Raw genomic sequence first — 57,393 nt, 5'->3', positions numbered from 1 at the left:
CCTAACCGGGCTCGCTTCGCGTGGTAATCCCTTCTACTGCAACACCGTTTGGATCAAACCCAGGCGCTGGTAGGCGTGCTCGATCTGGGCCTTCGCCTCCGCGGGTAATTCGGCCTGCGGCGGGCGGGAATGTGGATACGCGCCGATGGGCAACCCCAGCAGCGACGCGGCGTACTTGAACGCGCCGCCCCAGTGGGTGAAGTATTCCGCGCGCCCCGGATAGCACGTCCACCACGACCCGACGTCGAGGTCGAACTGATCCAACCCGGATTCGCGGGCGTAGTCCATGGCCTCGACGAGCTTGTCGCTCTGCACCAAATCCCAATACTCGGAGAACAATCGCCGCTCGGGCGTCTCGAACAGGTAGCCCGAGGTACCCAGCTGCGCCGGGCACACGATCCCGTCGCGCAGCCACCCCGCCCGGTACACCGTTTTGTCGCATTCCCACACGGCCAGACCGGGCGCCAGCTGATGAAGCATGCGGCTGGCCGCCGGCAGGAAGGCGCCCTCCTTGGTGGCGCACACCGCGGGCACCTCGTGGTAGATGCGTGCGCTCTCGGCCGGCGTCAACACGTAGCCCGAGGACGGCGAATTGAACATGCCCAGAGCGATATTCGTGCGCGCAGCCACGTATTGGAAAAAGCGGAGCACGCCTTCGCCGCCGTGGGCCTCCATCATCGGCGTCTGGATGTAGACGATGTCGGCGCCCGCTTCCTGGGCGTGCAGGGTCAGATCCAAACAGTCCTTCGCCGACATCGCCGCCGTGCAGGCCTGCACCACCACACCGGGATTGATGCTGCGCGCCTCCTCTACCGCAACCTCCAGCAGGCGTTTCCGCTCGTCGAGGGTCAGCGACCAGAATTCGGCAATGCCGCTGGTGCACCACAACATCGGGTGCCCGAGATCACCGACGCAGTAGCGCACCAGTGTCCGGTAGGCGTCCCAGTCGATGTCGTCGCCGTCGGTCCCGCAGAACGGGGTGTAGAGGGAGTCACCGATCCCCCGCAATGCGCCGGGCGCCCACGCGCGTGCCTCTGCTGCCGTAGCCACAGTCGACTCCTTCTGTCTGCCAATCGATTTCTTCGACCCACGGTCAGGGAAGTCAGGTGAAGTCCGAACCGCCGTCGACGTTGATGTTGGCTCCGGTCATGTAGGAGTTGCGGCGCGAGGCGAGAAACGCTGCGACCGGGCCGATTTCTTCGGGGAGGCCCGCCCGTGGCATGTGCGCGGGATGACCGAAATGCTTGCCGATGGCCTCCATCAGGGCATAGGGATCATGGCCGTCGACGCCGACCGAATTCGCCCAGCCGACCAGTGATTCCGATGCGATGCTGCCCGGCGATACCACGTTGACCAAGATCTCGTCCTTGGCCAGCAGCAGGGACAGGTTCTTCGATACGCTCGTCAGCATCGATTTCGCCGCCGTGTACGCGGGCAGCATGACACTTTGTCGCTGAGTCGAGTGCGCCGAGAAGTTCACGATCCGCGCCCACTGCGCCTTACGCAGCAGCGGTAGCGCCGCCCGCACACAGCGCACCATGCCCAGCACCCCGTCTTCAACCGACTGACGCCATTGGTCGTCGGTCAAATCCTCGAAGGTACCCGCGGCGCCCGGCCCCACCGTGATGACCAGAGCGTTGAGTTCGCCGCCCCAGCGCTGGGAAAGCTCACCGAAAGCCGTGCCGACGGCGGCGTCGTCGCCGATGTCGGCGACGAGCCCGAGGGCGTCCGGGCTACCCCGTTGCGTGAGATCGGTCACCGCGGAATCCAGCGCGTCACGGCTGCGCCCGACGACCGCTACCCGGGCCCCCTCGTCGGCAAGGCAGCGCGCGGTGGCCAAACCCATGCCGCGGCTACCGCCGACCACCACCGCGGCGGCATTTGCCAGCCCTAGATCCATTGCTTGACCCGCAGCTCTAACCTGGCCATTTTCGCCTGTCCAGCCGATTTACCAAAAAGCCTACGATAGGTATTACAGTAGCAGAGGGAAATTACGACACGAAAGCGTATACGCAGGTCAGTACCGAAGAGCCGGTAAATTCGATTTTACCGGCAACACGGCCGGCAGACCTCATGCACGAAACAGATTTTGATGGAGGTGCCCGTAGTGGCAAAACAGGCAACCGCCGATAAGCGTCAGCGACGCGAACGCGGGTCCATCAATCCCGACGACATCATCAGCGGCGCATTCGAACTCGCCGAGGAGGTGTCGATCGACAACCTGAGCATGCCGCTGCTCGGCAAACATCTCGGCGTGGGTGTGACGAGCATCTACTGGTACTTCCGCAAGAAGGACGACCTGCTCAACGCGATGACTGACCGCGCCCTGAGCAAGTACGTGTTCGCCACCCCCTATGTCGAAGCCAGCGACTGGCGGGAAACCCTGCGCAACCACGCGCGCTTGATGCGTAAGACGTTCATGGGCAACCCAATTCTGTGCGACCTGATTCTGATTCGCGCGGCACTGTCTCCGAAAGCGGCACGGATGGGCGCACAGGAGATGGAAAAGGCAGTTTCCAATCTGGTCGAGGCCGGCTTGTCCCCGGAGGACGCGTTCGACACCTATTCGGCGGTTTCGGTTCACGTCCGCGGATCAGTGGTGCTGCAACGGCTGTACGAAAAAAACCAGTCGTCGGATATCGGACCCCGCGCCATCGAGGACGCCGTTGCCATCGACCCCGAAAAGACCCCGCTCCTTTCCCAAGTCACCCGAATCGGGCACCGCATCGGCGCCCCGGACGAGACCAATTTCGAGTACGGCCTCACCTGCATCCTCGATCACGCCAGCAGGCTGATCGACGAGAGCAACGCAGCCAAAGGCAAGGCGGGGGCGAGCCGCCAGCGCAAGTCGTCGACCGCGCGAGGTCGGTCCAAGGCGCCGGCGAATCGCTGACCTAACCGAAACCGCTTGTCACGCCTCGGGTTCGGGCACGTGGAAGTGCTCGTCGCGTAGCCGGAAGGCCTCCCTGGCGCCGTGCTGGGCGCGGGTCTTGACGAAGTTGAATTCGCCCGGCCCGAATTGCAGGTTGGTGCCGAAGGCGTGGAACAGGTAGCTGGCGACCTCCTCACCCTGATACGCCTGGCTCTGCTCGACAAGCCGGAACGCCTCCTTGGCGATGACGACCCCGTCGGCCGGCATCTTCGCCGCCTTCTCGGCCCAGTAGCGCGCCCGGGCGGTCACCGCGCCGGGATCGCAGGTGTCCGTGAAGATTCCGAGATGTTCGATCGCGCCCGCCTCGATGATGTCACCGGTCAACAGCAGGCGTCGCGCCAGCACCGGGCCGAGCCGGTGGAAGAACATGTGCAAGCTGCCCAGCGCGGGGCCCAGGAAGCGGGTTGCCGGCATGCCGATCTTGGTGTCCCGCGCGATGACGGAGATGTCGGTCATCAGGGCCATCTCGAAGCCGCCACCCAGCGCGTAGCCGGCGATCTCCCCCACCGTGACCTTGGGAAAACCCATGAAATTGTGATAGAAGCCAAAAGACTTGCGGTCCACGGCAAGTCGTCGACGCTGACTCGGTCGACGCTTGGCTGCCGCATCGTCGGACGCCTTGACCTTGTCGCCGTACCAGCCGTACGCATTGTTCATGTCGGCCCCGGTGGAGAAGACTCCCTCGGCTCCGCGCAACAACACCACCGTGAGGTCGTCGTCATCGGCCACCCGGTCCAGGCAACGGGCGACGGCCTCGCGCATGCTGGCGTCATAGGAGTTCCGCTGTTCGGGATTGTTCAGCGTGACCGTCGCGATGCGCCGGTCGTGATCGATGTCGAAGAGCACGCGATCGTCAGAGGTGCTCGAAGCGGTCATTTGTCGGACTCCTTTCGGCGCCTGCCGAACCGCGATCCGGCAAGCTTCTCGGGCCGTGACGCCAACGTGTTGACCTCGCCCGTACACAGCACTTCGTCGTCGAGCCACAGTCGCGCGGTCGACGTGATACCCCGTTCGCCTTCCGAGCGCGCGATGTCGAATCGCAGCTCCGTCAACACCGGTGTCGGTCTGCGGAACGTCACGGCCAAGGACCGGGTTTTGCCGGAAAGGCCGGTGACGCAATTGTGGTGCTGGATCACGCAGTCGAAGAAGACGCCCAGGAATCCGCCGTGCACCAGTCCCGGTGGCCCTTCGTAGATCACCGGGAATTCGACTCCTCCCGTTGCCTTCTCGGCATCGAATTCGGTGAACCGGTACTCGGGGAAACACGGGTTGTAGGCGCCGATGTCGGTGGCGTGATTGAGGTAGACGCGCCGGGGATCGTCGGGCAGTTCGCCGATGCGCGGTGAGTTGTCCGCCGGCGCGGCGGCCGACAACTCGCGCTCCCACTCGGTGAACTTCTCCAACATGGCATCCACCGCCGGGTGCGGATGTTCCAGCGACACCAGCAGCGAGCTCAGGCGGCGCATGGCGGCGGCGGCGGCCACGGTCTGGTCAAGCGGCGCCTCGCCGAATCTGGCGTTGTCGTCGGCGCGACCATCGGCGCCACTCCTCCTCATCGCTTACGCTCTGCATCGTCGTCGGCGCGACCATCGGCGCCACTCCTCCTCATCGCTTACGCTCTGCATCGTCGTCGGCGCGACCATCGGCGCCACTCCTCCTCATCGCTTACGCTCTGCATCGTCGTCGGCGCGACCATCGGCGCCACTCCTCCTCATCGCTTACGCTCTGCATCGTCGTCGGCGCGGGCCATGATTCTCTCTTTCACCTGGGTAGTTTCGCAGGCAGCGTATCCTTGCTAACTTATACAGCGTATCAATCGTATTGCCTACTGTATGGGTAACCGTATCGGCGGAGAAAGGCCGGATCAACGGTGAGTCAAGGGGCCGGTGCGGCCGGAGCCGAGGGGTCGGTAACAGTGCACCGAGACGGTGCAGTGTTACGGGTGACGCTTGGTCGCCCATCCCGGCGTAACTCGTTGACGCAGTTGATGATCGGGACTCTGGTCGAAGCTCTGACCGCTGCCGCGTCCGACGACTCGCTGCGCGCCGTACACCTCCGCGGGGCCGGAGACGATTTCTGCGCCGGCTCCGACTGGGTGGCCGCCAACGATCCCGGCGGCCAACGTCCCCGCACCGGTGATCTGGTGCGCCGGGTTCCCCATGCCGCTCACCGCGTGATCGAACTCGTCGCCGGCATTCAGCTGCCGGTGGTGTGCAGCGTGCGCGGATGGGCCGTGGGATTCGGTTGCAATCTCGCCTTGGCCGCTGACTTCACCGTGGCCGCCGACGACGCGGTGTTCTGGGAGCCGTTCCTCGACCGCGGCTTCAGCCCGGACTCGGGGTCCACCTGGCTGGTGCCGCGGCTCGTCGGCCTGGCGCGGGCCCGGCGGATGCTGCTGCTCGGTGAGAAGGTGAGCGGGGACGACGCGGCCGACTGGGGGCTCATTCACCAGTCGGTGAGCGGCCCCGACCTCGACCGCGCCGCCGAGGAGCTGGTTGCCCGGCTGGCCTCCGGTCCGACGGCGGCGATCGGGCTGGCCAAGCAGGCCATGAACTTCGGACAGCATGCGACGCTGGGCCAGTCGCTGAACCAGGAGTTGTTCAATCTGGAGTTATCTTGCCGGACAGGCGATTTCAAAGAGGGCTTGGAGGCCTTCCGGCGGCGGCGGGATCCGGACTTTCGTGGACGCTAGCTCTCGGGCGTCGAGCGCGGGACCTACGCACGGGAACTGCCTCGAATACGTCCATACGCCCCACACTCGACGTTCACTGCAAAGCGAAGGGATGACCGATGCCCACTGATTCGTTCGACACCATCAAGTACGAGGTCGACGGGCACACCGCCACGATCACCCTCAATCGCCCGGACGCCCTCAATGCGCTCAGCCCGCACATGATCACCGAACTGCGGGCGGCCTACGACGAGGCCGAAAACGACGACAACGTCTGGCTGACCATCGTCACGGGCACCGGCCGCGCGTTCTGCACCGGCGCCGACGTCAAGGAGATCCCCGAAGACGGCAAGGTGATCTACGAGCGGCCGTACCTGTCGACGTATGACCAATGGGAGGCTCCGCAGGAGGGCACGCCGCCCTTTCGCACCACGGCCAAGCCGGTGCTGACCGCGGTGAACGGAATCTGTTGTGGCGCCGGTATGGATTGGGTCACCACGACAGACATCGTCATCGCCTCCGAGCAGGCAACCTTTTTCGATCCGCACGTCAGCATCGGACTGGTGGCCGGCCGCGAACTGGTTCGGGTATCCCGCGTGCTGCCCCGCTCGATCGCCCTGCGGATGGCCCTGATGGGCAAGCACGAGCGGATGAGCGCGGAGCGCGCCTATGAGCTGGGACTGATCAGCGAGGTCGTCGAGCACGACCGCCTGCTGGACCGGGCCCACGAGATCGCCGACATCGTCAATTCCAATGCGCCCCTGGCCGTCCGGGGCACCCGCCTGGCGATCCTCAAGGGCCTGAATGTGCCGCTGCACGAGGCGGAGATACTCGCCGAAACCTTCCGTGAGCGGGTGCTGCGGACCGAGGACGCGGCCGAGGGGCCCAAGGCTTTCGTCGAGAAGCGCACGCCGAATTGGCAATGCCGGTGAACAAGCCGATGAGTTTCGAAACCATCCTGCTCGAGGTCGACGCCACCGATCACGTCGCCACCATCACCCTGAACCGGCCCGAGCAGCTGAACGCGTTCAACCGCACCATGTGTGAGGAGATGGCCCGCGCCTGGCACACGGTCAAACTCGACGAGTCCGTGCACGCGGTGGTGCTGCGCGCCGCCGGCGACCGGGCGTTCAGCGCGGGACTGGACATCAAGACGCCCTATGGGCAGCCCGAAAACATCTGGAACCACGAAGATCCCGGCGAAGCCCTGAGTCCCAAATGGCAGAAAATGTGGAAGCCGGTGGTCTGCGCGGTCCAGGGGATGTGCACCGCCGGCGCGTTCTACTTCATCAACGAATCCGACGTGGTCATCTGCTCGGAAGACGCCACGTTCTTCGACTCCCACGTGTCGGCCGGCCTGGTTTGCGCGCTGGAGCCGATCGGCCTGATGCGCCGCGTCGGCCTCGGCGAGACGCTGCGCATCGCCCTGATGGGCAACGACGAGCGGGTCAGCGCCGACACCGCGCTGCGCATCGGATTGGTCTCCGAGGTCGTCGCTTCCGGCCAGCTCTGGGATCGCGCCCACGAGATCGCGGCGACCATCGCCGCCAAGCCGCCAACGGCGACTCAGGGCACGGTCAAAGCGATTTGGGAGTCGCTGGACAAGCCGTATCGCGCCGCGCTGGAACAGGGCCTCATCTACACCCGGCTGGGAAACCCGCTCGGCACCGCGGAACTGGCCGCGCAGAAGATTCCCGGCGACGGGGCCACCAAACGCACACCGAAGATCCGCTGATGCCGCGTCACCCGCTCATCCAACGCATCGCCGATGTGCTCGACCTCGAACCAGACTCACGCGCCATCGAGTATGGCGGCCAATGGATCTCGTGGGAGCAGGTCGGCACCCTGGCGCAGCGCATCGCCGGCCTGAGCGCCGGCGCCGAGGTCGGGATGCTGCTGCGCAACCGGCCGGGGCACGTGGCGGCCTTTCTGGGTGTGCTGCTGGGCGGCGGAACCGTTGTGGTCATCAACCCGTCGCGCGGCGACGAGCGCACCAAGGCCGATGTCGCGAGGCTGCAGCTTGGATTGATCGTCGGCGAGCGCGACGATCTGACGGCGCTGGTGACGCCGGGCATCCCGACGGTCGCGATCTCGGGACCGGCCGACGACGTCGACGTGTCCGGGCAACCCGGCGCCGAGCCAGGCCCGTCGACCGGTGTCGCGGTGCGCATGTTGACCAGCGGCACGACGGGTCCACCCAAGCGAATCGACCTGACCTACGACATGTTGGCGCGCAGCGTGATGGGCTCCGAACCCGACCGCGCGCCGGCACCCACCGAGCTGCGGCGCGGCGTCGCCATCGTGAACTCGCCGCTGGTGCACATCGGCGGGGTATTCCGCGTGCTGCAATGCATCGCCGAGGCCCGACCGTTCGTGCTGTTGGAGCGATTCGAGCTGAACGCATGGGTCGACGCGGTGCGCACCCACCGGCCCCGCGCCGTATCGCTGGTACCGGCGGCCCTGCGCACGGTCTTGCACTCGGACGTGTCGCCGGCCGACCTGGACAGCGTCCGGGCCGTCACCTGCGGCACGGCGCCGCTGTCGGCCGATGATGCCGACGCCTTCACCGATAAGTACGGCATCCCGGTGCTGACCTCCTATGCCGCAACCGAGTTCGGGGGCGGCGTGGCGGGCTGGACCCTTCCCGACCATCAGCGGTACTGGCGAGCCAAACGAGGCAGCGTCGGACGGGCCAATCCGGGCGCCCAGCTCAGGGTGGTAGCCGACGACGGAACACTGCTCGGCCCAGACGAAGTCGGCCTGCTGGAGGTCAAGCCGGGCCAGCTGGGACCGGCCGCGCAATGGATGCGAACCACGGACATGGCACGCATCGACGCCGACGGGTTCCTCTGGATTGTCGGCCGCGCCGACCAGGCGATCATCCGCGGCGGCTTCAAGGTGATGCCCGACGACGTTCGCGCCGCGCTGGAGAGCCACCCCGCGGTGGCCGGCGCGGCGGTCATCGCCCGGCCCGACGAGCGGCTCGGAGAGACGCCGGTCGCCATGGTCGAACTGCGCGAGCCGGGTGCGGCCGACGCCGACGCGCTGGTGGTGCATCTGCGAGAGCGCTTGGCGCGCTATGAGATTCCGACCGAGATCGCGATCGTCGACGCCATTCCGCGAACGCCGTCGGGAAAACCCGATCTCGGCGCGATCCAGGAACACTTCCGCGAGCTCGCGGCGCCGCGCAACCATGCGCGCTGATCCTGTGACGGTCGCCGCGACGTTGCGACAGCAGGCCCGGGCGCGCGGGGATCACCCGCTGCTGGTCTGCGACGGCGACCGCATCGGATACGCCGAAGCCGATCACCGATCGGCGGAGCTCGCCCGCGGCCTGATGGCCCTCGGCGCCGGTAAGGGAACCCATGTGGGCCTCCTGCACCCGAACGGAAGCGACTTCGTCGTCGGCATGCTGGCGGCGGCGCGAATCGGTGCCGTGGTAGTCCCGTTCTCCACGTTCGTCACCGCCCGGGAACTGCGCGAGCAGCTGGTCGACAGCGACGTCCAAATCCTGCTGAGCGCCGGGTCTTTTCGGTCCCACGACTATGTGCAGCGACTGTCCGAGGTGATTCCGCGGGCCGACCTCGATTTCGGCGACCGCTTGTTTTGCGCCGCGGTGCCGCAGCTGCGCCACGTGGCGTTTGCGCACGACGCGGTGCGCGCGCTGGCCGGCAGCGTCGACGTGGCGCTGCTGCGGGCGAGCGAAGACGTTGTCTACGACTGCGATCCGCTGGCGATCGTCTACACGTCCGGGTCAACCAGTGCCCCCAAAGGGGTAGTGCATACGCATGGCGCACTGCTCGGACATCAGCGGAACCTCAACGCGATCCGCGGCCTGACCGCTTCGGACAAACTGTTCTGCAATTCGCCGTTCTTCTGGATCGGCGGGTTCGCGTTCGGCCTGCTGGCCACCCTGGTGGCCGGATCAACCCTGGTCTGCTCCAACGCCATCGACGCCGGGGCCACGCTCGACCTGTTGGAGGCCGAACGACCCACCATGACCAACGGGTTCGCGGCCGGCATCGCTCACCTCGCCGAGCACCCCAGCTACGCCGAGCGTGATCTGTCGTCGATGCGGCGCGGCAACCTCTACCCGATCATGGCCCCCGACACCCGCCCCGCCGACCCGGAGCTGCGGCACAACATGCTCGGGATGACCGAGGCCGGCAGCGTCGTCCTGATCAGCGAGGACGAATCCGACCAGCCCGAGACGCGGCGGGGATCATTCGGCAAGCCCGCGCCCGGCTTCGAGACGATGATCGTCGATCAGGACGCCTCCGGAGTCGGTGAACTCTGCATCCGCGGACCGTACGTGATGCAGGGCTACTACAAGCGCTCTCGCGAGGAGTGCTTCGACGCCGACGGCTGGTTTCACACCGGCGATCTGGTGCGCACCGACGACGACGGATTCGTCTACTTCGTCGGCAGGCTCAGCGCGATGGTCAAGACGGCGGGCGCCAACGTCTCGGCGGCCGAGGTCGAGCAGGCGATCACCCGGGTCACCGGCGCCGAGGCTTACGTGGTGGGCGTGCCCGATACCCAACGGGGAGAGCTGGTCGCGGCGGTGGTCGTGCAGCCGGATTTCGACGAGTCGGCCGTGCGGGAACGGCTCAAGGCGGAGCTGTCGTCGTACAAGATTCCCAAACGGTTTGTCTCCCTGTCCCGCGCCGATGTCCCGCTGTTGTCCAGCGGCAAGGTCGACACGCGGCGGCTGAGAAAGCTTTTCGATGCCTAGCACCATCGACCAACTGGTGCGGTTTCGGGCCCGGCACGACGCGGATACACCGATGGTGATCGATCCCACCTCGCGGCTCAGCTACCGCGAACTCGACTCCACCACAAGGGAACTGGCGGCCGTGTTTGTGGAAGCGGGCGTGGGCAAGGGCTCCCGGGTCGGGTTGATCATGCCCAACGGCACCCGCTGGGTACAGATCGCCGTCGCCCTGACACGCATCGGCGCCGTCCTGGTGCCGCTGAGCACGCTGCTGCAGGCCGGCGAACTCGTCGCGCAATTGCGGGTCGCCGCCGTCCAGTTCCTGGTGAGCGTCGAAGAGTTTCGCGGCCATCGCTACCTCGACGACCTCAAGGCGGTGCCCGAGTCCGAAATTCCGGCGTTGCAACAGGTTTGGTCGACCGATCAGCTCGACAGCGCCCCCGCGAGTGACCGGGCCCGCCGGATCATCGATGCCATGACCGAAACGGTCACCCCCGCCGACGCGCTGGTCATCATGTTCACCTCGGGCAGCAGCGGATCACCCAAGGGCGTCCTGCACTCCCACGGCAATGCGCTGGGCGCCGTGCAATCGGGGCTGGCCGCGCGCTGCATCAGCGGCGAAACGCGCCTGTATCTGCCGATGCCGTTCTTCTGGGTGGGCGGGTTCGGCAGCGGAATCCTGTCCGTCCTGCTTGCCGGCGCCACCCTGGTGACCGAAGAATTGCCCCGGCCCGAAACCACGCTGAGACTGCTGGAGCGCGAACGGGTCACCCTGTTTCGTGGCTGGCCCGATCAGGCCGAGGCGCTTGCGCGGCACGCCGGCTCGGTCGGCGTGGATCTCTCGGCGCTGCGACCCGGCAGCCTGGAAGCCCTGTTGCCGCCCGAGCAGCGCGCTCGGCCCGGGGCGCGCGCGACGCTGTTCGGCATGACCGAGGCATTCGGGCCGTATTGCGGCTACCCCGCCGACACGGACATGCCCGCCACGGCGTGGGGCAGCTGCGGAAAGCCGTTTCCCGGCATGGAAGTCCGCATCGTGGACCCCGAAAGCGGTATGCCCGTCGCGACGGGAACCGCCGGCATGATCCAGATCCGTGGACCGCACACGCTGCGGGGCATCTGCGGGCGCCGGCGCGAAGAGCTCTTCACCCCCGACGGCTTCTATTCGACCGGTGACCTCGGCCACCTCGACGAGCAGGGATTCCTGTTCTACCACGGGCGATCCGACGACATGTTCAAGGTCAGCGGAGCGACCGTCTACCCCAGCGAGGTCGAGCGCGCGCTGCGCACCATTGACGGGGTCGACCACGCCTTTGTCACCAGCGTGCCCGGCGCCGCGGGCGAACGGGTCGGCGCGGCGGTGGTATGCGACGACGCGCTCACCCGCGACCAACTTCATGCGTCGGCGCGAAAGTTGCTGAGCGCCTTCAAGGTACCCACGGTGTGGCTGCTGCTGCACTCCGGCGACGACGTTCCACGGGGCGGCACCGGGAAGGTCGACGTCCGCCGGCTGCGGCAGATGTTGATCGACGCGAATCAGCCCTAGGGGACCCGCGTCCAGGGTTGACAATTCTGCGACTCGAAGGCCTTGACCGCGGAATTGATGTTCGCGTACATCGGACCGATGGAGGTATTCGTCTGCAGCACATGGTCCTTGTTCGCATCGGGCGTGCTGTAGGTGAACCACGAACACATCGAGTCCTGGGTCGGCACATTGTTTATCCACACGCCGAAGGCCGAACCCGAGCCGCCCGTGTGGTAGAGCCCCGGCGCGATATCGGGCCCCACGACAAACACGCCGTTGCCGGGAATCGGGTCGAGTAGGTCGGCATGTGCGGGCGCCGCGAATGCGATCGCTGTCACGCACGCAACGAATCCGGCCACGGCACGAGACGCTGGAGCCATCTCCTTCTCCATTCGTTGCCCACCCTGATGGCAGCGTATGCCGCAGTGGGCTTTGCTACAAGAGAAGGCGATGCCTACCGACGAGCTCCGGATACCGCCGACTTCGGTAGCCGACCGGCACGCGAGTGACCGCTCAGAACGTCACCCGTGACGAGCACGTCAAAGGCCAGATTCAGCCGCATCGGCTTGGTCACCCCCTGTCGCCACCGCAGCCGGGTACCACCCTCGGTCGACTCGCTCGTAAAGTCTTGCAACGCAACCGTTTCGTCCCTGTACGTCGCGGTGCCCGTCAGCCCACCGCGCAACTCGGTGAACGCGTACAGCACTGCCAGCGTGCCGATCGGGGTCTTGATCGTCACGTCCCAGTCGCCCTGGATGCTCACCCTAAACCTCCAGCGGTTCCCGGCCCACCGGTCGCCATACCGTGCCCCGCCGTTCGTATTCGAAGAGTTGCTCGACAGCGTGCGCGACTCGAGGACCATAGCCACGATCAAGCAGATGCAGTGCGAGATCGAGGCCCGACGTCACGCCTCCCGCCGTAATCAGATCTCCATCGTCGACGACACGGGCCGCGACCGGATGCACACCTGCGGCCTCGAGCAGCTCCAACCCCAGATGATGCGTGACCGCGTGGCGGCCTTCGATCAGTCCGGACATCGCCATGATGATCGAGCCGCCACACACCCCGGCCAGAATCACCTCCGGGTTGGCAGCGGCCTTGTGTAACAGCGGGGTCAGCGCGGTCTGGGCCGCCCGGGCCAAGACCACCGGGATGGTGTCGACACCGTCGTCGGGATCCCCGACGGTCGGTCCGCTGGCACCGGGCACGATCACCCAGCCGCGATCAGCCGGATCGATCGCGGCGGTGGCGGCCAGCGCCAGCCCGCGGGTACCGCTGATCACGGCGCGGGGCCCCTCGGCCGCCACCAACGTCACCGCTAGGTCGCCCGCGACCATCTCGGCACCGGCGGCCAGGACTTCGAACGGAGCGATGACGTCGAACGGGTCGAACCCGTCGTACAACACGATTTGCGCATGCACCCGGCTATGGTCACCCATCGCCGCACCGGAGAACAGTGGCTGGATTGCCACGTTGCGCCGGTATATTGCCAACCCATGCATGCTGTCGCGATTCTGGTTGAGCCCGATGCCATCGCGTTCGACCTTGCCATTGCGATTGAGGTGTTCGGCCGGGTCTTCTTCGAGGACGGCGCGCCGGGCTACCGAGTGCGCGTGTGTGGCTGCGAACCCGTCGTTACAGCGGGACCGATCCGGATCGCGACGGACCACGGCTTGGCTGAGCTCGGCGATGCCGACACCATCGTGGTGCCGGGCCGAAACGACGCCGCGGCACCGGTTCGCGACGACGTGATCGTCGCGCTGAAGTCCGCGTACGAAAAGGGCATTCGGATCGCATCGATCTGTAGCGGCGCCTTCACCTTGGCCGCCGCGGGAATCCTGGACGGCAAGCGGGCGACCACGCACTGGTTGGCGGCCGAACTGCTGACGGCGACCTACCCGGCCGTAAGGGTCGACGCCGACGCGCTCTACATCGACGAAGGCCAGATCCTCACCTCGGCCGGAGCGTCTGCGGGACTTGACCTGTGCCTGCACCTGGTCGCCCGCGATTATGGGTCGGCCGCGGCGGCCGATGCCGCCCGCCTGGCCGTCACCCCGCTGCACCGCAGCGGTGGCCAGGCGCAATTCATCATCCGAAACCGCCGCATGTCCAGCACCGAACTCGATGAGTTACTGGTGTGGATCGAGAACAACGCGCACCGGCCGCTGGCGTTGCGCGACATTGCGCGCCGGGCGGCCAGTAGCGAGCGGACGCTCAATCGCCGGTTCAAGCACGAGACGGGCCAGACGCCGATGCAATGGGTCAACAACGTCCGGATCAGGCACGCGCAGCAACTGTTGGAGAGAACCTCCGACAGCATCGAAAAGATCGCGCGTCAAGTGGGTTTCGCGTCGACAACGAATTTCCGTGAGCAGTTTCGCCGGGTGGCCGGCGTGCCGCCGCAGAGTTATCGGCACACCTTTCGCCACCATGGCGGCGACGGTACCAGCTAGGGCGATCCGTCCCCGCCGGTCACCACCCCGCGCGCGATGAGGTGGTCGATCAACGGGACCGCGCCGGCGGCGAGATGCTCCGACATCGCCGCGCGCGCCAGCTCGCCGTCACGCTTTTTCAGCGCGGACAAGATCCGACGATGGTCCCTCATCGACTGCTCGGGCCAGCCCTCGATGGCGGGAAACACCGATTCGGGTGCGTAGCGGGTGATTTGCGACATCAGCTGCGCCAGCTTGGGCGAATCGGCGGCGATGTTGATGGCCCGGTGAAATTCGTGGTTCAGGCCGACGGTGTGCTCATGCTCGTCACCGGCATAAGCATTCTCCAACTGCGCCTGGATCTCTTTGAGCTCGCGTAGCTGATCGTCGGTGATGTTGAGCGCGGCCCGCGCGGCCAGCTCGCCGCCGACGTGCGCCTGCACGTTCGCCACGTCGGTGACATCGCGTCCGGTGACCGGCAGCACCACGAAACCCCGGCGCGGCTGTTGGGCGATCAAACCCTCGGCGCGCAGCGCGAACAGCGCCTCGCGCACCGGCGTGACACTGATGCCCAACTCCGCTGCCAATTGATCCAGCCGGACGTACGAGTCGGCGGCGTAGGTGCCATCGAATATCCTGCTGCGGATCAAGCGCGCAACGTCCTCGGAAAGTTGCGGCCGCGCAGCGAAATCCGGAACGCTCATCGTTTCACATCCGATATTCGGCGAGCAGTCGCTTGCTGATGATGTTCTTCTGGATTTCGCTGGTTCCCTCGCCGATCAGCAGGAACGGCGCGTCGCGCATCAGCCGCTCGATCTCGTATTCCTTGGAATAGCCGTAGCCGCCGTGGATCCGGAAGCTCTGCTGGGTGACCTCGGCGCAGTACTCGCTGCACAGGTACTTGGCCATTCCGGCGGCGACGTCGTTGCGTTCCCCCGAGTCCTTCAGCCGCGCCGCGTTCACCATCATCAGGTGTGCGGCTTCGACTTTGGTCGCCATCTCGGCGAGCTGGAACGCGATGGCCTGGTGCTCGGCGATCGGCTTGCCGAATGTCTCGCGTTGTTGTGCGTAGCGCACCGCAAGCTCGAAAGCGCGAAGCCCGACGCCGCAGGCGCGGGCCGACACGTTGACCCGGCCGACCTCGATGCCGTCCATCATCTGGAAAAAGCCCTGCCCCGTGGCCCCGCCGAGGACGTCATCGGCGCCGGCCTGGTAGCCGTCGAAGATCATCTCGGTGGTTTCGATGCCCTTGTAGCCCAGCTTGTCGATCTTGCCCGGAATGCGCAGGCCCGGAACGACTTCGCCGAAGCCGACCGGCTTCTCGACCAGGAAGGCGGTCAGGTTGCGGTGCGGCTTGTCGGAGCCCTCGTCGGTGCGCACCAGCGTCGCCACCAGTGTCGCGGTGGCGCCGTTGGTCAGCCACATTTTCTGGCCGTCGATCGTGTAGGTGCCGTCGTCGTTGCGTCGGGCCCGGGTCCGGATCGCGGCGACGTCCGAGCCCAGCTCGGGTTCCGACATCGAGAAGGCGCCGCGCGTCTCGCCGGTCGCCATGCGCGGCAGGAAGCGTTGCTTCTGCTCGTCGGTGCCGTGCTGGCGCAGCATGTACGCCACGATGAAATGGGTGTTGAGCACCCCGGACACGCTCATCCACCCGCGCGCAAGCTCTTCGACGCATAGGGCGTAGGTCAGCAGTGATTCCCCCAGGCCGCCGTACTCCTCGGGGATCATCAGCCCGAACAGGCCCATGTCGCGCAGCTGGTCGACGATGGCCTGCGGGTAGGTGTCGGCGCGTTCGAGTTCAACCGCGTTGGGGATGACTTCCTTTTCGACGAATTGCCGGACGGTGGCGATGATTTCGGTCTGGACTTCGGTCAGCCCGAGCGTCTGGGCGAGTTTGGTCATATGCTGTGTTTCCTTCCGGCTGCTCAGCCCGCGATGGTCTTGGCGTCCGTCAGGCGCTCGATGTCGGCGGTGGTCAGCCCCAGCAACCGCTGAAGGATCTCGGCGGTGTCTTGTCCCAAGGCGGGCGCCGGTGCGCTGGCGGGATGGACCCCGTCGAACGCGGCCGGTAGGCCCGGCGCGAAGTAGTCGCCGAGGCCGGGTTGCCGCAACCGCGAAAACAGCGGATTGTCAGTGACTTTCGGTCCCGCCGCGACCTCGGCGAAGGTGCGGTAGCGTTCGAACAGCACCGTGGTATTCGACAGCGCGGCGGTGACCTCGTCGGCGCTGTGATCGTTGAACCAGGTGGCGAACAACCCGGACAGCACGTCCTGGTACCGGTACCGGTCGCCTTCGGACCCGAAGTCCACCCCGAGCGCCTCGGCGAGCGCCGACACAGCGGCATGCGTGCCGGTGACCTCGACCAGATCGCGGAAGTGCCGCTTGGTCAGGGCGACGACCATGAACCGGCCGCCGTCGCGACTGGTGAAGTCCTGCCCGTACTGGCCGTAGATGGCGTTGCCCAGCCGTTCGCGTTGCGTCCCGTTGACCTGAGGTTCGGTGAGCAAGCCCAGGTTGGCGGCGGTGGCCAGCGCGACGTCCTCCAACGCCAGGCTGATCCGCGTCCCCGCCCCGGACTTGTCGCGGCGATGGACGGCGGTGACGACGGACAGCGCGGCGTACAGTCCGCAGCACACGTCCCAGGCCGGCAGGACGTGATTGATCGGACCGGCATGATCGGCCGGGCCCGTGACGAGTGGATAGCCCAGGCCGGCGTTGACCGTGTAATCCACGCCGGTGGAACCGTCACCGCGCCCGAGTAACTGGACGTGGATGACGTCGGGGCGCTTGGCCGCCAGGACGTCGTGGCTCAGCCAGGACAGCCCGGCGGCGTTGGTCACGACGATGCCGTCACCCTCGACGATCAGGCGCTGGACCAGTGCCTGGCCGCCTTCGGAGCGCAGATCGATGGTGGCCGAACGCTTTCCCTTGTTCAGGCCCGTCCAATAGATCGACGTACCGTCCGCCGACAGCGGCCAGCGTTGCACGTCGGACGCACCACCGATAGGGTCGACCCGGATCACCTCTGCGCCAAGCTGATTCAGGGTCATTCCGCACAGCGGCGCGGCGACGAAGCTGGACACCTCGACAACGGTGAGGCCGTCCAGAGGCAGCCCGGGGTCGGTCATCTCGATGCGACCCGTTCGAAGACGGCGGCAAGCCCCTGCCCGCCGCCGATGCACATGGTCTCCAGCCCGTAGCGCGCCTGCCGCCGATTGAGCTCGCGCGCCAGCGTGGCCAGCATCCGTCCGCCCGTTGCCCCCACCGGGTGGCCCAGCGAGATTCCCGAACCGTGCACATTGGTCCGCTCATGGTCGGCCGCACCGAAATTCCATTCCCGCATCACCGCGAGCGCTTGCGCGGCAAAGGCTTCGTTGAGCTCGATGAGGTCGATGTCGGAGAGCTGCAGGCCCGCCTTGGACAGCGCCACCTCCGTCGCGGGGACCGGCCCGATGCCCATGACGTTGGGCGCCACCCCCGCGACCCCCCACGACACCAGGCGCACCAACGGCTTCAGGCCGTACGCGTCGGCCCTCTCCGGCGTGGTCACCACGCACATGGACGCCGCGTCGTTCTGCCCGCTGGAGTTGCCGGCCGTGACCGTCGCCTCCGGGTCGTCTTTCAGCAGAACGGGTTTGAGCTTGCTCAACGACTCCACCGACGTGTCCGCGCGCGGGTGTTCGTCGGCGTCGATGACTTCCTCGCCGCTGCGGGTGGGGACGGCAACCGGAACGATCTCCTCGGCGAGGACGCCGTCCTTCTGCGCGGCCACCGCGCGCTGATGCGACCGCACCGCCAGCTCGTCTTGTTCCTGGCGTGAAATCCCGTACTGGCGGCGCAGATTCTCGGCCGTCTCCAGCATTCCACCCGGCACCGGGTAGTGCCTTCCGCCGGCGGTCGTGCGTCCCCGCGCCAGCCCGTCGTGCACCCGCACGCCGCCGCGAGCCCCGCCCCAGCGCATATCGGTGGAATAGAAGGCGACGTTGCTCATGCTTTCGCAGCCGCCGGCAACGACGAGATCGTGGTCGCCATGGCCGACCTGCAGGCAGGCCTGGATCACCGCCTGCAGGCCCGACCCGCAACGCCGGTCGACCTGCATGCCCGGAACCGTCACCGGCAGGCCGGAATCCAGCGCGACCACGCGCCCGATCGCCGGCGCATCGCTGTTGGGATAGCAGTGGCCGAGGATGACGTCTTGCACGGCGTCGGCCGCCAGCCCGGTTCGCTCGAGCAGACCCTTCAGGGCGGTGACACCGAGGTCGACGGCGCTGAGCGCCTTGAACATTCCGCCGTAGCGGCCGATCGGCGTCCGCACCGGCTCACAGATGACGGTTTCACGGACCCCGCTCACAGGTGTCGGCCGCCGGTGATTTCCATGACGGTGCCGGTCATATACGACGACAGGTCGGAAGCCAGGAACAGGGCCACGCTGGCGACTTCGCTGGGCTCGCCGGCCCGGCCCATCGGCACCTCGGCCACCTTCGAATCCCAAATGCGCTGCGGCATGGCCTCCGTCATCGCCGACCGGATCAAACCGGGGGCGATCGCGTTGACCCGGACGCCCAGATACGCCAGCTCTTTGGCGGCCGCCTTGGTCATGCCGACGATGCCGGCCTTGGCCGCCGAGTAGTTGGTCTGGCCGACCATGCCGACCTTCCCCGACACCGAGGACATGTTGATGATGGCGCCGCGCTTGTTTTCCCGCATGATGGCGGCGGCCAGCCGGGTGCCGTTCCAGGTTCCCTTCAGGTGGACGTTGATGACCTGATCGAACTGCTCCTCGGTCATCTTGCGCATCGTCGCGTCTCGGGTGATCCCGGCGTTGTTGACCATGATGTCCAGGCCGCCGAACCGCTCGACCGCGGTCTGGATCAGCGTCTCGACGTCGGAGGACTGCGTGACATCGCAGCGGACCGCGATCGCGACGTCGTCACCGCCCAGCTGCTTGGCCACCACCTGGGTCTCCTCGAGATTGACGTCACCGAGCACGACCCGCGCCCCCTCGGCGACGAAGCGCTCCGCGATGGCCAGACCGAGTCCTTGCGCTCCGCCGGTGATTACTGCGGTCTGACCTGCCAACAACGCCACCTGGATCACACATCCTTCTCTGTTATCGCCGCCATCGGGCACCCATCAGGCAAATATCATATTTGATATAGGATCCTCCCCTGAACCGGGGTGCCCCGGATCGGGAGAGGAGCGTGGAGCCGATGGCAACCGCCGAAATCGCCGAGGTCTCCGACGAGGACTTCCGCGAGATCCTGGCTCAGACAAGGCAATTCGTGCGCAGCGCGGTGGTCCCCCGCGAGCAGGAGATCCTCGACGAGGATCGTGTCCCCGACGACCTGCGCGACGAGGCCAAGCGGATGGGCCTGTTCGGCTACGCGATCCCCCAGGAGTGGGGCGGCCTCGGCCTCAACCTGATGCAAGACGTCGAGTTGGCGATGGAGCTGGGCTACACGTCGCTGGCACTGCGGTCGATGTTCGGCACCAACAACGGCATCGCCGGACAGGTTCTGGTCGGGTTCGGCACCGACGAACAGAAATCGCGCTGGTTGGAGTCGATCGCGTCCGGCGACGTCGTCGCGTCCTTCGCGCTGACCGAACCCGGCGCCGGATCCAACCCCGCCGGCCTGCGCACCAAAGCCGTTCGCGACGGCGACAATTGGGTGATCTCCGGGCAGAAGCGCTTCATAACCAACGCGCCCGTCGCCAACCTTTTCGTGGTGTTCGCCCGCACCCGGCCGGCCGACGACAAGGGACCCGGGATCGCGGTCTTTTTGGTGCCGGCCGATGCCGCCGGCGTGCAGGTGGGCGCCAAGGACGCCAAGATGGGCCAGGAAGGCGCGTGGACCGCCGACGTCGCCTTCGACGACGTCCGGGTGGACGACGCCGCACTGATCGGCGGCAGCGAAGACATCGGGTACCGCGCGGCCATGACCTCACTGGCCCGCGGCCGGGTGCACATCGCCGCGCTCGCCGTGGGCGCCGCCCAACGCGCGCTCGACGAATCCGTCGCGTATGCCGCCACGGCGACGCAGGGCGGGGCGGAGATCGGAAGCTTCCAGTTGGTGCAGGCGATGCTCGCCGACCAGCAGGCCGGCGTGATGGCCGGCCGCGCGCTGGTGCGGGACGCCGCGCGGCTGTGGGTCACCGATCAGGACCGCAGGATCGCGCCGTCGGCGGCCAAGCTGTTCTGCACCGAAATGGCCGGCAATGTCGCAGATCTCGCGGTGCAGATCCACGGCGGCAGCGGCTACATGCGAGGCGTTGCGGTCGAACGCATTTACCGCGACGTGCGCCTGCTGCGGCTCTACGAGGGCACCAGCGAGATTCAGCGCCTGATCATCGGATCGAATCTGGTCAAGGCGGCGGCACGGACCATCACAACGAAGGAGCGTTAATGGCAGGCAGGCTTGCCGGAAAAGTGGCATTGATTACCGGCGCGGCGCGCGGCCAGGGCCGGGCGCACGCGGTGCGCATGGCCTCCGAAGGCGCGGACATCATCGCCGTCGATATCGCCGGCAAGCTTCCGTCCTGCGTTCCCTACGACCCGGCGAGCCCGGACGACCTGAGCGAGACCGTTCGCCTGGTCGAGGAAACGAACCGTCGCATCATCGCGTCGGTGGTGGACACGCGTGACTTCGACGGACTGCGAAGGGTCGTCGCGGACGGTGTCGCCGCGCTGGGCCGGTTGGACATCATCGTCGCCAACGCCGGGGTTGCGGCGCCGCAGGCATGGGACGACATCACACCGGAAGACTTTCGCGACGTCATGGACATCAACGTCACCGGAACGTGGAACACCGTGATGGCCGGGGCGGACAAGATCATCGAGGGCGGCCGCGGCGGCTCCATCATCCTGATCAGTTCCGCGGCCGGTATGAAGATGCAGCCGTTCATGATTCACTACACCGCCAGCAAGCACGCCGTCACCGGCCTGGCGCGCGCCTTCGCCGCCGAGTTGGGTAAGCATTCCATCCGGGTCAACAGCGTCCACCCCGGTCCGGTGAACACCCCGATGGGTTCGGGCGACATGGTCACGGCGGTGGGCAAGACGATGGAAACCAACCCGCAGCTGTCGCACGTCCTCACGCCGTTCCTGCCCGACTGGGTCGCCGAACCCGAGGAGATCGCCGACACCGTGTGCTGGCTGGCCAGCGACGAGTCCCGCAAGGTCACCGCCGCGCAGATCCCGGTCGATCAGGGCTCGACGCAGTATTGAGCTCAGCGCGGCGGGAATAGATCGCCGACGTCCGCGCTTTCAGGCCACATGAAAGCCTTCACCGAGACCGAACGCCAAGAGTTCCTGGCCGCCAAGCACGTCGGCGTCCTGTCCGTCGCGGCCACCGACGGCCGGCCGCCGGCCAGCGTCCCGATCTGGTACGACTACACGCCGGGCGGCAACGTCCGGATCATGACCGGCGCGTCCAGCCGCAAGGCGCGGCTCATCGAGCGGGCCGGGGTGGTGACGCTCGTCGTCCAGCGCGAGGAGCCGCCGTACCAGTACGTGGTGGTCGAGGGCAGCGTCGTCGAAACCACGAAGCCTGCCCCGGCCGACTTGCAGGAAGCAATCGCCATTCGCTACCTCGGCGAGGAAGGCGGGCGCGCGTTCGTCCGCAGCATGGAGGGCGTCGAGGAGGTGCTGTTCACCATCCGGCCCGACCGCTGGCTTAGCGCCGACTTCACCGGCGACCTATAAGCGCGGAGATATACGCGCATACGCCGATGTTTTGCCGTATGCGGCCAGCCCATGCTGGCTAGCATGAGCAAAATCGATCCTCGGGCGGGCACGCCACCCTTGGAATGGAGCGACCTGGGCGTAGGCGAAGGCATGAACGAGCCCCTGCCGACCGGCACCGTGACACTGCTGCTGGCCGACGTCCAGGGTTCGACGCAGCTATGGGGCTCCCAGCCGCGGGAGATGACCGCGGCGATCGCGAAGCTGGACCAAACACTCGCCCGATTGGTCGGGGCGCATCACGGAATCCGTCCGGTCGAGCAGGGTGAGGGTGACAGCTTCGTCATAGCCTTCAGCCGCGCGTCGGACGCGGTGGCGTGCGCGCTCGCATTGCAACGGGCGCCGCTGGCGCCGCTGCGGCTGCGGATCGGGGTACACACCGGCGAGGTTCAGTTGCGCGACGAGAACAACTACGTGGGGCCGGCCATCAACCGGACGGCGCGACTCCGCGAGCTCGCGCATGGCGGCCAAACGGTGTTATCGGGTACCACCGGCGATCTGGTTGCCGACACGCTCGCCGACGGGGCGTGGTTGAACGACCTCGGCATCCACGCGCTGCGGGATTTGCCGCGGCCGGAGCGGGTTGTGCAGCTGTGCCATCCCGACCTCCGCAACGAATTTCCGCCCCTTCGACACCGCGAATCCGTTGTCTCTCAGCGCCTTCCCGCACAACTGACCAGCTTTGTGGGTCGCGACGCCGAAATGCGCGAGGTGCGAGGTCTTCTCGCGCAGCACAGGTTCGTGACGTTGACGGGCGCCGGCGGTGCGGGCAAGACCCGGCTGGCGGTGCAGATCGCGGCCTCGGTCGCCGCCGACTACGCCGACGGAATCTGGTACGTGGACCTGGCTCCCCTCGCCGACGCCGACCTGGTGCCCATTACCACCGCCCGGGCGCTGGGGCTGCCGGATCAGCCGGGGCGATCCCCGGAGAAAAGCCTGCTGCAGTTCGTCGGCGACCGGCACATGCTCGTGGTGCTCGACAACTGCGAGCACGTGCTGGACGCCAGTGCGGGACTTACCGGTGCGCTATTGGGGGGTTGCCCGCGACTGACGGTGCTGGCGACGAGCCGCGAGCCGATCGGCGTGAGCGGCGAGGTGACGTGGCGGGTGCCGTCCCTGTCGTTCGACGACGACGCCACGCGGCTGTTCGCCGATCGCGCGAGCAATGCGCGCCCCGGCTTCACCGTCGACGAGGACAACGCGGCCGCGGTATACGAGATCTGCCGTCGCCTCGACGGCATGCCGCTGGCGATCGAGCTGGCGGCGGCACGCGTCCGCGCGCTGTCGCCGCACGAGATTCTGGCCGGCCTGCAGGACCGGTTCCGGTTGCTGACGGGCGGGTCGCGGACGTCGGTGCGCCGCCAGCAGACGCTGCGCGCATCGGTGGACTGGTCACACGCGCTGTTGACCGAGCCCGAGCGGATCCTGTTCCGCCGGCTAGGGGTTTTCATGGGCGGGTTCGACCTCGACGCTTGCCGAAAGGTGGTCTGCGACCAGGATTTGGCGTCTCACCAGGTGCTGGACGTGCTCGCGCTGCTCATTGACAAGTCGCTGGTGACGGCCGAATCTGCCGGCGGCCCCATGCGATACCGGCTGCTGGAGACGATCCGCCAGTACGCGCAGGAAAAGCTCGGCGAATGCCCCGAGGTCGTCGCCATTCGGGACCGGCACCGCGAGCACTACGCTGATCTGGCGGCGGCCGTCGACGCGCCGGGCGACGCAAGGCTCGAACTCCTCCTCGATCGAGCGCAGGCCGAGATCGACAACCTGCGTGCCGCTTTCGCGTGGAGCCGGGAGAACTCCGACACCAACGGCGCGCTGCAACTGGCGACGTCGCTGCAGCCGCTGTGGCTCACCCGGGGCGGCCTCAGGGAGGGATCGGACTGGCTCGACGCGGGTCTAGCGGACGCCGAGCGTCAGGGCGCCGAGGTGTCGCCCCGAGCGATGGCGAGGGCGCTGGCCGACAAGGCATTCCTGGACAACATGCGCGACCCGGAAAGCCTTGCGCGAGCGCAGCGTTCGCTGGCGATCGCGCGCGAGCTGGACGATCCGGCGTTGCTGGTGCGGACTCTCACGGCTTGCGGTCGCCTCGCCGCGTGGAACGCGGAACTCGCCCGACCGTATTTGTCGGAGGCGGAAGACTTGGCACGGGCCATAGGTGACCGGTGGAGACTGGCCCAGATCCTCTACAGCAAGGCCCTGACGGCGACAGTCGGCACGGGTGATCCCGCCGCCGCCGTGGCGGCAGCGACCGAGGGGCGCGACCTCGCGGACGCGATCGGCGACCAAGGCTACTCACGCGGATGCCGTTGGTGTCTGATCGCTGCGCAATGGGTGTTCGGTGACGTCACAGGCGCCGCGGCGCGACTCCGCGAATTGATGAACGAAGCCGACGCGACGCACGCCCTGATCTGGCAGGTGTCCGCCCGCGAGCGTCTGGCCCACGTTTCGGCGCACACCGGACAGCCGGACGAAGGTCGCGCCCTCGCGGGTGACGCCCTCGACGGCGCCGCCGAGATCGGCCGGTATATGGAGGGCGTGGTGTACTCGTCGCTGGCCTACGCGGCGCTGGCCGGCGGCGATATCGACGCGGCCACCGAGGCCGGCGACGCCGCACGCGAGCGGTTCGGGGACTGGCCGCTTGCGTCCACCACCGCGAAGCCCTGGGCGCAGGTCGCGCTGGCCCGCGGCGACCTGACATCCGCGCGTCGCTTCGCCGAGGAGGACATCGCGTCCGGTGCAGGGTGGTTCATGGTGCAGGCGCTGACGACCCGTGCGCGTGTGGCGCTGGCGGAAAACGAACCGGGCCAGGCCGAACGCGACACCCACGACGCGCTGACCCGTGCGGTCGAATTGCGGGCGCACCTATTCGTTCCAGACCTGCTGGAGTGCCTCGCCCAGTTGGCACACCTTGCCGGGAGCCACCCGGAGGCGGCACGGCTCTTCGGCGCGTCGGATGCGGTCCGTCGGCGCACCGGCATAGTCCGCTTCCGGGTGTACGACGCGGACTACCAGGCGTCATTGGAGCAGACCCGTAACGCCTTGACGGACAAGGAGTTCGACGCCGCGTGGGCCGCCGGCGCTGCGCTGTCCACCGAGGAGGCGATCGCCTACGCCCGGCGCGGACGAGGCGAACGCAAGCGGCCGCCCACGGGCTGGGACTCGCTGACCCCGACCGAACGCGACGTCGTGCGCCTCGTCGCCGAGGGACTGGGCAACAAGGACATCGGCGAACGCCTCTTCATTTCCCCGCGCACCGTGCAGACGCACCTGACCCACGTCTACGCGAAACTCGGGCTCACGTCGCGGATGCAGCTGGCTCAGGAAGCCGCCCGCCGATCAGTGCTCGACTAGCTCCAGCGTGCCCAGCTCGCGGATCGCCTGGCAGCCGCGGCTGAGCATGGCCAGCACCATGTCGTCGCCACGCTCGGTGGCGGCGGCGAACGCGAACCCCAGCGCCGAGATCAGCGGCGCCTGCAGCACCCCGAGCCGGTAATCGCGCCAACATGTTTCGCGGTCGTAGTCGCTGACGCCGCCGGCCGTCAGCGCGCGATGGTAGTCGGCGACCAGCTCCTCCTCGATGGCAGCGCGCAGCTGCGAATTGAGGCTGGTTGCGGTGAAGTACGCGAGATCCCGGGTCGGCAGGCCCACCCCGAGCGTCTGCCAGTCGACCACGCTGACCCGGGTCCGGTCCGGGTCGAACAGCAGATTGTCCAGCCGGTAGTCGCCGTGCAGCAGGGCGAACCGGTCGTACTCGGACAGCAGCCACGGTGTAATCACACCCATTGCCGCGCTGAAGGTATCGCGGTCTTCGGCGCTCATCCGATCGCCCAGCTTCTCCAGCGTGATATCGGCGCTCATCTTCGCCACTTCGCCCATGCCGGCAGCGCCGGCCTCATCCGGGCGCCCGAACGCGATGCCGGGGAAATCGAGCCAGGCGGGATCGCACCAGGTCGGCGCGTGCAGGCCGGCGAGGGCGTTAACCGCCAGGCGCCCTTCGGCTTCGCCGCAACCGATGAGCTGATCGCCCTGCACCGCCGGCGCCTGATCCGCGAGCAGCAGGGCGAAATCCATTGCGTCCTCGGTGATCTCGGAGTAGAAGCACCGCGGGGTCGGCACCTGCACCCGGTCCACCACCGAGGAGTAGAACGCGCATTCGCTGCGGTAGCCGATCACCACCCGGTCGCGCACGGTGTCGTCCTGGGCGGGCAGCTTGATCACGAAGGTCTGCGGAAGGTCACCGGGATCCGTCGCGTAGCGGGCGCTCACCCGGTAGGTCGCCCCGGTCTGTCCCGTGCCGATCGCGACCACGTCCACCTCGGCGACCTCGACGGGAGCGCCGCGGCCACTGAGCGCGGCCGACAGCCATGCCGGGGTCACGTCGCCGGGGTAACGCGGTATCGACGACAGCACAGCACTCATTCCCAGCACGCCTCCTGCCCGCGGACAGCTCGATCCGACTGACCAACTGTAAGGCATACCGCAAGAGTTGCGGTCAACAGCGGTGATCTAATCGGCCAGAATGCGCCATTCGGCGGCCTCGTGCTGCTGGCGCCAGAATTCGTCGAAACGACCCCCCGCAGCGAGTAATTCGTCGACCGTGCCATCCTCGACCACCTGGCCGCTGTCGAGAAACAGGACGCGGTCGGCGTGGCTGATGCTCGCCAACCGATGCGCGACGATCACCTGGGTGCGCGATTGCGGGTCGGCGGTCAGCGCGTCGACCACGGCGGCCTCGTTCTCGGTGTCCAGAGCGCTGGTCGCCTCGTCTACCAGCAGTATCGGCGCGGGTTTGAGCAACGCGCGGGCGATGCTGACCCGCTGGCGTTCACCGCCCGAGAGCGCCGAACCGGCCTCGCCGACGACGCTGTCGGCGCCGTCGGGCAGCCGTGCGACGAGCTCGTCGACGCGGGCGAGCGCCACCGCGCGCGCGAACCGGTCGTCGTCGGCGCCGGGGTCCCCGGCGAAAACGTTGTCGCGGATGGACCCGTGGAACAGGTAGGGATGCTGGAACACGACGCTGCTCGCCGCCCGCCGGGCTTCGGCGTCCAGCGTCGCCGCGTCGACACCATCGATCAGCACCCGGCCGCGCGTGGGCTCGTGCAAGCCGGCGATCAGCGCCAGGATGGTGCTCTTGCCCGACCCGGACGGTCCGACGATCGCCGTCGTGCTTCCCGGCTCCAACGAGAAGCTCACCCCGTCGAGCACCAGGTCGGTGGCGCCACCGACAGCTGGGTACCCGAACGTCACGTCGTCGAACTCGATACGCGGGGCCGTGGCGCCCGGCAGCGTCGCGGCGCCCGCGTTCATCAGCGGCGCGGTGAGCACCGAGCGAATGTTGTCGAGCGTGGCGCGGGTGCTCTCCAGCGCCGGCGCCAGCTCGCTGATCGTGGTGAACGGCTCGAGGTAGCGCACGATGACGACGATCAGTGCGATGGCCTCGGCCACCGACAGCGTTCCGTTCACCGTCAGCGCGGTGGTCGCCCCGGCCAGCAGGATCAGGGCCAGCTGGCTGGCGAGGCTGAACAGCAGCTGACCCGGCACCTGCATGGAGAGCAGCCGCATGGTCGCGCCGTGTTGGGCGGCCAGCGCGTCGCCGACCATGCTCCTGGCCGGTTCGACGCGCCGCGCGGCGCGCAATGCCTGCTGGGTCCGGGCGAACTCGATGATCCGCTCGGTGAGCGCGCTGTTGGCCTCGGCCGCAGTGGAATCGGCGCGACGCGCCAGGCGCGCCGACGCCCACAGCGCGCCCAGCATCAGCGGCAGCCCGCCCAGCGCGGCCAGACCGAGTTGCCAGGAGACCGGCAGCAGGACGACCGCGATGGCGGCCGGCAGCAGCACGGCCGAGATCAACGGCGTGAGCAGGTTGACGACGAGGCCGACGAGTTCGGGGCCCGTCGCCGCGATCGCCTGCCGCGCCGTCGCGGTGTGCTCGGCGGTGAACCAATCCAGCCGCACACCGGGCAGTCGGTCGGCCACGTCATGCTGGCTGTGGTCCAGCACCGCGAAGCCCAAGTTGAAGCCGATGCGCGCCGTCGCGGTGTCGATCACCCAGCCGAGCGCGGTGGCGGCGGTCAGCCACCCCAGCCACACCATCGCGCGGTGTGGGGCCTCACTGAACAACGCGCCCACCAGGGGAACCAGCAGCACGGTGGCCACCGCCCGCACCACCACGGAGATCAACGCCAGCACCGTGTAGGCGACGACCCGGGTGCGCCGATCCGCCGGCACCAGGCTCAACCACGTGCGGATCATCGGGCACCCTCCCCGGCCGCGCCGGCGGCCACCTCATCGCGCTGGCCGCCCTCCCACAGGCGCCGATACCGGCCATCGGCGGCCAGCAACTCGTCGTGGGTGCCGCGCTCGACGACGCGGCCGTGGTCGAGCACGACGATCTGGTGGGCCCGGGTGATGGTGTGCAGCCGGTGCGCGATCACGAGCACGGTGCGGTCCTGTGTCAACCGGTTGAGCGCTTGCTGCACAAGGTATTCCGACTCCGGATCGGCGAACGCGGTGGCCTCGTCGAGGATGAGAACGCCGGTGCCGGCCAGGATCGCGCGGGCGATGGTGAGGCGCTGGCGCTCCCCGCCGGACAGGCCGCTCCCGGCGCCCAGCATGGTGTCGTAGCCGTCCGGCAGCCGCATGATCCGGTCGTGGATCTGCGCCTCGCGCGCCGCCTGTTCGATCTGCGCCGGGATGGCATCGGGAGCGGCCAGCGCGATGTTTTCCGCCACGGTGCCGTGCACCAACTGCGTCTCCTGCAGCACGAATCCGACCTGGGCGTACAGCTCGTCGGCGGTCATCGACCGGATATCTTGTCCCCCAACGCGTATCGAGCCCTGATCGACATCGTGGAACCGTGCCAGCAACGCGGCCAGCGTCGACTTGCCGGATCCCGACGGCCCCACCAGCGCGGTGACCGTGCCGGGGCGCAGGGTCAGCGACACGTCGTGGATCACGGGAACGCCCGGACGGTAGCCGAAACTGACGTGGTCGAACACCACCGCCTTCGTCGGCTCCCCCTGGGCTTGGCCGTGATCGCGCACGGCGAGTTCGGCTTCGTCGAGCGTGTTCTGCAGGCGCCGGGCGGCCAACATGCCGGCGCGGATGCCGCCGAGGCCGTAGGCGATCCCGAGCAGGCGTGCGCCGAAGGTGGTTCCCAGCAACAAGAATGGCAACAGGTTGACCGGATCCATCCGCCCCCCGACCACCAGCAGGGTGCCGGTGGTCGCGATGAGCCACAGGAAGGTCGACGGCCGGGTGACCAGATCCATGAAGGTCTTCTTGCCGGCCAGTGGGCGCTGCCAGGCGACCAGGAAGCCGACGTATTCGTCCAGGCGGCGCCGGAAACTCGATGCGGCGGCACCACCGAAGACGCGGATCACCGGCTGACCCTCCAGGTAGGCGCCGGCCTCGCCGCTCATCGTCTCCGCCCAGCGCTGCGACTGCGGGATGCGCGGGCCCGATTGAATCGTCAGGGACGAGGTCAGCACCAGGTAGACCAGGACGGGCGCGAACAACACCAGCGCCACCCGCCAGTCGACCACGAACAGATAGACGAGCACCGCCACCGGCGCGACGGCCGCGGCCACCGCGTCCGGGATGGCATGGGTGACCAGGTAGTGCAGGGACAGCGTGTCGTCCTGGAGCAGTTGCTTGATGGAACCCGATCCGCGCGCGGTGAACCAACCCAGCGGCAGCCGAGACAGCTTGCGCAACAATCCCGTACGCAAATCGCGGGCGAATCGCGCGTCGACGACGTGGAGCCAGAGGGTGAGGGCCGCGCCCAGCAACGCCCCCAGGCCCAGCAACGACACCGCGGCGATGCCGACGTTCCACAGCCGGGACGCGGGCGCCCCGGACACCAGGAGGCGGGCGAGTTCGACCAGCAGCACGAACGGCGCCAGCTGCACCAGCGTGATGACCGCCTGCAACAGGCCCGACAGGATCAGCGCCGAGCGCAACGGCGCGAGCAATCGGCCCGCGGCCTGGGCGCGCCAGTTTCCGCGCGACACCGGGGCGGGCGCCGTCTCGGGAACCTGCCGAGCCGACTCCAGTTGCGCCGCAACCTCTTCCGGGGCGACGGTGGGCGCCACGCTTTCGGAGCCCTCGGGCTCGTCACCGCGGCGGGTGCCCATCGCGCGCCCGGCACTCCAGTACGCCTGGGCGTGCACCTCGGATTTCGGAAAGCCGAACTCGTCGCGCAGCCGGGTCCGCACCTGCTTGAGCGTCGTGGCCTCCGGCGTCGCCCACGCATACCAGTCGGACCAATCTCGGCTCTCGATCGCCGCCGCAAGCGATTTCTCGTCGCGGCGGGCGACCCAGTGCAGCCGCAGCCGCGGATGCTGTGCGATCGGGATCAGCGTGTCGTTGTCGTCGTGCTGTTCGAGGTACATCTCGATCGGGACGTCGTCCGGGACGACGCCGATGATCCCGTTCATCCCCGGAATGGACGCCGAATCGCCGATGAGCAGATACCCGGCCGGCTGCTCGTCGGGCATATCGAACCGCGACGAACCCATCAGCGCCATGACAGCGATGGTGGCGCCGGGCTGCACGGTGCGCGCCCACTGCGACGCCGGACCGGCCGGCTCGTGCAGCACGATGTCGACCGCGAAGCGTCCGGCCGCGACGTCGGCTTCCGAAATCGTGTAGGCGCGCTGAAACTCGGTCTTCGATCCGTCCGGATCGGGGAACCAGAACCGCAGCCATGCGGCCGGTTCGGCGTCCACGTCTTCGAACAGCGTGGGCGACGTCATGCGCACGCGCACGAAGTGCGGTGCGATCCGGACGGTTTCGATGACCGTCGCGGTGTGATCGCGCGCGCCGAAGCTGCGCAACATCACACCTTGGAATCCGCGTGCCATTAGCGGTCCTTTCTCGCGGCGCTCCGCGCCGGCGCGGAGCTGACGATCCGGCGGGATCACCGCCACGAGGCCACGGATCGGTGCGGCCGGCGAGGGCCGCACAAACTGTGAATTCGACACCTGCCACGATCCCGCGCGGGCGGCACCCTGCCGCGGATCACCGGCCACCCGGTCACGACTTGGTACGTTACCCCCACAAACTAAGGGTTGCCTTACCATAGGTCAACCTTGGGGCCCGCCCACCTTCCGCGGCGTCAGTAACCTGGGAGACATGAGCGGTGAGTCGGCAGCCCCGGTCCTGCTGTACGACGGTGTCTGCGGGGTGTGCAATCGGGCGGTGCGCACGATCCTTCGCTTCGACCCCGCAGGTCCGCTGCGCTTTGCGGCCCTGCAGAGCGTCTTCGCCAAAGCGATCATCGAGCGGCACCCCGAGATCGGCAACGTCGACTCGGTGGTGTTCGTCGACGACCCCGGACAGCCCTCGGAACGCGTGGCCGTCCGCTCAGCCGCCGCGTTGCGCGTCGCGGATTATCTCGGCGGGCCGTGGAAAGCGCTCGCGGTCGCCCGTCTCGTTCCGACCCCCGTGCGCGACTGGCTCTACGACAGGTTCGCCGCCATCCGCTATCGGGTCTTCGGCAAGTACGACAGCTGTCCGCTGCCGCCTCCGGAGGTTCGCGCCCGCTTCGTAGAGGACTGAGAACGCGTCAGTCCGTGGCGGCGCCGGCCGCCAGGTCCGCCTCGGATTCCCTGCGCTTGAGCTCGGCCAGCTTGCGGTCCTCGGCCGCGGCTTCGCGGTGCTTGAGCGCGGATTCGCGGTGCACGTCGCGGTGCGGCACCCCTTGTCGGACGACCCAGTCTTGGCTTTTGGCGACTCGCTCATGCTGGATCGCGGATTCCTCGAAGCTTCGTGCCGCGGACAGCCCCGCGCGAGCCGCGCGCTCGCGCGCCATGGCCACTCTGCGTTCGGCGAGTTCGACATCTTCTGCGGTGAAAGCGTTTTCGCCGGGTGGTGCCGGCTCGCGTCCGGTGGGCATGGCGTCTCCCTTGTGTCCTGTGAGTTCGATGTACCCCCCAGGACGGGTTTGACGCTTAGCCCGCTGAAGATTTCATTTCGAATGTTGACCAGTGCGGGCGGAGGGACTCGAACCCTCAAGCTCTTTCGAGCAATGGCACCTAAAACCATCGCGTCTGCCAATTTCGCCACGCCCGCGCGCCCGGCAATCGTATCGCCTGCGATATGTCCAACTTGCCCGCGACGGGCGCGCATTGACGCGCGGTACGGTCAAGGGGTGTCCACTACACACCGTCGCAGACCCGCGCTGATCGCTTTGGTGATCATCGCGGCGTGCGGCTGCCTGGCCCTGGGCTGGTGGCAGTGGACCAGGTTCCAATCGGTCTCCGGCTCGTTTCAGAACCTCGGCTATGCGTTGCAGTGGCCGCTGTTCGCGTGGTTCTGCGTGTACGCCTACCGCAAATTCGTGCGCTACGAAGAGGAACCACCCCCGCCGCGCAGCACCGAGGCCGTGACGGAGATCCCCGCCGGTCTGCTGCCCGACCGGCCCACGCCCCCGCCGCAGGCACCCGATGACCCGGCGCTGCGGGAGTACAACAAATACTTGGCCGAGCTGGCCGCGCAGGACGCCGAAAAACAAAAGAGGACAACCGCATGACCACACCGGAGACCCCGGGCGGGGCAGTGCCCGCCGTGCCCGTCGACAAGATCCGCACCGCCTTGCTCGGCTACCGGATCATGGCCTGGACGACGGGTCTGTGGCTCATCGCGCTGTGCTACGAGATCGTCTCGCACCTGGCGTTCGACCACGAGATCCGGTGGATCGAAGTGGTCCACGGCTGGGTGTATTTCATCTACGTGTTGACCGCGTTCAACCTGGCGATCAAGGTGCGCTGGCCGATCGGCAAGACGGTCGGTGTGCTGTTGTCGGGGACGATCCCGCTGTTGGGGATCATCGTCGAGCACTTCCAAACCCGGGACGTCAAAGCCCGATTCGGCTTGTAAGCCACATCCGCCACACCCGTCCCTGCCGGGGACGGGACCCGCAATGCCCACCTCCTAGCGACAACGCGCGCGCACGACGGGTTGTCGCTAGGAGGTGGGCATTTCGCCTATCACCCCGCGCCGCGACTGGTGTGACGAATGTTGCCAATGCCTCGCGCCGGGGATTCAGCCCCCGGACCGGGCCAGCGTTTCAAGCGACGGCAACAGCAGTTGCAGCGCGCGACCGCGATGCGAGACCGCGTCCTTCTCGCTCGGGCTGAGCTCGGCCGCCGTGCGCTCGTACCCGTTGGGCACGAACACGGGGTCATACCCGAAACCGCCATGGCCGCGCGGTTCCCGGGCGATGCTGCCGGGCCATTCGCCCCGGACGACGACCTCGCCCGCCCCCGACACCAGCGCGCAGGCGGACACGAACGCCGCGCCGCGCCGTTCGTCGGGCACGTCGCGCATTTGCGCCAGCAACAAGGCGGTGTTGCCGGCGTCGTCGCCGTGGCTGCCCGACCAGCGCGCCGACAGCACCCCCGGCATGCCGTTGAGCGCGGCCACCTCTAGTCCGGAATCGTCTGCCACGCTTGGCAACCCGCTCGCGGTGAACGCGTCGCGCGCCTTGGCCAACGCGTTCTCCTCGAAGGTCGCGCCCGTCTCCGGCGCTTCCTCGAACGGGGCGACGTCGTCGAGCGACACCAACGTCAAGCCCGTCAGGCCGGCGGCGTCGAGCACCCGGCGCAGCTCGGCCAGCTTCTTCGGGTTGCGGCTGGCGACCAGCAAGCGTGACGAGTGCAAGCGCGGCGGGTCGTCACCATCAGGCACGGTCAGCTGCCGAACGCCTTCGGCGCCGGAGCCCCCTCGGGGAGCTCACCGGGGTATGGCTGCGCCAACGCCTCGCGCTGGGCGGCGAACAACTTGTCGCAGGCGGCCAGCGCCACGTCGAGCAGCTTGTCCAGCGTCGAACGCGGGAAGGTCGCGCCCTCACCGGTTCCCTGAACCTCGACGAGGGTGCCGGTGTCGGTGGCGACGACGTTCATGTCCACCTCGGCGCGGGCGTCCTCCTCATAGGGCAGGTCCACCCGGACCCTGCCGTCGACCACTCCGACGCTGACCGCCGCGATGGCGCACGACAACGGGCGCGGATCCGACAGCTTGCCCGCCGCCCCGAGATACGTCACCGCATCGGCGAGCGCCACGAATGCGCCCGTGATGGCCGCGGTGCGGGTTCCCCCGTCGGCCTGCAACACGTCACAATCGACGGCAATTGTGTTCTCCCCCAACGCCGCCAGGTCGATGCATGCCCGCAGCGAGCGTCCGATCAGCCGGCTGATCTCCTGGGTGCGCCCCGACAGCCGCCCCTTCACCGATTCGCGGTCGGAGCGCGTGTGGGTCGCCGACGGCAACATCGCGTACTCCGCCGTCAGCCACCCCAGACCCGAACCCTTGCGCCAGCGCGGCACACCCTCGGTCACGCTGGCGGTGCACATGACCTTGGTGTGGCCGAATTCGATCAGCACCGAACCGGCGGGGTGGTCAGTGAAACCGCGGGTGATGACGACGGGCCGAAGCTCGTCGTCAAGGCGGCCGTCTTCTCGTCTCGTCACGACGCAACCCTAACGTGGAGTGTCAGACCCTCTCGGAGCGGCGGATATCGAACGTCTCACCGCACACCACCGCATGCACGGGACCATCGAACTCGGCCTTGGCCTCGCTGATCACGTCCTCCCGCGAGGTCCACGGCGGGATGTGCGTCAGCAGCAATTCGTGAACGCCGGCCTCGGCCGCGGCCCGGCCAGCCTCGGTCCCCGACAGATGCAGCGCGGGCGGCCGGTCCGCCGAATGCGTCCAAGACGCCTCGCAGAGAAAAACGTCGGCGCCGCGGGCCAGCTCGACGAGCTGATCGCAGACACCGGTGTCACCGCTGTAGACAAACGACGCGCCGGAGGAATCGGTGATCCGCAAGCCGTAGGACTCGGTCGGGTGGGCCACCACCCGCGGCGTCACCGTCAGCTCACCGATCGTCACCGGCTCGCCGTCGACCCAGTGACGAACGTCGAAGATGTCCGAGCAGTCGTCGATCTCGCCGCCGTAGGGTGAGGACGCCGCGCCCAGCCGCGACCAGGTGTCGCCGGGGCCGTACAGCAACGCCTTGCCGAGCGGGCGCGTCGGGTGATAGCGCCGCCATACAAACAGTCCGGGCAAATCCAAGCAGTGGTCGGCGTGTAAGTGCGACAACAGCACGTGCACGGAACCGGGGTCGGCATAGCGCTGCAGTGCGCCGAGAACACCCCCGCCGAAGTCGATGACCAATGGCGGAGTGTCCGGTGCCCGGAGCAGATAACCCGACGCAGGCGAATCCGGACCCACCACGCTGCCCGAGCAGCCGAGCACGGTTATTCGCACGGACACTACTGTGCCATGCCCGACAGGGCCATGACGAAAACATGGCCGCTTTGGTGTGACGAGAATCTCGCCCGGTCGTCAATCAACGCGCACCTGATGAACGGGCTGAACTCCGGACACGGCGGGACCGAGGAATCGCGCCGCCAGTCTGGTGAATGCGTCGGGGTCGCCGGTGGCTTCGAAGACGCGAGTCGCGGGCGGCGCATCATGCGGGCGAAGCAGGTCTCGCTCGGTGAGCACCCGCAGCACCTCTTTGGCGGTCTCCTCCGCGCTGGACACCAGCGTCACGTGCTCACCCATGGCCAGTTGAATGAGTCCCGACAACAACGGGTAGTGCGTGCATCCGAGCACCAGCGTGTCCACCTGCGCGCGCTGCAGCGGCTCCAGGTAGCCCTCGGCCAACCCGAGCACCTGACGCCCGCTGGTCACGCCGCGCTCGACGAAGTCGACGAACCGCGGGCAGGCCACCGCGGTGATCTCGGTGTCGCGGGCGGCCGCGAACGCGTCCTGATAGGCATGCGAGTTGATGGTCGCCTGGGTGCCGATGACGCCAATCCGTCCGTTGCGGGTGGTCGCGACCGCGCGGCGCACCGCGGGCAGGATCACCTCGACGACGGGCACGTCGTAGCGTTCGCGGGCGTCGCGCAGGCAGGCCGCGGATGCCGTGTTGCAGGCGATGACCAACGCCTTGACGCCGCGGCCCACGAGGTCGTCGCCGATGGCCAACGCGTGCGCCCGAACGTCGGGGATCGTCAGCGGGCCGTAGGGCCCGTGGCCGGTGTCGCCGACGTAGATGATGTCCTCGTCGGGCAGCTGATCGATGATCGCCCGCGCGACGGTGAGCCCTCCGACGCCGGAGTCGAAGACCCCGACGGGCGCCAGTGGTTCGCTCATGTCTTCCAGCGCGGCGACGCGGTGCCGGCCGTCCTTTTCGACCGGGCCTTGCGTTCCGGGGCGGACAACCAATAGGCGGCCACGACACCGGCGACCGCCCCGCACAGATGCGCTTGCCAGGACACGCCCCCGCAGAGTCCGAGCACCGGCATGGCGCCGAGCAGGACGCCGCCGTAGGCGAACATCACGACCAGCCCGATGACGATGTTGGACACCCGGCGCACGAATATCCCGAACACCAGCAAGAAGGCCAGCCAGCCGAAAATCAGGCCGGAAGCCCCGATGTGGTCGGTGGGGCCGCAGCTGCTGCCGACGTCGCCGATGAGCCAGGTGCCCAAACCACCGAGGATCCACACGATTGCGGTCGCCCACACGAACCGGGACAGCCCCGCCAGCGTCATGAGGAAACCCAGCACGAGCAGCGGCACCGTGTTGGCCATCAGGTGTTCCCAGCTCGCGTGCAAGAGCGGGGAGAAGACGATGCCCCACAGGCCGTCGAGCTCTAGGGGCCGGATGCCGTTGGCGTCGAGCGAATGCCGGGTCATCTGGTCGATCAGCTCGACGAAGTAGAGCAACACGACGAAGGTGAGGATCGTCGCGGCGCCCACCATCGGCGTGGACCGCTTCTTCTCCTGGGCGGCGGGTGCCCTCGGAGCGGTCTTACCCATAGCTGCCCTTCCAGCGCGTTTCCGGCATCGTCCAGGCTACCGGCGCGGCGGGCGGATTCCTCATCGGCCGAGTGCGCCGGGCAGCACGTCGCGGTAGCTCGGGATCCCGGCGATCGAGTCGGCGGCCAGCACCCCGCCCAGCACCGCTCGCGCCAGGCAATCGGCCGCCGCGATGCCGACCTCGGTGACCAGCCGCGTCTCGGGGGAGAACGCGGCCGGCACCGGCTTTGAACTGGGCGACGGGGGCTCGACCTCGACCGCCCCGGTGGCCAGGACGAACACCGCGTCCCCGTCGACCGGCGTGTGGGCCGGCCGGATGCTGCGGGCCAGGCCGTCGTGGGCCGAGATGGCCACCCGACGGCACGCCGCCGGACTCAGGGCGGCGTCGGTGGCCACCACCGCGATGACGGTGTTGAGCGGTTCCTCCAGCGGGTCCGACGGGGACGGCAGCCGGGCGAAGGCGCCGATCTGCTCGGGCGGCGGCGGAGAGAGTCCGAACTCGTGGGCCAAGTCGGCCATCCACGGCAACCCGGTCGCCCGGTCGGCGACCTCGCCCGCGGCGTTCACCACGGCCAGCGCGCCGACGGTCACACCGCTCGGCAGCGCCGTCGAGGCGGTCCCGACGCCGCCCTTGAGCGCCCCGGCCCGGGCCCCCACCCCGGCGCCGACGTTGCCCACGCCCATCGCCGCACCTTCTTGCACGGCGGCGGCGCAGGCCAGGTAGCCAAACTCGTCCGTCGGGCGGCACTGCCAGCCGCCGACCGGCAGATCGAAGATCACCGCTGCCGGCACGATGGGCACCACGCCCCCAGCTATCGCCACGCCGCGTTCCTGTTCTTCCAGCCAGCGCATGACGCCGTCGGCGGCCGCTAGGCCGTAGGCGCTGCCCCCGGCGAGCAGCACCGCGTCCACGAACCGCACCGTGTTGGCGGGGTCGAGCAGATCGGTCTCGCGGGTTCCGGGCGCCCCGCCGCGGCAATCGACCGCACCGACGGTCCCCGGGGGCGGGAGCACCACGGTGACGCCGCAGGCCCAGCCCGCGCCCAACGAGGCGTCGGGGTCCAATCGCTGGTAGTGGCCGACGCGGATCCCTCCGACGTCGGTGATCGCGCCCAACGCGGTCACCGGGACCCCATCAGCACCAACACCAGGTACTCCTGCAGGACCGTCAGCCACTGGTAGACGTCGAAGTGCACGGCCAGCGGATGATCGGCCGGCAGCCGCTCGGGGCCCTCGGGTCCGACCTCGAGCATGACGCCCAACGTCAGCCGGATGTCGTTGACCGCCCCGATCCAACAGTTCGCGTCTTCCTCGCTCAGCTCGAACCGGCCGCCGTCCTCGGGGACCGTGCTCAGCAACCGCTGTGCCGCAACGCGTTTGGCGTCGACGATGCCCGGCTCGTGCAGGCTGCGCAGCGCGGCGTTCAGGCTGTCCGCGGAATCTGCAGGCGCGGTGTCCTGGTCGTCGTTTCGGTAGAAGTCCGGCAGCAGCCGGCGCAGGGTGGGGTCTTTGGGCGGTTCGGCGTTGCCGGTCTTGATGCCGGTGATTTCTTCGAGTTCGTCTGCCGGCGAAGAGGATTCACGCTCGTCGAGTAAACCGATCATCGCGGTGGCGAGGTTCTTCAGCAGTGCCGCCTCATGGGACGCCAGGGCCGACCGGAAACGGGGACCGTCCGCGGTCTCGACGCGCTTCCATTTGCGCACAGGGAATCGCCAGCGCCTCGATCGTCAGCGGTCCTGCTGCAGCGTCGCCCACAAACCGGCGGCGTGCAGCTTGGACACATCGGCTTCCATGGACTCCCGGCTACCGGCGGACACCACGGCCTTTCCTTCGTTGTGCACCTGCAGCATCAGTTTGGTGGCATGCGGCTCGCTGTAGCCGAACAACTTCTGGAACACGTATGTCACGTACGTCATCAAGTTGACCGGGTCATCCCAGACGATCGTGACCCAGGGACTCGCCGTGACCTCGACCGGCGCGGACTCGCGTTGTCCTGTAGTGCCCGGCTTAGTGGGCGCTGACATAACAACCATGGCCTACACGATACCGAGGGATGCACGACGTTTCCGAGCCCGCGGGGCAGCCGATACCGTTATGGAATGAACGACTCGGTCGTCACCGGGCTGCTGACCGACAAGTACGAGTTGACGATGCTGGCGGCGGCGCTGCGGGACGGCAGCGCCAATCGCCGCACCACCTTCGAGCTTTTTGCGCGCCGTCTTCCCGAGGGACGCCGTTACGGCGTGGTCGCCGGAACCGGCCGGCTGCTCGAGGCGCTGCCGCAGTTCACCTTCGATGACGAGGCCTGCCGGTCGCTCGGGCAATTCCTCGATCCAGATACGTTGCGGTACTTGCGCGATTTTCGGTTCGGCGGCGATATCGACGGCTACGCCGAGGGTGAGCTGTACTTCCCCGGATCCCCGGTGCTGTCGGTGAGCGGGACGTTCGCCGAGTGCGTGGTGCTCGAAACGCTGGCGCTGTCGATTTTCAATCACGACACCGCGGTCGCGTCGGCCGCCGCGCGGATGGTGAGTGCGGCCAGGGGACGACCGCTGATCGAGATGGGGTCACGGCGAACCCACGAACAGGCGGCGGTCGCCGCGGCCCGCGCCGCCTACATCGCCGGCTTCGCCGCGTCCTCCAATCTGGAGGCTCAGCGCTGCTACGGAATACCGGCCGAGGGCACCTCCGCGCACGCGTTCACCATGCTGCACGCGCGCGCCGACACCCCCGCGGAGTCGACCGAATTGGCGGCCTTTCGGGCGCAGGTCGAGGCGCTCGGCGTCGACACCACCCTGCTGGTGGACACCTACGACGTGACGGCCGGCGTGGCCAACGCGGTGGCCGCCGCCGGCACCGGGCTCGGTGCCGTGCGCATCGACTCCGGCGAGCTGGGCGTGCTGGCCCGCCAGGTGCGCCAGCAGCTCGACGACCTGGGCGCCACCGGGACCCGCATCGTGGTCTCCGGTGACCTCGACGAGTTCTCCATCGCCGCATTGGCAGCCGAGCCGGTGGACAGTTACGGCGTCGGCACGTCGCTGGTGACCGGCTCGGGCGCACCCACCGCGAACATGGTGTACAAGCTCGTCGAAGTGGACGGCCTGCCGGTGCAGAAGCGCAGCAGCCACAAGGAATCCCACGGCGGACACAAAGAGGCACTGCGCACCGCGCGCAGCTCCGGCACCATCACCGAGGAGATCCTGTACCCAGCCGGTCGTCAGCCCGACGTCGATGAACCGGCCCGGGTGTTGACCGTCCCGCTGGTCCGCGGCGGGGAGCTGGTGTCCAAACCGAACCTCGCCGCGGCGCGCGAGCTGGTAGCTTCCGGGCTGCGCAGTCTGCCGTGGGAGGGGCTGAACCTGTCGCACGGCGAACCCGCGGTCACGACGACGCAGATCCGCGCCTGAGCAAGGGAGTGACCACGTCCGACGTGTCCGTGCACGAGCTGCTGGCCACCGCCGTGGCCGCGCTCGGCGGCAGTGAACGCAGCGGCCAACAGGAGATGGCCGACGCGGTGGCGCGGGCCTTCGCCACCGACGAACACCTCGTCGTACAGGCCGGCACCGGCACCGGCAAGTCGCTCGCCTATCTGGTGCCCGCGATCGTGCACGCCCTGGACGACGACTCCCCCGTCGTCGTGTCGACGGCCACCATCGCGCTGCAACGCCAGCTCGTCGATCGCGATCTGCCCCGGCTCATCGATGCGCTGGCCGACGCGCTGCCGCGCCGCCCGCAGTTCGCGCTGCTCAAAGGCCGACGAAACTATCTGTGTCTCAACAAGATCCACAACGGCGGGGCGGCCGACGGTGACGACGTCGACGGGCGGCCGCAAGAGGAACTCTTCAACCCCATGGCGGTCAGCGCCCTGGGCCGCGACGTGCAACGGCTCACCGAGTGGGCGTCGACCACCGAATCCGGTGACCGCGACGATTTGAAGCCGGGCGTGCCCGACCGGTCCTGGTCTCAGGTCAGCGTTTCCGCGCGGGAATGCCTCGGGGTGGCCCGCTGCCCGTTCGGCACCGAGTGCTTCTCCGAGCGGGCCAGGGGCCTGGCCGGCCGTGCCGACGTCGTGGTCACCAACCACGCGCTGCTGGCCATCGACGCGGTCGCCGAATCCGCGGTGCTGCCCGAGCACGCGCTGCTGGTGGTCGACGAGGCGCACGAGTTGGTGGACCGGGTGACGTCCGTGGCCACCGCGGAGTTGACGTCGGCCGCGCTCGGGGTCGCCTCGCGGCGGATCAGCCGGTTGGTGAGCCCGGAACTGGTCCAGCGCCTCGACGCGACGACCGCCAACTTCGCGGCGGCGATCCACGACGGCACGCCGGGGCGCATCGACCGCCTCGACGAGGACCTGGCGACGTACCTGACCGCGCTGCGCGACGTCGCCACCGCGGCGCGTTCGGCGATCGACACCACGAACGACGCCAAGGCGGCGGCGGCCCGCGCCGAAGCGGTCGCCGCGCTCAGCGAGATTTCGGAGACGGCGTCGCGGGTGCTCGCCTCGTTCGGGCCGGCCATCCCCGACCGCACCGACGTGGTGTGGCTGGAACACGAGGAGAACCGGGGTGCACCGCGCCCGGTGTTGCGGGTGGCCCCGCTCTCGGTCGCCGGGCTACTGCGCCAACGCGTGTTCTCGCGTTCGACCGTGGTGTTGACGTCGGCGACGCTGACGATCGGCGGCTCCTTCGACGCCATGGCCGCGGCGTGGGGCCTGACCGCTCCCACGAGCGACGACGGCGGCGACGCACGCTGGCGCGGCCTCGACGTCGGCTCGCCGTTTCAGCACGCCAAGGCCGGCATCCTGTACGTGGCCGCGCACCTGCCGCCGCCCGGGCGCGACGGCGTCGGCTCGGCCGAGCAGCTGGCCGAGATCGCCGAGCTCATCACCGCCGCCGACGGGCGCACCCTGGGCCTGTTCTCGTCGATGCGGGCGGCCCGCGCGGCCGCCGAGGCCATGCGCGAACGGCTGTCGACACCGGTGTTGTGCCAGGGCGACGACAGCACGTCGGCGCTGGTCGAGCAGTTCAGCGCCGACCCGCAGACCTCGCTGTTCGGCACCCTGTCGCTGTGGCAGGGCGTCGATGTGCCCGGGCCGTCGCTGTCGCTGGTGCTGATCGACCGCATCCCGTTCCCCCGCCCCGACGACCCCCTGCTGGGGGCGCGCCAGCGGGCGGTCGCCGCGCGCGGCGGCAACGGCTTCATGGCCGTCGCGGCCAGCCACGCGGCGCTGCTGCTGGCGCAGGGCTCCGGCCGGCTGTTGCGCCGCGTGACCGACCGCGGGGTGGTCGCGGTGCTCGACTCGCGCATGGTCACCGCCGGCTACGGCGGCTACCTGCGGGCCTCGCTGCCGCCGTTCTGGCAGACCACCAACGGGGCGCAGGTGCGTGAGGCGCTGCAGCGGCTGCGGACAGCGGAGGACTCGCAAGAAGGCCTGTCCGCCTGAGCGTTCCGGCTACCGGGCCAGGGTGACCAGACCGAGCTCGTTGCTGGCGGCCAGCATCGGATGGCGGGGCAGCACGCGCACGGTGTATCCCACCGATCCCGCCAGCGGCAGCGGCGTGGTCGTCGAGAACACCTGGTTGCCGCCCTCGGCGGTGCCGGTGTACGACATCTCGACGGTAATCGGCTCCAGCAGCGCATCGCCGGCGTCGACGCGGCCGACCACCGCCTGGACCGTGACCTCGTCGGGCGCCAGCCCGGCCAGCTGCACGGTGGCGGTCAGGGTGAGCTTCGAGCCGAGCACCGGGCTGTCCGGCAGGCCGGTGCTGTCGACGTCGGTGATCACGATCTTCGGCCAGGCCTCGTAGGCGCGCCGGCGATAGGCGGCCAGCTCGCGGGCGGCGCCGAACTCGCCGCCGCCGTCGGCGGGCGCGAGCGTCTTGCGCAGCGATTGCGCCGCGGGCGTGTAGTACTGCTCGACGTAGTCGCGCACCATGCGGGAAGCCAGGACCTTCGGGCCGAGCGTCTGCAGGGTGTGGCGCACCATTTCGATCCAGCGCGGCGGTACCCCGTGCTGGTCACGCTCGTAGAACTTCGGTGCCACGGCTTCTTCCAGCAGCCGATACAGCGCGCTGGATTCCAGGTCGTCGCGGCGCTCCGCGTCGGCCACGCCGTCGGCAGACGGTATCTCCCAACCGTTTTCGCCGTCGTACCATTCATCCCACCAGCCATCGCGGATGGACAGGTTCAGCCCGCCGTTGAGTGCGCTCTTCATTCCCGAGGTGCCGCAGGCCTCCAACGGGCGCAGCGGGTTGTTCAACCAGACGTCGCAGCCCCAATAGAGCAGCCGGGCCATGGACATGTCGTAGTCGGGCAAGAACGCGATGCGGTGGCGCACCTGCGGCCGGTCGGCAAATCGCACCACCTGCTGGATCAAGGCCTTGCCGCCGTCGTCCGCCGGGTGCGACTTACCGGCGACGATCAGCTGGATCGGCCGTTCGCTGTCCAGCAGCAGCTGCTCCAGCCGATCCGGATCGTGCAGCATCAGCGTCAACCGCTTGTACGTCGGCACCCGCCGGGCGAACCCGATGGTCAGCACTTCCGGATCGAAAGCTGTTGCTATCCAACCCAATTCGGCGTCCGAGGCGCCGCGTTCCAACCACGACCGCCGCAGCCGGCGCCGCACGTCGTCGACCAGCAGGGACCTCAATTGCGAACGAATCCACCACAGGTGACCCGCATCGACCTGCTGCAGGCGCAACCACACGCCCGGATCGCTGAACGAATCCGACCCGGCCAGCTCGTAGCCCAGCTGCAGCCACTGCGGCGCCGCCCAGGTGCGCGCGTGCACCCCGTTGGTGATCGACCCGATCGGCACCTCCCCGGGGTCGAATCCGGGCCACAGCTCGTTGAACATCGCCCGGCTCACCCGGCCGTGCAGCGACGAGACCCCGTTGGCCCGCTGGGCCAGGCGCAGACCCATGTGCGCCATGTTGAATTTCGTCGGGTCGTCCTCGGCGCCGAGCGCCAGGATGCGCGCCGTCGGCACCCCCGGCAGCAACACCGGCGCGCTCGTCGCGTCGGCCGCCGTGCCGTCGCCGCCGGATGCCGATTCGTCGGCCAGATGGTCGTCGAAGTACAGCCGCACCATGTCGATGGGGAAACGGTCGATGCCCGCGGGCACCGGGGTGTGGGTGGTGAACACGGTGCTCGAGCGCACGACCGCCAGCGCGGTGTCGAAGTCCAACGCCGCGCCCGTCATCAGCTCGCGAATGCGCTCCGCGCCCAGGAACCCGGCGTGCCCCTCGTTCATGTGGAACACCTCCGGCGCGGGCAGGCCGTGGATGGCGGTGTAGGCGCGGATCGCCCGCACGCCGCCGATGCCGGCCAGGATCTCCTGCCTCATCCGGTGTTCCTGATCGCCGCCGTACAGGCGGTCGGTGACACCCCGCAGATCGTGCTCGTTCTCGGGGACGTCGGAATCGAGCAGGAGCAGCGGGACCCTGCCCACCTGCGCGACCCAGATCCGGGCGTGCAGCTGCGCGGAGTCCGGCAGCATCAGCTCAACCAGGGCGGGGTCGCCGGTGGCATCGGTCAGCAACCGCAACGGCAGCCCCTGCGGGTCCAGCGACGGGTAGTTCTCGTGCTGCCACCCGTCGGCGGTCAGCGACTGCCGGAAGTAGCCGGACCGGTAGTAGAGCCCCACCGCGACCAACGGCACGCCCAGATCGGATGCGGACTTCAGGTGGTCACCGGCGAGGATGCCCAAGCCGCCGGAGTAGTTGGGCAGCACCTCGGCGATGCCGAACTCCATCGAGAAGTAGGCGATGGCGGCCGGCATCTCGGCGCCGTGGTCCTGCTGTTGCTGGTACCACAGCGGGCGGTTGAGGTAATCGTTCAATTCGGCGGTCAGCTCGTCGAGCCGGCGAAGGAAGGTCTCGTCGATCGCCAATTCGTCGAGTCGCGCCGGCTTGACCGCCCCCAGCAACGCCACCGGATCGCAGCCGCATCGCTGCCACAGGTCCGGGTCGATGCTCGCGAAAAGGTCCTGGGTCGGCGTGTCCCATGACCATCGCAAGTTGGTCGAGAGCTGGTCCAGCGCGGTCAAACGCTCGGGAAGGTGAGCACGGACGGTAAACCGGCGGAGGGCTTTCACGCGTCCCTACCTTACTGAGGATTCCGGCCCGCGCACGGCGGCGCGAAAGACCGCTTTTCGTTCGCTTTCCGTGGCGGGGTGTGACCGAAGACTAGGGTGGGTATCGGTTAGTTATCGGGGTCGCAACGATGCTTCCCCGCACAGAAAGTTCCCCACGACAGGAAGTTTCCCGACGAGCGGCGTTCCGCGCGGAGCACACCCCGGACTGGCCGCACACAATCTGGATCGCTCCCGGTGACGATGCGGCCCGCGGCGCGGGGCGCGGAGGAAGCGGGAAAATCGGAACGGAGTGGTGGTGCCCGGTCGTGTCGAGATCGATAACGTCCAGCCGGTCGTTTCCTGTGGCGCGTTTCCCGCGAAAGCCGTGGTCGGCGAGGTCGTGCCGGTCAGCGCCGCGGTGTGGCGGGAAGGCCACGAAGCGGTGGCCGCAACCCTGGTCGTGCGCTACCTCGGGCCGGGCTATCCGCAAGTCACCGAGACCCGGCGGGTCAAAGCGGTTCAGGCTGCGGCAAAGCCGGTGACCGATCGCGACGGCAAGGTCGACCAGCAAAAGGTCAAGCCGCTGGCGCTGCCGATGACGATGGGTCTGGAACCCTATGTGTTCCACGGCCAGTTCACCCCCGACCAGGTGGGGCTGTGGACCTTCCGCGTCGAGGGGTGGGGCGATCCGATCCACACCTGGCGGCACGGGCTGGTCGCCAAACTGGACGCCGGTCAGGGCGAGAAGGAACTGTCCAACGATCTTCTGGTAGGCGCCGGGTTGTTCGAACGCGCCGCGAGTGAGGTGCCGCGCGCCCGGCGCGAACCGCTGCTGGCCGCCGCCGCGGCGCTGCGCACCCCCGGGGACCCGGTCACCCGAACGGCGCTGGCGCTCGGGCCGGAGATCGAGGAAATCCTGGCGGAGCACCCGCTTCGCGACTTCGTCACGCGCGGCGAGCAGTACAGCGTCTGGGTGGACCGGCCGTTGGCCCGGTTCGGCTCCTGGTATGAGATGTTTCCCCGCTCGACCGGCGGATGGGACGCCGACGGCAACCCCGTGCACGGCACATTCGCCACCGCAACCGCCGCGCTCGGGCGCATCGCGGCGATGGGGTTCGACGTCGTCTACCTGCCGCCGATCCATCCGATCGGCAAGATACATCGCAAGGGGCGCAACAACTCCCCCACCGCCGCTCCGACAGATGTGGGTTCTCCCTGGGCGATCGGCAGCGATGAGGGAGGCCATGACGCCGTCCACCCGGATTTGGGCACCATCGAGGACTTCGACGCGTTCGTCGCCGCGACACGCGAATTGGGCATGGAGGTGGCGCTGGACCTGGCGCTGCAATGCGCGCCGGACCATCCCTGGGCGCGTAACCACCGCAACTGGTTCACCGAATTGCCCGACGGCACCATCGCCTACGCGGAGAACCCGCCCAAGAAGTACCAGGACATCTATCCGATCAACTTCGACAACGACCCGGCCGGCCTCTACGACGAGGTGCTGCGCGTGGTCCGGCACTGGATGGACCACGGCGTCAAGGTCTTTCGCGTCGACAACCCGCACACCAAGCCGCCGGACTTCTGGGCGTGGTTGATCGCCGCGGTCAAGGCCATCGACCCCGACGTGCTGTTTCTCTCCGAGGCCTTCACGCCGCCGGCCCGCCAGTACGGGCTGGCCAAACTGGGCTTCACGCAGTCGTACAGCTACTTCACCTGGCGCACGGCGAAGTGGGAGCTGACCGAATTCGGTAACGAGATCGCCGCTTTGGCCGACTTTCGCCGGCCCAACCTGTTCGTCAACACCCCCGACATCCTGCACGCCATCTTGCAGCACAACGGGCCCGGGATGTTCGCCATCCGTGCGGTGCTGGCCGCGACGATGGGACCGGCCTGGGGCGTGTATTCGGGATACGAGCTGTTCGAGCATCGCGCGGTGCGCGAAGGCAGCGAGGAGTACCTGGACTCCGAGAAGTACGAGTTGCGGCCTCGCGATTTCGCGGGTGCGCTCGCCGAGGGACGCTCGCTTGAGCCATTCATCACGCAGCTCAACGCGATTCGCCGACTCCACCCGGCCCTCGAGCAGCTGCGCACCATCCATTTCCACAGCGTCGACAACGACGCGCTGCTCGCCTACAGCAAGTTCGACCCGGCCACCGGCGACTGCGTGTTGGTGGTGGTGACGCTCAACGCCTTCGGCCCCGAGGAAGCGACCCTGTTTTTGGATATGGCCGCACTGGGTATGGAGCCCTACGAGCGCTTTTGGGTGCGCGACGAGATCACCGGCCAGGAATTCCAATGGGGACAAGCCAATTACGTTCGCATCGATCCCGGGCAGGCGGTCGCGCACATCATCAACATGCCGCGCGTACCGCATGACGCTCGAATGACGCTGCTGCGCAGGCATTGACACCAGACATGAAACGGACCGGAGGCGAAAGGGACATGAGCCAAGCCGACCAACTCGCTCGGACGCACCTGGCGCCCGACCCCGCCGACCTGTCGCGCCTGGTCGCCGGCACGCACCACAACCCGCACGGCGTGCTGGGGGCCCACGAATACGGCGACCACACCGTCATTCGGGCGTACCGGCCCCACGCGGTCGAGGTCGTCGCGATCGTCGGCGACGACCGATTCCCGATGCAGCACGTCGAGTCCGGGCTGTTCGCCGTGGCGCTGCCGTTCACCAACCTGATCGACTATCGGCTCCAGATCACCTACGAGGGCGCCGACCCCTACGTCGTCGCCGACGCCTACCGTTTCCTGCCCACCCTCGGCGAGGTCGACCTTCATCTGTTCGCCGAAGGGCGCCACGAGCGCCTCTGGGAAGTCCTTGGCGCGCATCCTCGCTCGTTCACGACGGCCGACGGCGTGGTCACCGGGGTGTCGTTCGCGGTGTGGGCGCCCAACGCCAAGGGCGTCAGCCTGATCGGCGAGTTCAACGGCTGGACCGGCAACGACGCCCCGATGCGGGTGTTGGGCTCCTCGGGCGTGTGGGAGCTGTTCTGGCCCGGCTTCCCGCTGGAGGGGCTGTACAAGTTTCGCGTTCATGGCGCCGACGGAGTGGTCACCGAACGCGCCGACCCCATGGCCTTCGCCACCGAGGTGCCGCCGCACACGGCCTCCCGGGTGACGCGCAGCAAGTACACCTGGGAAGACGCGGACTGGATGACGCAACGCGCCGGGCGCAACCCGGTGTTCGAGCCGATGAGCACCTACGAGGTTCACCTGGGTTCATGGCGACCCGGGCTCAACTACCGCCAGTTGGCCCGCGAGCTGACGGATTACGTTGTGGAGCACGGATTCACCCACGTCGAGCTGCTCCCGGTCGCCGAACATCCCTTCGCCGGATCCTGGGGATACCAGGTGACGTCGTACTACGCCCCGACGTCCCGGTTCGGCACCCCGGACGAATTCCGGGCCCTGGTCGACGCCCTGCACCAGGCCGGTATCGGCGTGCTGGTGGACTGGGTGCCGGCACACTTCCCGAAGGACGCGTGGGCGCTGGCCCGCTTCGACGGCACCCCGCTTTACGAACATTCCGACCCGCAACGCGGTGAGCAACTCGACTGGGGCACCTACGTTTTCGACTTCGGTCGCCGTGAGGTACGCAACTTCCTGGTGGCCAACGCCTTGTTCTGGCTCGAGGAATTTCACATCGATGGACTACGTGTGGACGCGGTCGCGTCGATGCTGTACTTGGATTACTCCCGCCCCGAAGGCGGCTGGACGCCGAACATCTACGGCGGGCGGGAGAACTTGGAGGCGGTCCAGTTCCTGCAGGAGATGAACGCCACGGCGCACAAGAGCGCCCCGGGCATCGTCACCATCGCCGAGGAGTCGACCTCCTGGCCCGGGGTCACCCGGCCGACAAACCTTGGCGGCCTGGGCTTTTCAATGAAGTGGAACATGGGCTGGATGCATGACACGCTCGACTACATCAGCCGCGATCCGATCTATCGGAGCTATCACCACCACGAGATGACGTTCTCGATGCTTTATGCGTTCAGCGAGAACTACGTGCTGCCGATCAGCCATGACGAGGTGGTCCACGGCAAGGGAACGCTGTGGGGACGCATGCCGGGCAACAATCACGTCAAGGCCGCCGGCCTGCGCAGCCTGCTCGCCTACCAGTGGGCGCACCCGGGCAAGCAATTGCTGTTCATGGGCCAGGAATTCGGCCAGCGCGCCGAGTGGTCCGAAGAGCGCGGTCTGGATTGGTGGCAGCTCGACGAGCAGGGATTCTCCAACGGCGTCCTGCGCATGGTGCGCGACATCAACAACATCTACCGCAGCCACCCGGCGCTGTGGAGCCAAGACACCGTGCCCGACGGCTACTCCTGGATCGACGCCAACGACTCGGGCAACAACGTCTTGAGCTTCCTGCGTTACGGCAAGGACGGCTCGGTGATGGCGTGCGTGTTCAATTTCGCCGGTGCCGAGCACGGCGGCTACCGGCTGGGCCTGCCGTCGGCGGGCCGATGGCGCGAGGTGCTCAACACCGACGCCACCGTCTACAACGGTTCGGGGGTCGGGAACATGGGCGGTGTCGATGCCACCGAGGACCCATGGCACGGGCGCCCGGCCTCGGCGGTGCTGGTGTTGCCGCCCACGTCGGCGCTGTGGCTGGAACCGGAGTAGGGGCCCTTAACCCCATCGCCGAACGTGGACTAGTTGCGCGATTTCGGCGCTGTTGGCGCCAACAACTCGACGTTCGTGAGCCGATTTCGCGTCAGTACAGCGCGTTGGCGAGGTTTCGTCGCCCGACGACGACCTCGGGATCGGCCGGGTCGAACAGTTCGAACAGCTCCACCAGGCGGGTGCGCACCAACGCGCGATCATCGCCGGATGTGCTGCGCACCAAGGCGATCAGTCGCTCGAACGCGGCGGCGACCTCTTGGTTGAGGATCTGCACGTCGGCGGCCGCGAGGGCGGCTTCGATGTCGGTCGGCGCCGCGTCGGCGACCGCGACGGCGTCCGGGCGCTGGGCGGTCGCGCGCGTCAGGAACTCGATCTGGCGGATCGCGCCCTTGGCCTCCGCGCTGGCCGGGTTGGCATCCAGGATCGACTGATAGGACGCCTTGGCGGCCTCGAAGTCACCGTCCTCCAGCTGCTGGCGCGCCGCGGCCAGCTCGGGGTCGACGACGTCGGGTTCCGCGGAACCCGTTGCGCCCCTAAGCTTCCCGGCGGTCGCGGAGAGGATTTGGTCCAGCCAGCCGCGCAGTTGCTCGGCCGGCTGCACGCCTTGGAAACTCGAGATCGGCTGCCCGGCCGCCAAGGCCACCACGGTGGGGACGGCGTCGACGCCGAAGATCTGGGCGACCCTGGGCGCGACATCGACATTGACGGAGGTCAGCGACCACTTGCCGTTGTCCTGGCCGGACAGCCCGGACAGCGTGTCGAGAAGCTGGACGCACGCGTCGCTGCGCGGCGACCACAGCAGCACGACGACCGGCACTTCCTCGGACCGCAGCAGAACCTCGGCCTCGAAGTTGGCCTCGGTGACCGCGGTGATGCCACCCCCCTCGGGGGTCGGGGACGTGGGCCCTCCCGGAGCGGCGCCGGGCGACTGGGCGCGCTGCTTGAGACCGGACAGATCGACAGCACCGGTCAGCGCGGGGCCGATGGAAGGTCGCGGACGCGTCACGCCGTCAAGTTTGTCATGCGCGCGGGCTACCGATCCACCCGGTGGCGGCGCCGCTCGGGCACGGCCGGGACGGGGCCGAAAATCCCCTCAAAAAGGGGCGTGATCGGCCCGTATGACGAAGATCACAAAATTCTTGCCGCCGCACGGCGCCAGCAACGTCGCGGGGAGCGGCGATCCCTGGCTAACCCGCCCGCAGAACCAGGGCGTCGCCCTGCCCTCCGGCCCCGCAGAGCGCCGCGACGGCGTATCCGGACCCCCGCCGCGCCAATTCCAGGGCCGCATGCAGCGTGATGCGCGCTCCCGACATGCCGATGGGATGCCCGACCGCGATCGCGCCGCCGTTGACGTTGACGATGTCGGGATTCACGCCGAGTTCGCGGGTCGAGGCCAGCGCGACCGCGGCAAACGCCTCGTTGATCTCCACGACATCGAGCTGGTCGACGGAGATGCCCTCGCGGCTGATGGCCTTCTTGATCGCGTTGGCGGGCTGCGACTGCAGGGTGGAGTCCGGACCGGCCACCACCCCGTGCGCGCCGATCTCGGCCAGCCAGCTCAGCCCCAGCTCCTGCGCTTTGGCCTTGCTCATCACCACCACCGCGGCGGCGCCATCGGAGATCTGGGAGGCCGAACCGGCGGTGATGGTGCCATCGCGGCGAAACGCCGGCTTGAGGCCGGCCAGCGACTCGGCCGTGGTGTTGGCGCGGATGCCTTCGTCCTCGGTGAACTGCAGCGGATCACCCTTGCGTTGCGGGATGTTGACCGGCACCACCTCGTCGGTGAAGACGCCGTCCTTCCACGCCGCGGCCGCCTTCTGATGCGACCCGGCAGCGAACTCGTCCTGCTCCTGGCGGGTGAACTTGTCGACGTCGTTGCGCTGTTCGGTGAGCGCGCCCATGGGCTGGTCGGTGAACACGTCATGCAGGCCGTCGTAGGCCATGTGGTCGAGGACCGTGACGTCGCCGTACTTGTAGCCCGAGCGGCTGTCCATCAGCAGGTGCGGCGCCTTGGACATGGACTCCTGGCCGCCGGCGACCACCACGTCGAACTCCCCGGCGCGAATGAGCTGGTCGGCCAGCGCGATGGAGTCGATTCCGGACAGGCACATCTTGTTGATGGTCAGCGCCGGAACGTCCCAGCCGATGCCGGCGGCCACGGCCGCCTGGCGTGCGGGCATCTGGCCCGCCCCGGCCGTCAACACCTGGCCCATGATCACGTAGTCGACCAACGAACCCGGCTCTTGAACATTTGGGAAGGCCTTCTCCAGCGCGCCGGCGATCGCGATGGCGCCCAGATCGCTGCCCGAGAAATCCTTCAGCGAACCCATCAGCTTGCCGATGGGTGTGCGCGCTCCAGCAACGATCACCGACGTCGTCATGACTCTCTCCTAAGGCCTGCTGGGCGCTCCCCCGACGGCCGATTCGGACTCCCGGAGAAGCGCAATCTTTGCCGCCAGGTTACCGTTATGTGATGACGACCGATCAAGTTGACGCCCGTCAGATCCTGGCCACCTCACTGGTGACGGCGATCGATCACGTCGGCATCGCAGTCGCCGACCTGGACGCCGCCATCGACTGGTACCACGACCACCTCGGCATGATCCTGGTGCACGAGGAAGTCAACGAGGAGCAGGGAATCCGCGAAGCCATGCTGGCGGTGCGGGGCGCCCCGGCGGGCACCGCGCAGATCCAGTTGATGGCCCCGATCGACGAGTCCTCGACGATCGCGAAGTTCCTCGACAAGCGCGGGCCGGGCATTCAGCAGATGGCCGTTCGGGTCAGCGACCTCGACGCCATGGTCGAGCGGCTCCGCGAGCAAGGCGTGCGGTTGATCTACGACGCGCCCCGGCGCGGCACGGCAAACTCCCGGATCAACTTCATCCACCCCAAGGACGGCGGCGGAGTGCTGATCGAGCTCGTCGAACCGGCCGCCTGAAAGCCGGTAGTCAAGACCACTTCCTGGTGGGACCGCGGGTGGCGCGGTGCGCCCAGCACGGCGTGTGCCAATGCCGGCGGTCCTCGACGTGACCCGCGCCTGTCCCGGACACCGAATCGATCGGCCACACCACCAAATGAGCTGAGCCGGAGCGGATTTCGTGATCACAGCCCGGGCAGCGATAGGTCTTGACCGCTCGGGCCGCTGCAACGGGACGGACCTCGTACTCGTGTCCGTCGGGCCCGACCTCCACTCGGCGCAGCAGCGGCGCCGACGGCCGCTGCCTGCGTGGCGGTGGGCGGCGCCGAGGCATGCGATCAGTCTAGTGACGGGCTTCAGAACAGCCGGTACTCGTCGTTGTCCATGCCCCGCATCTTGTCGTAATCCAATGTCACACAACGGATCCCGCGATCGACGGCCAGGGTGCGCGCCTGCGGCTTGATCTGCTGCGCCGCGAAGACCCCTTGCACCGGCGCCAGCAGGCTGTCCCGGTTGAGCAGCTCGAGGTAGCGGGTGAGCTGCTCGACGCCGTCGATCTCGCCGCGCCGCTTGATCTCCACCGCCACCGAGCCGCCGCGTTCGTCGCGGCACAGCAGATCGACGGGGCCGATGGCGGTCATGTACTCGCGACGCACCAGCGTGTACCCCTCGCCGAGCAGCTGGACGTGCTCGGCGAGCAGCGCCTGCAGGTGCGCTTCGACGCCGTCCTTGACCAGCCCCGGGTCCACGCCGAGATCGTGGCTGGAGTCGTGTTCGATCTCCTCGACGGTGATGCGCAGTTGTTCGCCCGCCTTGTTTTCGACAACCCACACCGGGGGGTCACCGGCCTGCTCGCTCAGCCAGCACGGCGGGCTCATCCAATTCAGCGGTTTGTAGGCGCGGTCGTCGGCGTGCACACTGACCGATCCGTCGGCCTTGAACAGCAACAGCCTGCGCGCGGAGGGCAGGTGCGCGGTGAGCCGGCCGACGTAGTCCACGGTGCATTGAGCGATCACTAGACGCACCCGACTCACCTTAGAGCGTGGCCGACAAATTAGGCTGACGCCACCATGTCGGCCAACACGTCCTTGGCACAACGAATAGGCCGGGTGCTCGAGCGCGTCACCCGTCAGAGCGGCCGTCTGCCAGAGACGCCGGCGTACGGCTCCCTGCTGCTCGGTCGGGTGTCGGAAAGCCAGGGCCGCCGCCGGGTGCGCATCCAGATCATCATGACGGTGCTGGTGCTGGGCGCGAACCTGATCGGCATCGCCGTCGCGCTGTTTTTGGTGACGGTCGCCATCCCGGTGCCGAGCGTGTTCGACGACGCGCCGGCGTGGATCACGTTCGGTGCCTCCCCGGCCTACATCGTGGCGGCCTCGGCGTGGGGCACGTACTGGATCACCCGCCGGACCGTGATCGCCCTGCGCTGGGCGATCGAAGAGCGCGAGCCGACTCCAGAGGACGAGCGCAACACCTTTGTCGCGCCGTGGCGCATCGCCCTCGTCGACCTCGTCTTGTGGGGCGTCGGGACGATACTGCTGACGACGCTGTACGGCATGGTCAACACGCTCTTCATTCCGCGATTCCTGCTCGTCGTGAGCTTTGGCGGGGTGGTGGTCGCCACCGCTAGTTACCTGCTCGCGGAGTTCGCGCTGCGGCCCGTCGCCGCCCAGGCGCTCGAGGCCGGTCCACCGCCACGACGGTTCGCGGCGGGCATCATGGGCCGCACGATGGTCGTCTGGTTCCTCGGTTCGGCCGTGCCCGTCATCGGGATCATGATGCTCGCTCTGTTCGAGCTCGTGCTGCGCAATCTGACCCAGACGCAGTTCGCGGTGGCCGTGTTGATCGTGTCGATGGCTCCGTTGATCTTCGGGTGCGTCCTGATGTGGATCCTGGCCTGGCTCACCGCGACACCGGTGCGGGTGGTCCGTGCGGCGCTGGCGCGCGTCGAGCGCGGCGATCTGCGGGGGGACCTCGTGGTGTTCGACGGTACCGAACTCGGTGAGCTGCAACGCGGCTTCAACACGATGGTCGACGGCCTGCGGGAGCGGGAACGCGTCCGCGACCTCTTCGGCCGCCACGTCGGGCGTGAGGTGGCGCTGGCCGCGGAACGCGAACGGCCGAAGCTGGGCGGCGAAGAACGCCACGTCGCGGTCGTCTTCATCGACATCGTGGGGTCGACGCAGCTGGTGACGAGCCAGCCGCCGGCTGAAGTCGTTGCGGTGCTGAACCGTTTCTTCGCGATCGTCGTCGAGGAGGTCGACCGCTACTGCGGGCTGGTCAACAAATTCGAAGGCGACGCGACGCTGGCCATCTTCGGCGCGCCCAACCGCCTGGACAGTCCCGAAGATGCGGCGCTGGCCGCCGCGCGGTGTATCGCCGAGCGCCTGGCGGACGAGATGTCCGACCTCGAGGCCGGGATCGGCGTGGCCGCGGGCCAGGTCGTCGCCGGAAATGTCGGCGCCAAAGAACGATTCGAATACACCGTCATCGGGGAGCCGGTCAACGAGGCGGCGCGGCTGTGCGAGCTCGCCAAGTCACACACCAACCGTCTGCTCGCGACGGCCGACGCCATCGAGGGCGCAAGCGAAGACGAGCGGGCCCGTTGGTCATTGGGCGAAACGGTCACCCTGCGCGGGCACGAGCGCCCCACCCGTTTGGCGTCGCTCGTCGACGCCCCTTCATCCGCTCAGTAGGTGTTCGGCGGGCTCAGACCGCCACCTGGCGGTGGCGACTCTGGTTGCCGCCGCACCGTTTGGCTTCATACATCGCGGTGTCGGCCTGGGCGACCAATTGGTGGAACGCGTGCTCGGCATAGTCCGAGACGACGCTGCGCAACGCGAGGGTGGCGATCCCGACGCTGGCGGTCACCGATGCGTTCATCGCGGCTATCGCGTCACAGAGCTGTCGGCCCCACTCTGGCAGCTGGTCCGCGGTGACGATGTCGGCGACCAGGAACTCCTCCCCGCCGACGCGGCCGACGATCGCGGTCTCTCCGCAGGCGGTCGTCAGGGTGCCGGCCACCTCGATGAGCGCCTCATCGCCGGCCGCGTGCCCGCGGGTGTCGTTGAGCTCTTTGAAGCGGTCCAGATCGACCATGGCCACCGCCAAGAACATGTGATGCGCGCCCGCGAGCATCCGGCCGACTATCTCCCTGTCGCAGGCTCGCCGGTTCAGCAGGCCGGTCAGCGGATCGCGGTTGGCACGCGAGAGATCAACCCACAGGGCGCGCACCACGACCTGGATGGCGAGCGGAACGACCACGTTGAGTTCCAGAACCAGGAAGTAGCCGGTGAAGGCCAACACTGCTTGCCCCTCGGCGGCCAGACGCACCGCCTGCCAGGCCCCGATCGCGCTGGCCACGCCGAGGTTCAGCGCCATGAGCCTGGTGGTGTGGAAGAACGCGATGTAGCCGCCGGTCACCGAGAGCGCCGAGCAGGACATCAGCCCGACGAGCGGCTGGGGCTGCCACAGACAGCCGCCGCCAATGGATACGCAGCCGGTCATGATGTAGAAGATCGACTGGCGCCGGGTGGGCCATCCGCTCAACCACAGCACCGCCATGCCCAGTCCGATCACGGCGGACACGACCGAAACCGTCAGCGCCACATGGGGATACAACGGCTCGGGGCCCCAGTACACATTGACGGGCACCAGCACCAACGAGGACGCCACGACAGCCAACACCCTGCGGGTGTTGGTGCTCAGCCCGTGCGCTTGCAAATAACCTGTCAGCCAATCGAAGTGGTCGTCCTGCCCCCACCACGTCGCCAGCCGCTTCATCGGTTCGCCTTTCCCCGAACTCACTCACCCCGTCGGGTCACGCCGTCAGAGCCGGCGAGTTGGGTCACAGTAAATACCATCGCGTGCGGGAAGTACCTCGAATCGACAAGAAAGCCGCTCCGACGTGAGGCCGACCGACACCGATGCGTGCCCGCCCACCACGATGTCGCTTTCCCGCTAGTTTTGTCGGTGCCCGGGTGTAAGTCTGGAAGCGTGCACGACGATTTCGACCGCTGCTACCGCGCCGTCCAGTCCAAGGACGCCCGGTTCGACGGCTGGTTCGTCACCGCGGTGCTGACCACCCGGATCTACTGCCGGCCCAGCTGCCCGGTGCGGCCGCCGTTCGCCCGCAACGTGCGGTTCTACCCCACCGCGGCGGCCGCCCAGCGGGCCGGCTTTCGGGCCTGCAAACGGTGCCGTCCCGATGCCTCTCCGGGTTCCCCCGAATGGAACGTGCGCGGTGACGTGGTGGCGCGCACGATGCGGCTGATCGCCGACGGCACCGTGGACCGCGACGGTGTGGGTGGTCTGGCCGCCCACCTCGGTTACACCACTCGCCAGCTCGAACGGCTCCTGCAGGCCGAGGTCGGCGCCGGCCCGCTGGCACTGGCCCGGGCGCAGCGCGCCCAGACCGCCCGCGTGTTGATCGAGACGACGGACCTGCCGTTCGGCGACGTCGCATTCGCCGCGGGCTTTTCCAGCATCCGTCAGTTCAACGACACCGTGCGATCGGTGTTCGAAGGCACACCGAGCGCCCTGCGCCGGCGCGCGGCCGCCCGTACCGCGTCCGAGGCCAATTCGCCTGGCACCGTGTGCCTTCGGCTCCCGGTGCGCACACCCTTCGCCTACGAGGGCGTCTTCGGCCATCTCGCGGCCGGCGCCGTTCCCGGTTGCGAGGAGGTCCGCGATGGCGGGTACCGACGCAGCTTGCGCCTTCCGTTCGGCAACGCCATCGTGAACCTGACGCCCGCCGTCGACCATGTCCGTTGCGTCCTCGTGCTCGACGATTTCCGCGATCTGACCACGGCGATCGCCCGCTGCCGGCGGCTGCTGGACCTCGACGCGGACCCGGAGGCGGTCGACGAAGCGCTGGGCGCGGACGCCGGACTGCGACCCGTCGTGGCCAAGG

At 68.1% G+C, this 57,393-nt stretch carries 52 protein-coding genes and 1 tRNA gene (1 of these 53 running past the window's edge); 22 read left to right on the top strand and 31 right to left on the bottom strand.

Features of this window, described 5'->3' with window-relative positions; all coding sequences use genetic code 11:
• Positions 1-33 precede the first annotated feature (33 nt).
• Positions 34-1,050 carry a dihydrodipicolinate synthase family protein gene (locus OCU_RS33175; protein ID WP_029385650.1) on the bottom strand — a complete coding sequence of 339 codons (1,017 nt, stop codon included), beginning with the start codon at positions 1,048-1,050 and terminating at the stop codon, positions 34-36.
• Between the two features lie 52 nt (positions 1,051-1,102).
• The gene (locus OCU_RS33170; RefSeq protein ID WP_008254948.1) at positions 1,103-1,900 is read right to left on the bottom strand and encodes an SDR family NAD(P)-dependent oxidoreductase; all 798 of its coding nucleotides are present in this window, start codon (positions 1,898-1,900) and stop codon (positions 1,103-1,105) included.
• A gap of 192 nt (positions 1,901-2,092) precedes the next feature.
• On the opposite strand from OCU_RS33170, the gene OCU_RS33165 reads away from it, so the two are divergent.
• Positions 2,093-2,893 (top strand): TetR/AcrR family transcriptional regulator, encoded by an 801-nt coding sequence (locus OCU_RS33165; protein ID WP_014379615.1) that lies wholly within the window; start codon positions 2,093-2,095, stop codon positions 2,891-2,893.
• 18 nt (positions 2,894-2,911) lie between these two features.
• On the opposite strand, the gene OCU_RS33160 is transcribed toward OCU_RS33165, so the two are convergent.
• Both OCU_RS33160 and OCU_RS33155 read right to left on the bottom strand, forming a co-directional pair.
• Positions 2,912-3,808, bottom strand: a complete 897-nt coding sequence (locus OCU_RS33160) for an enoyl-CoA hydratase/isomerase family protein (protein WP_009957717.1) — start codon at positions 3,806-3,808, stop codon at positions 2,912-2,914.
• Complete coding sequence (locus OCU_RS33155; protein ID WP_009957718.1) at positions 3,805-4,488, bottom strand: hotdog family protein; 684 nt, start codon at positions 4,486-4,488, stop codon at positions 3,805-3,807. Before OCU_RS33155 ends, OCU_RS33160 begins: the two co-directional genes overlap by 4 nt.
• 314 nt (positions 4,489-4,802) lie before the next feature.
• Here OCU_RS33155 and OCU_RS33150 point away from each other — a divergent pair, with 314 nt between their 5' ends.
• The 6 genes from OCU_RS33150 to OCU_RS33125 all read left to right on the top strand — a co-directional run bounded on the left by OCU_RS33150 (position 4,803) and on the right by OCU_RS33125 (position 11,860).
• Positions 4,803-5,624 carry an enoyl-CoA hydratase/isomerase family protein gene (locus OCU_RS33150; protein ID WP_029384221.1) on the top strand — a complete coding sequence of 274 codons (822 nt, stop codon included), beginning with the start codon at positions 4,803-4,805 and terminating at the stop codon, positions 5,622-5,624.
• Between the two features lie 98 nt (positions 5,625-5,722).
• On the top strand, positions 5,723-6,535 hold the full coding sequence (locus OCU_RS33145) for an enoyl-CoA hydratase/isomerase family protein (protein WP_009952885.1): 813 nt from the start codon (positions 5,723-5,725) through the stop codon (positions 6,533-6,535).
• On the top strand, positions 6,526-7,338 hold the full coding sequence (locus OCU_RS33140) for an enoyl-CoA hydratase/isomerase family protein (RefSeq protein ID WP_014379612.1): 813 nt from the start codon (positions 6,526-6,528) through the stop codon (positions 7,336-7,338). The genes OCU_RS33145 and OCU_RS33140 overlap by 10 nt, the downstream gene beginning before the upstream one ends.
• Positions 7,338-8,807, top strand: coding sequence for a class I adenylate-forming enzyme family protein (locus OCU_RS33135; RefSeq protein ID WP_009952883.1), 1,470 nt, complete (start codon positions 7,338-7,340; stop codon positions 8,805-8,807). The genes OCU_RS33140 and OCU_RS33135 overlap by 1 nt, the downstream gene beginning before the upstream one ends.
• Positions 8,797-10,338, top strand: coding sequence for a class I adenylate-forming enzyme family protein (locus tag OCU_RS33130; protein ID WP_029384217.1), 1,542 nt, complete (start codon positions 8,797-8,799; stop codon positions 10,336-10,338). Before OCU_RS33135 ends, OCU_RS33130 begins: the two co-directional genes overlap by 11 nt.
• Positions 10,331-11,860 carry a class I adenylate-forming enzyme family protein gene (locus tag OCU_RS33125; RefSeq protein ID WP_009952881.1) on the top strand — a complete coding sequence of 510 codons (1,530 nt, stop codon included), beginning with the start codon at positions 10,331-10,333 and terminating at the stop codon, positions 11,858-11,860. Before OCU_RS33130 ends, OCU_RS33125 begins: the two co-directional genes overlap by 8 nt.
• Here OCU_RS33125 and OCU_RS33120 read toward each other — a convergent pair.
• From OCU_RS33120 to OCU_RS33110, 3 genes are all read right to left on the bottom strand, one after another.
• On the bottom strand, positions 11,857-12,219 hold the full coding sequence (locus OCU_RS33120; RefSeq protein WP_026071500.1) for a hypothetical protein: 363 nt from the start codon (positions 12,217-12,219) through the stop codon (positions 11,857-11,859). The two genes, OCU_RS33125 and OCU_RS33120, sit on opposite strands and share 4 nt — an antisense overlap.
• Positions 12,220-12,293: 74 nt before the next feature.
• Positions 12,294-12,602, bottom strand: a complete 309-nt coding sequence (locus OCU_RS33115) for a hypothetical protein (protein WP_009952877.1) — start codon at positions 12,600-12,602, stop codon at positions 12,294-12,296.
• A 1-nt stretch (position 12,603) separates the two neighbouring features.
• A complete protein-coding gene (locus OCU_RS33110; protein ID WP_009952875.1) occupies positions 12,604-13,260 on the bottom strand; it encodes a DJ-1/PfpI family protein in 657 nt (218 codons plus the stop codon).
• Between the two features lie 75 nt (positions 13,261-13,335).
• Here OCU_RS33110 and OCU_RS33105 point away from each other — a divergent pair, with 75 nt between their 5' ends.
• Positions 13,336-14,292 (top strand): GlxA family transcriptional regulator, encoded by a 957-nt coding sequence (locus tag OCU_RS33105; protein WP_009952874.1) that lies wholly within the window; start codon positions 13,336-13,338, stop codon positions 14,290-14,292.
• On the opposite strand, the gene OCU_RS33100 is transcribed toward OCU_RS33105, so the two are convergent.
• Genes OCU_RS33100 through fabG form a run of 5 tightly spaced genes read right to left on the bottom strand, consistent with a single transcriptional unit; the run spans position 14,289 to position 19,368 of the window.
• On the bottom strand, positions 14,289-14,975 hold the full coding sequence (locus tag OCU_RS33100) for a GntR family transcriptional regulator (RefSeq protein ID WP_009952873.1): 687 nt from the start codon (positions 14,973-14,975) through the stop codon (positions 14,289-14,291). The genes OCU_RS33105 and OCU_RS33100 overlap by 4 nt on opposite strands.
• Before the next feature lie 4 nt (positions 14,976-14,979).
• Entirely contained in the window at positions 14,980-16,173 is a 1,194-nt protein-coding gene (locus OCU_RS33095; protein WP_009952871.1) for an acyl-CoA dehydrogenase family protein, read from the bottom strand.
• Positions 16,174-16,196: 23 nt separating this feature from the next.
• The gene (locus OCU_RS33090; RefSeq protein ID WP_009952869.1) at positions 16,197-17,399 is read right to left on the bottom strand and encodes a CoA transferase; all 1,203 of its coding nucleotides are present in this window, start codon (positions 17,397-17,399) and stop codon (positions 16,197-16,199) included.
• On the bottom strand, positions 17,396-18,622 hold the full coding sequence (locus OCU_RS33085; RefSeq protein ID WP_009952868.1) for an acetyl-CoA C-acetyltransferase: 1,227 nt from the start codon (positions 18,620-18,622) through the stop codon (positions 17,396-17,398). The genes OCU_RS33090 and OCU_RS33085 overlap by 4 nt, the downstream gene beginning before the upstream one ends.
• Positions 18,619-19,368 carry a 3-oxoacyl-ACP reductase FabG gene (gene fabG, locus OCU_RS33080; RefSeq protein ID WP_008254916.1) on the bottom strand — a complete coding sequence of 250 codons (750 nt, stop codon included), beginning with the start codon at positions 19,366-19,368 and terminating at the stop codon, positions 18,619-18,621. Before fabG ends, OCU_RS33085 begins: the two co-directional genes overlap by 4 nt.
• A 113-nt stretch (positions 19,369-19,481) precedes the next feature.
• On the opposite strand from fabG, the gene OCU_RS33075 reads away from it, so the two are divergent.
• Genes OCU_RS33075 through OCU_RS33060 form a run of 4 tightly spaced genes read left to right on the top strand, consistent with a single transcriptional unit; the run spans position 19,482 to position 25,366 of the window.
• A complete protein-coding gene (locus OCU_RS33075; RefSeq protein WP_026071501.1) occupies positions 19,482-20,675 on the top strand; it encodes an acyl-CoA dehydrogenase family protein in 1,194 nt (397 codons plus the stop codon).
• The gene (locus OCU_RS33070; protein WP_009952866.1) at positions 20,675-21,496 is read left to right on the top strand and encodes a mycofactocin-coupled SDR family oxidoreductase; all 822 of its coding nucleotides are present in this window, start codon (positions 20,675-20,677) and stop codon (positions 21,494-21,496) included. Before OCU_RS33075 ends, OCU_RS33070 begins: the two co-directional genes overlap by 1 nt.
• A gap of 48 nt (positions 21,497-21,544) precedes the next feature.
• The gene (locus OCU_RS33065; RefSeq protein WP_009952864.1) at positions 21,545-21,973 is read left to right on the top strand and encodes a pyridoxamine 5'-phosphate oxidase family protein; all 429 of its coding nucleotides are present in this window, start codon (positions 21,545-21,547) and stop codon (positions 21,971-21,973) included.
• A gap of 51 nt (positions 21,974-22,024) precedes the next feature.
• Complete coding sequence (locus tag OCU_RS33060; RefSeq protein WP_026071502.1) at positions 22,025-25,366, top strand: helix-turn-helix transcriptional regulator; 3,342 nt, start codon at positions 22,025-22,027, stop codon at positions 25,364-25,366.
• On the opposite strand, the gene OCU_RS33055 is transcribed toward OCU_RS33060, so the two are convergent.
• From OCU_RS33055 to OCU_RS33045, 3 genes are all read right to left on the bottom strand, one after another.
• Positions 25,352-26,434, bottom strand: a complete 1,083-nt coding sequence (locus OCU_RS33055) for a phosphotransferase family protein (RefSeq protein ID WP_036390429.1) — start codon at positions 26,432-26,434, stop codon at positions 25,352-25,354. The two genes, OCU_RS33060 and OCU_RS33055, sit on opposite strands and share 15 nt — an antisense overlap.
• Before the next feature lie 87 nt (positions 26,435-26,521).
• Complete coding sequence (locus tag OCU_RS33050) at positions 26,522-28,267, bottom strand: ABC transporter ATP-binding protein (RefSeq protein ID WP_009952859.1); 1,746 nt, start codon at positions 28,265-28,267, stop codon at positions 26,522-26,524.
• A complete protein-coding gene (locus OCU_RS33045) occupies positions 28,264-30,879 on the bottom strand; it encodes an ABC transporter ATP-binding protein/permease (RefSeq protein WP_014379607.1) in 2,616 nt (871 codons plus the stop codon). The genes OCU_RS33050 and OCU_RS33045 overlap by 4 nt, the downstream gene beginning before the upstream one ends.
• A gap of 271 nt (positions 30,880-31,150) precedes the next feature.
• On the opposite strand from OCU_RS33045, the gene OCU_RS33040 reads away from it, so the two are divergent.
• Positions 31,151-31,576, top strand: coding sequence for a thiol-disulfide oxidoreductase DCC family protein (locus OCU_RS33040; protein WP_009952856.1), 426 nt, complete (start codon positions 31,151-31,153; stop codon positions 31,574-31,576).
• 7 nt (positions 31,577-31,583) lie between these two features.
• Here the strand turns inward: OCU_RS33040 and OCU_RS33035 are convergent, their stop codons facing one another.
• Positions 31,584-31,913 (bottom strand): hypothetical protein, encoded by a 330-nt coding sequence (locus tag OCU_RS33035; RefSeq protein ID WP_009952855.1) that lies wholly within the window; start codon positions 31,911-31,913, stop codon positions 31,584-31,586.
• 92 nt (positions 31,914-32,005) lie between these two features.
• Positions 32,006-32,089, bottom strand: a tRNA-Leu gene (locus OCU_RS33030).
• A gap of 79 nt (positions 32,090-32,168) precedes the next feature.
• On the opposite strand from OCU_RS33030, the gene OCU_RS33025 reads away from it, so the two are divergent.
• Together OCU_RS33025 and OCU_RS33020 are read left to right on the top strand one after the other, a co-directional pair.
• Positions 32,169-32,549 carry a hypothetical protein gene (locus tag OCU_RS33025; RefSeq protein WP_026071506.1) on the top strand — a complete coding sequence of 127 codons (381 nt, stop codon included), beginning with the start codon at positions 32,169-32,171 and terminating at the stop codon, positions 32,547-32,549.
• The gene (locus OCU_RS33020; protein WP_009952852.1) at positions 32,546-32,896 is read left to right on the top strand and encodes a DUF3817 domain-containing protein; all 351 of its coding nucleotides are present in this window, start codon (positions 32,546-32,548) and stop codon (positions 32,894-32,896) included. Before OCU_RS33025 ends, OCU_RS33020 begins: the two co-directional genes overlap by 4 nt.
• Positions 32,897-33,061: 165 nt before the next feature.
• On the opposite strand, the gene rdgB is transcribed toward OCU_RS33020, so the two are convergent.
• From rdgB to clpS, 8 genes are all read right to left on the bottom strand, one after another.
• Positions 33,062-33,679 carry an RdgB/HAM1 family non-canonical purine NTP pyrophosphatase gene (gene rdgB / locus OCU_RS33015; protein WP_029384214.1) on the bottom strand — a complete coding sequence of 206 codons (618 nt, stop codon included), beginning with the start codon at positions 33,677-33,679 and terminating at the stop codon, positions 33,062-33,064.
• A gap of 29 nt (positions 33,680-33,708) precedes the next feature.
• The gene (gene rph, locus OCU_RS33010; protein ID WP_008254891.1) at positions 33,709-34,488 is read right to left on the bottom strand and encodes a ribonuclease PH; all 780 of its coding nucleotides are present in this window, start codon (positions 34,486-34,488) and stop codon (positions 33,709-33,711) included.
• Positions 34,489-34,510: 22 nt separating this feature from the next.
• Complete coding sequence (locus OCU_RS33005) at positions 34,511-35,293, bottom strand: cyclic nucleotide-degrading phosphodiesterase (protein ID WP_008254889.1); 783 nt, start codon at positions 35,291-35,293, stop codon at positions 34,511-34,513.
• A 72-nt stretch (positions 35,294-35,365) separates the two neighbouring features.
• Positions 35,366-36,181, bottom strand: a complete 816-nt coding sequence (gene murI / locus OCU_RS33000; RefSeq protein ID WP_009952848.1) for a glutamate racemase — start codon at positions 36,179-36,181, stop codon at positions 35,366-35,368.
• Positions 36,178-36,849 (bottom strand): rhomboid family intramembrane serine protease, encoded by a 672-nt coding sequence (locus OCU_RS32995; protein ID WP_029384212.1) that lies wholly within the window; start codon positions 36,847-36,849, stop codon positions 36,178-36,180. Before OCU_RS32995 ends, murI begins: the two co-directional genes overlap by 4 nt.
• Positions 36,850-36,909: 60 nt before the next feature.
• The gene (locus OCU_RS32990) at positions 36,910-37,965 is read right to left on the bottom strand and encodes a P1 family peptidase (protein WP_029384210.1); all 1,056 of its coding nucleotides are present in this window, start codon (positions 37,963-37,965) and stop codon (positions 36,910-36,912) included.
• A gap of 5 nt (positions 37,966-37,970) precedes the next feature.
• Positions 37,971-38,552 carry an oxidative stress transcriptional regulator AosR gene (gene aosR, locus OCU_RS32985; RefSeq protein ID WP_009952845.1) on the bottom strand — a complete coding sequence of 194 codons (582 nt, stop codon included), beginning with the start codon at positions 38,550-38,552 and terminating at the stop codon, positions 37,971-37,973.
• A 24-nt stretch (positions 38,553-38,576) separates the two neighbouring features.
• On the bottom strand, positions 38,577-38,882 hold the full coding sequence (gene clpS, locus OCU_RS32980; RefSeq protein ID WP_026071508.1) for an ATP-dependent Clp protease adapter ClpS: 306 nt from the start codon (positions 38,880-38,882) through the stop codon (positions 38,577-38,579).
• A 66-nt stretch (positions 38,883-38,948) separates the two neighbouring features.
• Here clpS and OCU_RS32975 point away from each other — a divergent pair, with 66 nt between their 5' ends.
• Together OCU_RS32975 and OCU_RS32970 are read left to right on the top strand one after the other, a co-directional pair.
• Entirely contained in the window at positions 38,949-40,256 is a 1,308-nt protein-coding gene (locus OCU_RS32975; protein WP_014379604.1) for a nicotinate phosphoribosyltransferase, read from the top strand.
• A gap of 8 nt (positions 40,257-40,264) precedes the next feature.
• Positions 40,265-42,292 (top strand): ATP-dependent DNA helicase, encoded by a 2,028-nt coding sequence (locus OCU_RS32970; RefSeq protein ID WP_014379603.1) that lies wholly within the window; start codon positions 40,265-40,267, stop codon positions 42,290-42,292.
• A gap of 9 nt (positions 42,293-42,301) precedes the next feature.
• Here the strand turns inward: OCU_RS32970 and glgP are convergent, their stop codons facing one another.
• Positions 42,302-44,944 (bottom strand): alpha-glucan family phosphorylase, encoded by a 2,643-nt coding sequence (glgP, locus tag OCU_RS32965; RefSeq protein ID WP_009955335.1) that lies wholly within the window; start codon positions 44,942-44,944, stop codon positions 42,302-42,304.
• Positions 44,945-45,239: 295 nt separating this feature from the next.
• Between glgP and OCU_RS32960 the strand changes: the two genes are divergently transcribed.
• Both OCU_RS32960 and glgB read left to right on the top strand, forming a co-directional pair.
• Positions 45,240-47,333: an alpha-1,4-glucan--maltose-1-phosphate maltosyltransferase gene (locus OCU_RS32960; RefSeq protein WP_201368228.1), complete on the top strand. Its 2,094-nt coding sequence runs from the start codon at positions 45,240-45,242 to the stop codon at positions 47,331-47,333.
• Positions 47,334-47,368: 35 nt separating this feature from the next.
• A complete protein-coding gene (gene glgB, locus OCU_RS32955; RefSeq protein WP_009955333.1) occupies positions 47,369-49,564 on the top strand; it encodes a 1,4-alpha-glucan branching protein GlgB in 2,196 nt (731 codons plus the stop codon).
• A gap of 91 nt (positions 49,565-49,655) precedes the next feature.
• Here glgB and OCU_RS32950 read toward each other — a convergent pair whose 3' ends face one another.
• Positions 49,656-50,570 (bottom strand): tetratricopeptide repeat protein, encoded by a 915-nt coding sequence (locus OCU_RS32950; protein WP_009955332.1) that lies wholly within the window; start codon positions 50,568-50,570, stop codon positions 49,656-49,658.
• Positions 50,571-50,751: 181 nt separating this feature from the next.
• A complete protein-coding gene (locus OCU_RS32945; RefSeq protein ID WP_008254863.1) occupies positions 50,752-51,945 on the bottom strand; it encodes an acetyl-CoA C-acetyltransferase in 1,194 nt (397 codons plus the stop codon).
• 89 nt (positions 51,946-52,034) lie between these two features.
• On the opposite strand from OCU_RS32945, the gene mce reads away from it, so the two are divergent.
• Positions 52,035-52,502, top strand: coding sequence for a methylmalonyl-CoA epimerase (mce, locus tag OCU_RS32940; RefSeq protein WP_014379600.1), 468 nt, complete (start codon positions 52,035-52,037; stop codon positions 52,500-52,502).
• A gap of 10 nt (positions 52,503-52,512) precedes the next feature.
• Here mce and OCU_RS50300 read toward each other — a convergent pair whose 3' ends face one another.
• Complete coding sequence (locus tag OCU_RS50300; RefSeq protein WP_080552542.1) at positions 52,513-52,815, bottom strand: hypothetical protein; 303 nt, start codon at positions 52,813-52,815, stop codon at positions 52,513-52,515.
• Positions 52,816-52,837: 22 nt separating this feature from the next.
• Positions 52,838-53,506: an endonuclease NucS gene (gene nucS / locus OCU_RS32935; RefSeq protein WP_008254859.1), complete on the bottom strand. Its 669-nt coding sequence runs from the start codon at positions 53,504-53,506 to the stop codon at positions 52,838-52,840.
• A 45-nt stretch (positions 53,507-53,551) separates the two neighbouring features.
• On the opposite strand from nucS, the gene OCU_RS32930 reads away from it, so the two are divergent.
• Positions 53,552-55,177, top strand: a complete 1,626-nt coding sequence (locus OCU_RS32930) for an adenylate/guanylate cyclase domain-containing protein (RefSeq protein ID WP_014379597.1) — start codon at positions 53,552-53,554, stop codon at positions 55,175-55,177.
• 13 nt (positions 55,178-55,190) lie between these two features.
• Here OCU_RS32930 and OCU_RS32925 read toward each other — a convergent pair whose 3' ends face one another.
• Positions 55,191-56,264: a GGDEF domain-containing protein gene (locus tag OCU_RS32925; RefSeq protein ID WP_008254855.1), complete on the bottom strand. Its 1,074-nt coding sequence runs from the start codon at positions 56,262-56,264 to the stop codon at positions 55,191-55,193.
• 213 nt (positions 56,265-56,477) lie between these two features.
• Between OCU_RS32925 and OCU_RS32920 the strand changes: the two genes are divergently transcribed.
• A protein-coding gene (locus tag OCU_RS32920; protein ID WP_009955327.1) for a DNA-3-methyladenine glycosylase 2 family protein crosses the window boundary here: on the top strand, positions 56,478-57,393 show its 5' portion. 572 nt of this gene lie beyond the right edge of the window; 916 of the gene's 1,488 nt are visible here — the first part of the coding sequence; its start codon is at positions 56,478-56,480; its stop codon lies beyond the right edge, outside the window.

The organism is Mycobacterium intracellulare ATCC 13950 (assembly GCF_000277125.1).
Taxonomy (GTDB): Bacteria; Actinomycetota; Actinomycetes; order Mycobacteriales; family Mycobacteriaceae; genus Mycobacterium; species Mycobacterium intracellulare.
The sequence above is the reverse complement of the archived record's forward strand: the minus strand, read 5'-3'. Positions and strand labels throughout refer to the sequence as shown.

Coding starts and splice junctions, on each gene's coding strand:
- OCU_RS33170 (WP_008254948.1), bottom strand. CDS start 1,900: ATGGATCTAGGGCTGGCAAATGCCGCCGCGGTGGTGGTCGGCGGTAGC.
- OCU_RS33165 (WP_014379615.1), top strand. CDS start 2,093: ATGGAGGTGCCCGTAGTGGCAAAACAGGCAACCGCCGATAAGCGTCAG.
- OCU_RS33160 (WP_009957717.1), bottom strand. CDS start 3,808: ATGACCGCTTCGAGCACCTCTGACGATCGCGTGCTCTTCGACATCGAT.
- OCU_RS33155 (WP_009957718.1), bottom strand. CDS start 4,488: ATGAGGAGGAGTGGCGCCGATGGTCGCGCCGACGACAACGCCAGATTC.
- OCU_RS33145 (WP_009952885.1), top strand. CDS start 5,723: ATGCCCACTGATTCGTTCGACACCATCAAGTACGAGGTCGACGGGCAC.
- OCU_RS33140 (WP_014379612.1), top strand. CDS start 6,526: ATGCCGGTGAACAAGCCGATGAGTTTCGAAACCATCCTGCTCGAGGTC.
- OCU_RS33135 (WP_009952883.1), top strand. CDS start 7,338: ATGCCGCGTCACCCGCTCATCCAACGCATCGCCGATGTGCTCGACCTC.
- OCU_RS33130 (WP_029384217.1), top strand. CDS start 8,797: ATGCGCGCTGATCCTGTGACGGTCGCCGCGACGTTGCGACAGCAGGCC.
- OCU_RS33125 (WP_009952881.1), top strand. CDS start 10,331: ATGCCTAGCACCATCGACCAACTGGTGCGGTTTCGGGCCCGGCACGAC.
- OCU_RS33120 (WP_026071500.1), bottom strand. CDS start 12,219: ATGGCTCCAGCGTCTCGTGCCGTGGCCGGATTCGTTGCGTGCGTGACA.
- OCU_RS33105 (WP_009952874.1), top strand. CDS start 13,336: ATGCATGCTGTCGCGATTCTGGTTGAGCCCGATGCCATCGCGTTCGAC.
- OCU_RS33100 (WP_009952873.1), bottom strand. CDS start 14,975: ATGAGCGTTCCGGATTTCGCTGCGCGGCCGCAACTTTCCGAGGACGTT.
- OCU_RS33095 (WP_009952871.1), bottom strand. CDS start 16,173: ATGACCAAACTCGCCCAGACGCTCGGGCTGACCGAAGTCCAGACCGAA.
- OCU_RS33090 (WP_009952869.1), bottom strand. CDS start 17,399: ATGACCGACCCCGGGCTGCCTCTGGACGGCCTCACCGTTGTCGAGGTG.
- OCU_RS33075 (WP_026071501.1), top strand. CDS start 19,482: ATGGCAACCGCCGAAATCGCCGAGGTCTCCGACGAGGACTTCCGCGAG.
- OCU_RS33070 (WP_009952866.1), top strand. CDS start 20,675: ATGGCAGGCAGGCTTGCCGGAAAAGTGGCATTGATTACCGGCGCGGCG.
- OCU_RS33065 (WP_009952864.1), top strand. CDS start 21,545: ATGAAAGCCTTCACCGAGACCGAACGCCAAGAGTTCCTGGCCGCCAAG.
- OCU_RS33060 (WP_026071502.1), top strand. CDS start 22,025: ATGCTGGCTAGCATGAGCAAAATCGATCCTCGGGCGGGCACGCCACCC.
- OCU_RS33055 (WP_036390429.1), bottom strand. CDS start 26,434: ATGAGTGCTGTGCTGTCGTCGATACCGCGTTACCCCGGCGACGTGACC.
- OCU_RS33050 (WP_009952859.1), bottom strand. CDS start 28,267: ATGATCCGCACGTGGTTGAGCCTGGTGCCGGCGGATCGGCGCACCCGG.
- OCU_RS33045 (WP_014379607.1), bottom strand. CDS start 30,879: ATGGCACGCGGATTCCAAGGTGTGATGTTGCGCAGCTTCGGCGCGCGC.
- OCU_RS33040 (WP_009952856.1), top strand. CDS start 31,151: ATGAGCGGTGAGTCGGCAGCCCCGGTCCTGCTGTACGACGGTGTCTGC.
- OCU_RS33035 (WP_009952855.1), bottom strand. CDS start 31,913: ATGCCCACCGGACGCGAGCCGGCACCACCCGGCGAAAACGCTTTCACC.
- OCU_RS33020 (WP_009952852.1), top strand. CDS start 32,546: ATGACCACACCGGAGACCCCGGGCGGGGCAGTGCCCGCCGTGCCCGTC.
- murI (WP_009952848.1), bottom strand. CDS start 36,181: ATGAGCGAACCACTGGCGCCCGTCGGGGTCTTCGACTCCGGCGTCGGA.
- OCU_RS32995 (WP_029384212.1), bottom strand. CDS start 36,849: ATGGGTAAGACCGCTCCGAGGGCACCCGCCGCCCAGGAGAAGAAGCGG.
- clpS (WP_026071508.1), bottom strand. CDS start 38,882: ATGGTTGTTATGTCAGCGCCCACTAAGCCGGGCACTACAGGACAACGC.
- OCU_RS32975 (WP_014379604.1), top strand. CDS start 38,949: ATGAACGACTCGGTCGTCACCGGGCTGCTGACCGACAAGTACGAGTTG.
- glgB (WP_009955333.1), top strand. CDS start 47,369: ATGAGCCAAGCCGACCAACTCGCTCGGACGCACCTGGCGCCCGACCCC.
- OCU_RS32945 (WP_008254863.1), bottom strand. CDS start 51,945: ATGACGACGTCGGTGATCGTTGCTGGAGCGCGCACACCCATCGGCAAG.
- OCU_RS50300 (WP_080552542.1), bottom strand. CDS start 52,815: ATGCCTCGGCGCCGCCCACCGCCACGCAGGCAGCGGCCGTCGGCGCCG.
- OCU_RS32930 (WP_014379597.1), top strand. CDS start 53,552: ATGTCGGCCAACACGTCCTTGGCACAACGAATAGGCCGGGTGCTCGAG.
- OCU_RS32925 (WP_008254855.1), bottom strand. CDS start 56,264: ATGAAGCGGCTGGCGACGTGGTGGGGGCAGGACGACCACTTCGATTGG.